We start from the raw sequence: 55665 nt of genomic DNA, 5'->3' as shown, positions 1-55665 counted from the left end.
CGTCTGGAAGAAGCCGAAGTGCCATACGGACGGGGTCTTCGGGCTGGCGGGCAGAGCCGGCAGGGTGTAGATGCTCGTGTCCGGGATGTGGCCCTCCAGCACGGCCATGCGGCGCACCTCGGACGGCCACTGGGCCGCGTAGGCGTAGGCGACGTACAGGCCGACGTCGTGGCCGACGACCTGGACGCCCTCGTTCAGTTTCAGCTGCTTCAGCAACTCGTGGACGTCGTCGGCCATCTGGGCGGTCTGGTGGCCGCCGCTGGTGATCTCGGAGTCACCGATGCCCCGCAGGTCGACGGCGATCACGGTGTGGTCCTCGGCCAGCGGGCCCATCTGCGACCGCCACTCGGCCCAGGTCTGGGGGAAGCCGTGGATGAGCACCACGGGTGAACCCTTGCCCCCCTTCACGTAGTGCATCCTGAAGCCGTTGACCTCCGCGTACGCGGACGCGAAACCGGGGGGCGGTTCCGCCTGCGGCCACCGCTCGGTGGTGCCGGGACCACCGTTCGACGCCGCGTAGCCCACGATGACGGAGACCGTCAGGACGGCCGCCAGGGCCGAGACGAGCGCCATCAGTTCCTTGGCCTTGACCGTGCGAGTGCGCATGGTTCACCTGTCCGGGGCAGATCCGTGGTCATGCCTCTCCGGCACGCGCGAGTGCGGGCGAAGCCCCAAGGCGCGTGCGGTACGGCGGATACCGGCTGATCGACCGCCCCTGAGCACACCGTTCCGATCGACATCAGCGCTCGTCGAAGCTATGCGCACATCGGGCACCCCGCAACCTCGCCCTCGGCCGGCCGCCGCTCGGCGCGCGCACGCGACCGGCTCCGCCGAACGGGGGTCACACCCCGGGGTCGTCGGCGGCCGGTTGCCGTACCCCCGCCCGGACCGCCTCCAGTTGCGCGGCGAAGGCCAGGCCGAGGAAGAGCGCGACCGAAGTGAGGTAGGACCACAGCAGCAGCGCGACGAAGGCGCTGAGCGGCCCGTACATGCTGGTGAAGGATCCGCTGGCACCGACGTAGAGGCTGAGCGCCCAGGTGGACAGGCTCCACAGCACCAGGTACGTCGTCGCGCCGAAGGCGAGCCAGGTGTAGCCGGGTTGGTCCCGGCGGGGTGAGCGGCGGAAGATCGCGCTGGTGGCGAGGACCGCGAGGAGTATCCCGAGCGGCCGGCGCAGGACGTCCCAGGCGTGCGTGGTGGCGGTGTCGAGGTGGTAGACCTGCGCGAGGGCCCGGGTCAGGTGGGCGCCCAGGACGGTGAGGACGAAGCTGAGGCCGAGCGGCACGCCCGCCAGCACGGCCATCACCAGGCCGCGGCTGTACTTCTGCAGGAAGGGGCGGTCCCGCTCCACGCCGTAGATGCGGTTGGCGCCGCGCTCGACCTGGCACAGCCCGGTGGTGACGTTGACGACGGAGAACAGCAGCCCGAGCCACAGGGCCGCCTGCCCGCCGCCGTCGCCCTGCCGGTGGCTCTGCCGCAGGGCGTCGTCGATCACCTCCTGGCTGGGTCCGCTCGCGATCCGGCGCACGGTCAGTTCGGCGACGCGGCCGATGTCCTCGGTGTGCAGGACGCTCGACAGGCCGATCACGGCGATGGCGAAGGGGACGATCGAAAGGACCGTCTGCAGGGCCAGCGCGCGGGAGTGGCTGAAGCCGTCGGCGTAGCGGAAGCGCACGAAGGAGTCGCGCAGCAGGCTCCAGCCGCCGTGACGGCGCAGCGCGGCCCAGGCCTCGTCGCCGGACAGTTCGTCGCCCTGGACGTCGCGTCGCTGCGGGACGCGGGTGGCGGTGCCCATCGTTCTCCTGCCTGGTACGGCCGCGGGGGAGCGGCGGGAACTCAGCCGCCGGAAGCGACGGCGCGGTCGTCCTCGTGCCGGGCGGCACGGGCGGCGGGCGCGCGGGTGGGGGTGGGGGCGGGCAGGCGGACGGCAAGGGCCGCCGGCTGGACCTCGACGGTGAGCCGGGTGCCGTCGGGGACGACGTCGCCGTCGAGTTCGCGGGCCTGGGGCGTGGCGAAGCCGAGGTCGATCCGCCTGGCCCGGAAGTACTCCAGGGCTCCCCTGGCCACCGGCGAACCGGCCGGCGCGCCGTCGCCGCGCCGTCCCGCGCGGCGCGGCAGCATGCCCGCCACCAGGTGCCCGGCGGCGGCCGCCCATCCGGTCAGGCCGCGCGGATCGAGCAGCACGAGGTCCACGTGGCCGCTGTCGGGGCGCGCCGCGGGCAGCAGCGGCAGGCCGCCCTGGAGGACACCGACGTTGCCGATGAGGACCATCCGCGCCCGGCGCGTCAGCTCCGGCCCGCCGTCGAGGCGGATCGCGACGTGCATACGGGGGTCGCGGAGGTGGCCGAACCCCGAGACCGCGTAGGCGCTCCAGCCCAGGCGCGCCTTGAGCCGGTCGGAGGCGTCGCGGACCATGGCGGCGTCGAAACCCGCTCCGGCCATGACGGTGAAGCAGGTCGCGGGCAGTCCGTCGCCGTGCACCCGCCCCACGTCGATGCGGCCGGTCCGCCCGGCGAGGGCCCGCTCCAGGGCCGCCGCCGGGTCCAGGGGCAGGTCGAGGTTGCGGGCCAGCAGGTTGCCGGTGCCGCACGGCACGATGGCCAGCGCGGTGTCCGTGCCCAGCAGGGGCTCGGCGCAGGCGCGGACGGTGCCGTCGCCGCCGCAGGCCACGACCAGCGCCGGAGCGGATCGCGTGGTCAGCGCCCTCAGTTCGCCGCCCGGGTGTTCGGCCGTGGTGAGGGTCCACCGCTGGTCGGTGTAGCCGTGCCGGTCCAGGGCCGCGCGGACCGCGTCGGCCAGTTCGTCGGGGCAGGCGTGCGGATGCCGGACGACGACGGCCCGGCGTCCTCCGGCGCCGCGACGGGAGCGGGGGCCGGGTGGGCGTCCGCGTCGCGGCCTGCCCGGCGGCAACAGGGCGCGGGCCGCCACGAACAGGGTGCAGGCACCGTTGAGGAGACCGCCGGCGACGTCACTGGGGTGGTGCATCCCCGCGTACAGCCGTGCCGCCGCGACCGCCGCAGGGAGGCAGAGCAGCAGCGCGGTCAGCGGCAGCCGCCAGGGGCGGTGCTGTCCTCGGGCCACGATCACGGCCAGGGCCCCGTACAGGGCGAGCGCGGCGCCCACGTGCCCTGAGGGGAAGCTCGAGGTCTGCGGCGCCTGCTCCAGGTGCGGGACGTCCGGGCGGGGCCGTGCCACGCACAGGGTGACGAGGACGAAGACCGCCGACTGCGCCGCCACCGCACCGGCCAGGAAGCACGCCTCGGCCCGCCGTGGGGTGCGGGGCAGCACGAGCAGCGCCACCACGCACAGCAGCGTCACGGCGACCACCCCCTGCGTGCCCGCGACCAGGGACAGCCCGCGCGACACGGCGTCACCGGCGCCGCTGCGGTGTGCGGACAGGAACCGGACGGCTCCGTCCTCCGCCGTCAACGGCCACCGGCCCGCCCACGGGCCGGTCACGAGCACCCCGAGCGCGACGAGCAACGCCCACTGCAAGGGCAGCAGCAGGGGCGGCAGCAGCAACCGCCGCTGCCGTACGGGGACCGCGGTCCCATCGATCCTCATGGCTGCCGTCTTACCCGTCCGGCGCGGGTGACGCGTGCCGCGCTGGAACGAACCGGCCCGCGCCCGTCACAAGTCGCCGTGCGCGAGCCGCTCCCCCGTCAACGCCCGCAACAACTCCTGCCGCACCTCGTCACGGCCGTACCGCCGGAGCCCCCGCTTCCGCGTCATCGCCTCCAGGTCCAGCTGCAACGGAGACGGCGGCACGGTCAGCACCGGACACGACGCGTGAACGAGGCAGTGCCGGGCCACCCGCGACCGCGCCCAGCCGAACCGCCGCCTCCGTCCGGCGCCGACGACCAGCAGGTCGTCGTCGCGTTGGGCGATCTTGACGAGGGTCTCCCCCGGGTGCCGGCCCGAGATCGCCAGGCCGTCGATGTGCAGGTCGTCGGCGGTGGCGGCGAAGACGTCGTTCAGCATGGCGGTCAGGAGCCGCGTCGCCGCGCTCCGGGCCGCGCTTCCGGGCCCGCGCCCGAAGGCGTGTCCGAACGTCGGCCCGTACGTGGGCCCGAACGCGTTCCCGGCCACGGGAGCCTCCGGGCCGGGGCCCCGGGACAGCAGGCCGGCCTCGGCCCGGGTCCACACCAGGACGGCCAGCAGCCTGCGCCCGCTCAGACGTGCCTCGGCGCCGGCGCGCTGCAACGCGACCAGGCTGTTCAGGGAGCCGCTGACGCCGACCACGACCCGCTGTTGTGATGGCTCTTCCATCGGCACTCCCGTCCTCCCGGCCGGATCGGCCCCTACACGGACACGACGACGCGCCGCCGGCATGTGTGATGTAGCGCCGCTCACACGCGCGTGCGCGCTGTGACGGCGATCACCTCACGCGCGGTCGGAGCGCCTCGTCATTCCGGTGAGGCGCCGCCCCCAGGGCGCGCCGTCGCATTTCGCCTCGACGGAAGGAAAGAGATGTCCGACCCTCTTGACGCGGGCCGCCGGTCCGCGGACGTCAGGATCGGCACGACCGCACGGCGGGGGGTCGGCCGATGACGACCCAGCTGGAACAGGCCGCGCCCGTACCCGGTGCCGCCCGTCGAACCGGCCACCCGGGGATCGCGCTGTTCATCATCGCCGCGTGCCAGCTGATGATCGTGCTGGACAGCACCATCGTGAACGTCGCGCTGCCGAACATCCAGCGTTCGCTCGGCTTCTCCACGACCGACCTGTCCTGGGTCCTGAGCGCCTACACGCTGACCTTCGGCGGCATGCTGCTGCTGGGCGGCCGGGCGGGCGACATCCTCGGGCGCCGGCGCGTGTTCACCACCGGCATCGTCGTCTTCACCCTGGCGTCCCTGCTGGGCGGCCTCGCGCAGGAGCCCTGGCAGCTGCTGGCGGCGCGCGCCCTCCAGGGCGTCGGCGGCGCGATCGCCTCCCCCACGTCGCTCGCGCTCATCACCACCAACTTCGCCGAGGGCCCGGAACGCAACCGGGCGATGGGCGTGTTCGCGGGCGTCTCCGGGGCCGGCGCGGCCGTCGGGCTGCTGGCGGGCGGCATGCTCACGGAGTGGCTCGACTGGCGGTGGGTGCTGTTCGTCAACGTCCCGATCGGGCTCCTCGTCGCGGGGCTCGCCCCGGTCTACATCAACGAGTCCCGGCGCCACCCCGGCCACTTCGACGTCGCCGGCGCCGCGACATCGACCCTCGGCATGGCCTCGCTCGTCTACGGGTTCATCCGGGCCTCCGGGGACGGCTGGAGCGACCCGCTGACCGTCACCGCCTTCGTCGCGTCGGCGGTGCTCCTCGCGGCGTTCGTGCTCGTCGAGTCCCGGGCCGCGCAGCCCATCATCCCGCTGCGCATGTTCGGCGACCGCAACCGCGTCGGCTCGTACGTCATCATCCTCTGCCTGGCGGGCGCGATGTACGGGATGTTCTTCTTCATCGTGCAGTTCTTCCAGGTCGTGTTGGGCTACAGCCCGATCCGCTCCGGTCTGGCGTCGCTGACCTTCACCGCGGCGCTGGTCGTCGCGGTCGGGATCACGCAGCGGCTGCTGCCGGCGCTCGGCCCCAAGCCGTTCGTGGTCATCGGCTCGGCCCTGTCGATCGTCGGGCTGGGCTGGCTGACGGCGATCGATCCGGGCACCACGTACGTGGGCGGCGTGATGGCGCCGCTGTTCCTCTTCGGCGCGGGCATCGGCCTCAACTTCGTGACGCTCACGCTCACCAGTGTCTCGGGCGTCGCCCCGCACGAGGCCGGCGCCGCCTCCGGGGTGCTCAACGCCTCGCAGCAGGTCGGCGGTTCACTGGGGCTCTCCATCATGGTGACGGTCTTCGGAACGGCGACCCGCGACGAGGCGGGGCGGCAGATGCCGGCCTTCCTGGCGCGGGCCACCGATGCGGAGAAGGCCGAGCTGGCACGGAGCGGGCAGTTGCCGGGCCACTGGGGACACCAGGTGCTGACCGAGGGCATCTCCTCGGCGTTCGTCACCTCGGCGGCCATGGCGGCCGTCGCACTGCTGGTCGCGCTGCTGCTGATCCGGGTCCGCAGGAGCGACCTGGAGAACCTCAGCGGCAAGGCCGCGGCCGCCGGTACCGGCCTGTGACGGAGGATCGCCCGGGACCGGCCGCGCCGGCCCGGTTCCGGGCGATCCGCCACGTCACCTGCCACGCCGACGACTCCACCCGGCTCACGGCCGCGTTCCGGGGCGGCACGACCGCCGCCCGACGCCCGTGGCGCGGGCGTCGGCGTGTCGGTGCGGGCAACGGCGGCGCGTGCATGGGCCGGGCGGGCGGGCGCCCGATCGTCAGGAACCAGTCGTCAGGAATGCGCCGCCGCCCGGTCGGATTCGCTGCGGAGGACGCAGAATTCGTTTCCCTCGGGGTCGGCGAGGACCGCCCAGCCGGTGCCGTCGGGATCGCGGTGGTCGGCGACCAGCGTCGCCCCGAGGCCCAGCAGCCGTTCCACCTCCTGCTCCCGCGAGGTCCCGGGGCGCAGGCACAGATGGACCCGGTTCTTGATCGTCTTGGGTTCCGGCACCTGGTTGAAGTACAGCACCGGTCCCTCCGCGAGCATCACCTGGGTCTCCCGGTCGCCCGGCGCGTCCCCCGGATGCAGCGGACGGCCCGTCACCCTGCTCCAGAACAGGGCCAGCCCATAGGCATCCGCACAGTCGACCGCCACGTTCTGCACCACCGAGACCATGCCGCAAGCCTGCCCGACCTCCGCGGCGGACGCCAGCACGTCCTCACGTACGGCGGCGGTCCCGGTACTCGCCCGGGACGTCGTCCCTGCCGCGCCACGCGCGCAGTTTGTCCGGGTGCATCACGAGCCACAGCCGGTCGATGCGGCCCTCCTCGCCGAGGCCGATCCCGATGACCGCCCCGGTCACGCCGTCCACGCGCCCGACGAGGCCCGGGCGGCCGCTGACGTCCTCCACGCGGAAGGAGACCCCGGGTTCCTTCCGCAGGACGCCGAGGAAGAGGCGGGCGATCTTGTCGGCTCCGACGACGGGACGCAGGGCGGTCCTGACCAGTCCGCCGCCGTCCGCGGTCGCGGTCGCGTTGGCGTCGAGGAGGCCCACGAGTGAGTCCAGGTCACCGGTCTCGCAGGCGTGCTTGAACGCGGACACGACCTCCCGGTGCCGCGAGCCGAGGACCCCCGGGCGCTCGGCCGCCCTGATCCGGCGGCGGGCGGACGTGGCGAGCTGACGGCAGGCCGCGGGGGTGCGGCCCACCGTCTCCGCGATCTCCGCGAAGGGGACGCCGAAGATGTCGTGCAGGATGAACGCCACACGCTCGGCGGGGGTGACCGAGTCCAGGACCACCAGCACCCCCATGGTCACGGATTCGTCCAGGCTGATCTGGTCCGCGGGGTCGACGCCGGCCGACACCGGGCCCACGCTGTCCCCGGCCGACCCGGGCAGCGGCTCGGGCAGCCACTCCCCCACGTACCGCTCCCTTCGTACGCGGGCCGAGGACAGGTGGTCCAGGCAGATCCTGCTCGCCACCCGCACCAACCACGCCATGGGCGACCTGATGTCGCGCTGGACGTCGTCGGAGAGGGCGTACCAGCGCATGTAGGTCTCCTGGACGACGTCCTCGGCGTCGTACGAGGAGCCGAGCATGCGGAACGCCAGGTTCAGCAGCACCCGGCGCTCGCCGAACACGGCGCTCAGCGAGTGGTCGGCGGCTCCGGGCGGGGGCGCGTCAGGCACGCCGCCGCCCGTGGGTCCGCCCCCGGGTCCGGCCGGAGCCCGCACCGCCGCCGCCCTCCACCAGGCGCAGGCCGGGGCCGCGGGTGCACGCGGGCGCCGGTGTGCCGCCGGCGTGCGCGACCGCGGCCGCGAGCCGTCGATGGAGGTGTCCGGGACGGGCGAGGCGGGCGAGCCGCGCGAGGCGGCCCGCGATCACCTCGTGGAGCGGGCCCTTCAGGTGTCCGATCTGCATGTCCCTATGACGAGGCGGCGCCCGCGAATGTGAGGCGCTCCGGCCACCGGACGCACATCCGCGGCACGCCCGTGACACGCCCCGGCCGCACCCGGGCCACGCCCGCGCGCCGCGCTGTGTCCGGCGTCACCTCACATCCCCGGCGTCCGGGCCGTCGTGACGTACGACCCATCCGACGCGTGAAGCCGCGCGCACAGTGCCGAGGGAAGCCAAGGTGACGATCAGCAACACCAGAGACCGAGGACGGACGCCCCGGGGGGAGCGGCTGGCCGACTGGGCGGACGGCCGCCTCGGCGTCTACACCCTGGCCAGGGCCCACATGCGCAAGATCTTCCCCGACCACTGGTCGTTCATGCTGGGCGAGATCTGCCTGTACAGCTTCGTCGTGCTGGTCCTGACCGGCGTCTACCTGACGCTCTTCTTCCACCCCTCCATGAACGAGGTGGTCTACGACGGCAGTTACGCCCCGCTCAACGGCGTCAGCATGTCGGAGGCCTACTCCTCCGCCCTCGGCATCTCCTTCGACGTGCGCGGTGGTCTGCTGGTGCGCCAGATGCACCACTGGGCGGCCATCGTCTTCGTCGCGGCCATGTTCGTCCACATGATGCGGCACTTCTTCACGGGCTCCTACCGCAAGCCCCGTGAGGTCAACTGGGTCTTCGGCTGGCTGATGCTCGTCCTCGGCATGTTCGAGGGGTTCATCGGCTACTCGCTGCCGGACGACCTGCTGTCGGGCACCGGACTGCGCTTCCTGCAGGGCGCCGTGCTGTCGGTCCCGGTCGTGGGGACGTACCTCTCGATGTTCCTCTTCGGCGGCGAGTTCCCCGGCGGCGAGATCGTCCCGCGCTTCTACTCCGTGCACGTCCTGCTGCTGCCCGGGATCTTCGTCGCACTGATGGCGGCCCACCTGATCCTGCTCTTCCACCACAAGCACACCCAGTGGGCGGGCCCCGGACGGAGGAACGGCAACGCCGTGGGCATGCCGCTGCTGCCGGTGTACGTGGCGAAGGCGGGCGGCTTCTTCTTCCTCGTCGCGGGCGTGCTGGCCGCGCTGTCCGCCGTCGCGGCCGTCAACCCCGTCTGGAACTACGGGCCGTACCGGCCGGACCAGGTCTCGACCGGTGCCCAGCCGGACTGGTACATGGGGTTCGCCGAGGGCCTCATCCGCGTCATGCCGGGCTGGGAGGTCGACCTCGGCGGGCACACCCTGGTGCTCGGCGTGCTGATACCCCTGCTGCTCTTCCCCGCCGTCCTGTTGGCCATCGGCGTCTACCCGTTCGTCGAGTCCTGGGTCACCGGGGACCGGCGCGAGCACCACCTGCTGGACCGGCCCCGCAACCGCCCGGTGCGCACGGGGCTCGGCGTCGCCTGGCTCAGCCTGTACTTCTGCCTGCTGGCCGGCGGCGGCAACGACATCTTCGCGACGCGCTTCCACCTGTCCATCAACGCGGTCACGTGGACGATCCGCGTCGCCGTGTTCGTCGTCCCGGTGGCGGCCTTCACCGTCACCAAACGCATCTGCCTGGGCCTGCAGCGGCGTGACCGGGACCAGCTCCTGCACGGCGCCGAGACGGGGGTGATCCGCCGGCTGCCGCACGGCGAGTACGTCGAGGTCCACCGCCCCCTCGACGCCGCGCGGCGTCACGTCCTGGGCTCCCACGAGCAGTACCGGCCGCCGGCCCCCGGCGCCGACGAGGACGAGAACGGCCTCCCGCGGCGGCGGACCCGGCGCGAACGCCTGAGGATGCGCCTGTCGCACGCCTTCTACGGCCCCTCGTCCCAGGTGGCCACGCCGACCGAGGAGGAGATGCGGCACGCGGTCGAACGCTGAACGCCCCACGGGAGGGCCGGTGGTGGCCAGGCCAGGTGCAGGGCGCCTACGCCCAGGAAGCCAGCTTCTCCGGGTTCAGGGTGAGCCACACGTCGGTGATCCGTGATCCCACGACGTTCAGGGTGACGACGGCCACCACCGCCCCGTCCGAGCGGCAGACCAGGGCCGGACGGTGGGCGGCGTTCTCCAGGGTGATGCCGGTCATGGCGAGACCGCTCTTCCTGCGGGTCACACCGATGAGGTAGCGCGCCGTCCTGTCCGCTCCGCGGATCGGCCTGAGTGCGGCCCTGACGTGTCCGCCCCCGTCGGCCCTGGCGGTCACCTGCGGGTCCAGCAGCGTGATCAGACGGTCGAGTTCGCCCGTCTGGCAGGCCCTCTTGAACTCGCGGACCAGCCGCCGGTACTCCTTCTGGTCCGCCTCGTGCCTGCGGGCGGAGGCGATGCCGCGGCGGGCGGCCACGGCCAGCGCGCGGCAGCTCTCGGCGCTGCGGCCGACGATGGCGGCGATCTCGGCGAAGGGGACCTTGAAGACGTCGTGCAGGACGAAGCTCACGCGCTGCGCCGGGGTGAGTGCCTCGAGCAGGACCAGCATCCCCATCGTGACGGACTCGTCGAGGGCGGCCCGGTCGGCGGGGTCGTCCGGCTGCCCCGGCCTCCGCACGCTGCTCCACGCCGCGCTGTCCGGCAGGGGCTCGGGCAGCCACTCGCCCGTGTACCGCTCCCTGCGCACCCGGGCGGAGCCGAGGTGGTCCAGGCAGATCCGGCCCGCCACGCGGACGAGCCAGGCCGTGGGGGACTCGATGCCGGCGCGTGCCGACGGGGACATCCCGTACCAGCGGGCGTAGGTCTCCTGGACGACGTCCTCGGCGTCGTGCGACGAGCCGAGCATCCGGAAGGCCAGCGCCATCAGCATGGGCCGGTCCTCGAGCGTCGGGTTCGAGCGGGTGCTCAGTCGTCCCGCGTCCTTGCCCCGCATGAGCGTGAGTCCTAGGCCGTGTCGTCAAATGCCCTCCCCCAACCTTCGGTCGGGGGTGCCCCCACCCCACGGCGCCTGGCACGGCACCTCGCTGCGTTGTCGAATCGTCCGAGTAGCCCACTACGAGGACGACTCTCCGCCTTGCGATGCACCGCACCAGACGCCGCTGGGCCCGCCCTCCGGGCGGCCGACGTTCATTTGACGACACGCCCTAGGGCCGAGGAGACACCTGTGCGGCGGCGCAGGGCCTCCATGAGTGTCTTGGTTCCATCGTGCAGGCCGGGGCGGGAACCGGCGAGCCGTCCGCCGTGGGGCGGTCAGGCCGCGGTACCGCCCGCTCCTCTCAGCCGCTCGCGCTGGGTGCGTCGCTGCATCGCGCGCCGTTCGGCCTCGGTGGTGCCGCCCCAGACGCCCTCCATGGGACCGGCTCCCAGCGCCCACTCCAGGCAGCGCTCCCGTACGGGGCAACGGTGGCACACGGCCTTGGCCTCGCCGATCTGCACCATTCCCAGACCGCTGCCGCTGATGGGGAAGAAGAGTTCCGGATCTTCCTCACTGCAGGCGGCGGCTTCGCGCCAATTCATGGAAGTCTCCTCAGAGGTGGTCACGGCCGTTCCCCGGCGGCTGACCCACGCCGGACGAATTCCTGCGAGTGCCATGCTGGGATGCTATGGACGAGTGCGCCGTGCCGTCCAAGACGCATATACGAAGGCGTCGATAGACACAGCCTATGGTCGCAATCCGGACATCCTGTGGCGGTCCTCGCACAGGAAGTGCCCGGTATTCCCGGAAGGGGCCGCTTCCCCTTTCACCGCAGGCACGGCGGGACGGCCCGCCGGGATGCCGGGGGCCGGCCCTCACGACCGCTCCCAGCCCCGCAGCTTGTCGGGGTTCAGGACGAGCCAGACGTTCACGACCCGGTCGCCCCGCACGTCGAGGCTGATCGCCGCGGCGGCCTCGCCGCCGTGTCCGACCACCAGCCCGGCCCGGCCGTTGAACGTGGCCTCGGCGATGACGACGCCGTCCCGCGGGGCCAGCAGCACGCCCAGGCAGCGGGTGACGTCGTCCGCTCCGCCGACGGGCCGTTCCGGGGTGCGGATCCTGCCGCCGCCGTCGAAGACGGCCGAGACTTCGGGGGCCAGGAGTCCGGCCAGGAGCCGCAGGTCGTGCGACTCGCACGCCTTCCGGAACGCGCGGACCACCTCCCCGTGCCGTCCGGTCCCGGCCGGTCCGGCCCAAAGGCCGCGCAGGGACCGCCGAGCCGGCTCCGCGGCAGCCCCGGCCGCCCGGGGCCGGTCGTCACGCGCCCCCTCGCCGGGCGTCCGCGCCGGGCGGGACCGGCAGACCTCCTTCAGGGTCCCGGCCAGCCAGGCCCCCGGGTCCATGGCACCGCGGTCGCCCTCGGCGTACCAGCGGCGGTAGGTCTCCGTGAGCGCGTCCTCCGCTTCCACCGCGGAGGACAGGAATGCGCGTGCGAGGCCGAGCAGCATTCTCCGCTCTTCCAGCAGATCGGATATGGGCGCGACTTCTTCCGCGTATTTCATCGACTTACCCGGCCTTTCGGAGCGGCGTGCGTGAACGTCCGGACGACGTGGGTCCGAACGTCGCCGGTTTCGCACCGCGACGGCCTTTGTCCGGCGGTGCGGCGCTCGTACGGAAAGACGAAGCAGCCGCTCCGGGTGTGAGGATCCGATGTCCCGGCCACCGGGGAAGACGGTCGCGGAAGGGAGTTGGCGCACCCTGCGGCGCCCGGGCCGGGCGCGGGTTGCCGGGCACCCGCCGAGGAATTGTCCCGCGAATACGTCGTGGAATTGGACCACACTCCCGGCCGTGCGCATGCGTAGCCTTTCCGGCATGGACGTGTCCGGACCACCCGCGCATCCTGAACCTCCCACGGCTGCCTGACGCACCGGGTCGCACGGCCGCACCACCGCGAGGGAGCGCACCGCGGGGGGACACAGGAGGGACGACCGATGAGCAGTACCAGTGGAACGGCGTCGTCCGAGGCGAACGGGGCCGCCGCCCCGGGCGGCGCGGCGACGGCACTCCTCGACTCGGAGGGCACCGTGGCCGGTTGGTCGCAGGCCGCCCAGCGACTCGCCGGCTACGCCGCCGCGGACGTGGTCGGCCGGCCCGCCCGTGTGCTGCTGGCCGACGGCGACGTGCACGCGGAAGCCGCCGCCGCGGCGGGCCGACTCCGCCGCCGGGGCCGCTGGTCGGGCCCCGTGCGGATCCGTCACCGCGACGGGCACGCGATCGGCGTGCGCCTGACGGCGCAGTCACTGGCCGGCCGCGACGGCCGCGCACAGTGGCTCGTGTCGGCCTCCGAGACGTCCTCCCACGCCTCCTGGACGGCGAACGGCCCCGTGGCGGCGGAGCCGCCGCCGGCCGCGGTCGCGATGCCGCATCGGATGCCGATCGGCATCGCGATCCGCGACACCCAGGTCCGCTGCATCTGGGTGAACGACGTCCACGACCTCGGCAACGGCGCCGGCCCGCCCCCGCAGTTGCCGGGGAGCCCGCCCCACCCGGTCCCCGGCACCGAGGCGGAGTCGCTCGAGGCCGTCATGCACCGGATGCTCAAGAGCGGTGACCTCGTGATCAACGGGGACTACCAGGCCTCCCCGCCCGCCCGGGCCCGCCAGGAGCCGCCGGCGGCCCCCTCCCTCTTCCGCCTCGACGACGCGCAGGGCCGCCCACTGGGCGTGTGCACGGTGGACGCGGACGACGCCGGCGGCCGCCGCGCGCAGGAGCGCCTGCGCATCCTGGACGAGGCCGGCAGGCGCATCGGCACCACCCTGGACGTCATGCGGACCGGGCAGGAGCTGGCCGACCTCGCCGTGCCGGCCCTCGCGGACTACGCCACCGTCGACCTGGCCGAGTCCGTCCTGCTGGGCGGGGAGCGACCCGCCCGGTCCCGCCCCGGGGGCGCGGGACCGACCCCGGCCGTCCGCCGCGCCGGCCTGGCCTCGATCCGGCCCGGCGCGCCGGAATCGCTGTTCGCCCGGGGAGATCCGGTCTCCACCCCGCCGGCGTCTCCGTTCACCGGGGTCCTGCGCTCCGGCAGGGCCCGTCTGGAGCCGGTGCTGAACGGCTCCCCGGGCACGTGGCTGGACCACGACGACGCGGCACGCGCCGCCAAGGTCCGCCGGCACCGCATGCACTCGCTGATGCTCCTCCCGATCCGCGCGCGGGGGGCCGTCCTCGGCGTGGCGACGTTCATCCGGACCGAGGACCCCCGGCCGTTCGAGGCCGACGACCTGCTCCTCGCCGAGGAACTCGTCCGGCGGGCCGCCACCTGCCTGGACCAGGCCCGCCAGTACGCGCGCGAGCACTCCGCCGCCCTCGCCCTGCAGCGCCACCTGCTCCCGCGCCGCGCCACGGGCGGGGCCGCCGCCGACGTGGCCTGGCGCTACCTGCCCGCCGACAGCCACCACGGCGTCGGGGGCGACTGGTTCGACGTCATCCCGCTGTCCGGGGCCCGGGTCGCGCTGGTCGTCGGCGACGTCGTCGGACACGGCATCAACGCGGCGGCCACCATGGGCCAGCTCCGTACGGCGGTGCACACCCTCGCCGACCTGGACGTGCCCCCGGACGAGTTGCTGGCCGCCCTGGACAAGCAGGTCACCCACCTCGCCGAGGCCGACGCCGGCCCGGACGGCGCCCCGGCCGGCACGACCATGACGGCCACCTGCCTGTACGCGGTGTACGACCCCGTCACCCGCCTGTGCACCCTGGCCCGGGCCGGGCACCCCCCGCCCGCGGTCGTCGGCCCCTACGGCGGCGTCACCTTCCCCGACCTGCCCGTCGGGGCACCGCTCGGCCTCGGCCTGGTCCCCTTCGAGGCCGTCACGCTGGAACTGCCCGAGGGCAGCGTGCTCGCCTTCTACACCGACGGTCTGATCGAGGACCGCGACCACGACATCGACGTCGGCATGGACCGCCTGGGCGCGGCCCTGGCACGGCCCGGCCTCCCGCTCGAGGAACTGTGCTCGTCGGCGGTGGCCTCACTGCCCGAGGGGGCGCCGAACGACGACGTCACCCTGCTCCTGGCACGGACCCGGTCGCTCGGTCCGGGCAGTGTGGCGTCGTGGCGGTTCCCCGCCGACGCGGCCGTCGTCGGGCGCGCCCGGTCGCTCGTCACCCGGCAGTTGGCCCGGTGGGGGCTGGACGGTCTGGCCGAGTCCACGGCACTGATCGTCAGCGAACTCGTCACCAACGCCGTCGTCCACGGCGACGGGGGCTGCGACCGCGACCGCACGATCGGCCTGCGCCTGATCCGGCACACCGTACTGACCTGCGAGGTCAGCGACACCAACCACAGCCGTCCGCTGCTGCGCCGGCCCACCGCGACCGACGAGCACGGCCGGGGGCTCTTCCTCGTCTCCCAGTTGTCCCCCGCGTGGGGTGCCCGGCACCTTCCGGACGGCAAACTCCTCTGGGTCGACCAGGAGCTGACGCCGGGGCCGACCTCTCCATCGTGATACCTTATGACCCTTTTCCGGATAAATGTTAGCACTTGTTGCGTCTCGCGGCTTATCAGCGCTACGCTTCCTGGACATCCCCCCACAACACCATCCGGGAACCTCCGGACGCCGCGAAGGACATCACCTTCGACCCCCGTACACCCCCAGGGGAAGCGTCCGCGGAGCCACCCGCACACCCGCCGGGGCCGGCGACGGCTTCGCGCCGACTCCCGCTCCCCGAGCAGGGGTTGGAACCGGAGCCGGACGCGCTTCCGCGCCGCCCGACCGAACCCGGCGACACCGCCGACGTGCACGACGCCACCCCGTGCGTCCCCGGCCGGGCGCCGCACCCCGCGGGCCCGCGCCTGATCGGCCCCACCCTTCGCTCTGGCACCAGCGGCCCCAGCGCCACCTCCAGGCACCGTGCTGCGCACGAAACACGGCGCCCCCGCACAGCAGGAGAACCACCGTGACTCTCACCGGCGAGAACACCGTCCAGCAACTGCTGATCGACGGCACCTGGCAACAAGCGGCCGACGCGCACACCTTCGAGGCACGCGATCCCTTCACCGGCGACATCGCCTCCCAGGCCGCGGCGGCCCTCTCCGTGGACGTCCTGCGGGCGGTCGACGCCGCCGAGCGGGTCTTCCCCGCCTGGGCGGCACTGCCGCCCAACGAGCGGCGCCGCCTGCTGTGGGCGGCCGCCGACACGCTCGAGGCACGGGCCCCGGAGATCGCCGAGGCGATCACCGTCGAGATGGGCGCCCCCGCCGCCTGGGGCCACTTCAACACCACCACCCTCGCGGAGAAGTTCCGCTACGCGGCGAGCGCGGTCCACGACGGACTCACCGGCGAGCTCATCCCCTCCGAGGTGCCGGGCCGCACCTCCATCGCGATCCGCAAGCCGGTCGGCGTGGTCGCCTGCGTCGTCCCGTGGAACGCCCCGGCACTGCTGGTCGGCAACTCCGTCCCGTTCGCGCTGGCCGTGGGCAACACGGTGGTGATGAAGGCGTCCGAGCAGACCCCGCGCACGCACGGCCTGGTCGCCGAATGCCTCACCGAGGCCGGGCTGCCCCACGGGGTGTACAACCTCGTCACCAACGCGCCCGAGGACGGACCCGAGGTGGTGGAGGCGCTCATCGCGCATCCGGCCGTACGGCGGGTGCACTTCACCGGGTCGAGCCGGGTGGGACGCCTCATCGCGCAGCGGGCGGCCGCGCACATGAAGCAGGCGATCCTCGAACTCGGCGGCAAGGCACCCGTCCTGATCCTCGCCGACGCCGACCTCGACCGGGCGGTCAGCGCCACCGCCTTCGGGGCGTTCGCCAACTCCGGCCAGGCGTGCCTGTCCACCGAGCGCATCGTCGTCGACCGCGCCGTCGCCGAGGAGTTCACCCGGCGCCTGGCCGCCGTCGCCGCCGGCGTCACCTACGGTGACCCACGCGACCCGCGCACCGCGCTCGGCCCGGTCGTCGGACCGGACAGCATCGCGCGACTGTCCGACCTGGTCCTCGACGCCGTCGCGGGCGGCGCCCGGCTCCTGACCGGCGGCACGTCCGAGGGGCCGTGCTTCGCGCCGACCGTACTGGCCGACGTCACCCCGGACATGCGGGTCTACCGGGAGGAGTCCTTCGGCCCCCTGGTCAGCATCATCACCGTCGACGGACCCGAGGAGGCCCTGCGCGTCGCCAACGACAACGACTACGGCCTCACCTCGGCCGTCTTCACCCGGGACATCGCCCTCGCGCTCGACCTCGCCAAGCGCATCAACGCCGGCATGTGCCACATCAACGGCACCACCCTCGACGACGAACCCCAGATGCCCTTCGGCGGTGTCAAGAACAGCGGCTACGGCAAGTCCGGCGGCCACGCGGGCCTGGAGGAGTTCACCGAACTCCAGTGGATCACCATCGAAGGCTCCCAGCCGCCGCGTTACCCCATCTTCGAATGACCGACACCTTCGGAAGACCGACCGGGACGACCATGGAATCGACGACCGACAGCTACGACTACGTCGTGGTCGGCGGCGGGACGGCGGGCAGCGTGCTCGCCGCCCGGCTGTCCGAGCCCGGCGACGCCCGCGTCCTGCTCCTCGAAGCGGGTACCGCGCAGACCTCACCCGACATGAGCACACCGCCGGCCTGGCCGGCGCTGCTGCGGACGTCCGCGGACTGGGGGGACACCACCGTCCCGCAACGGGCCGGCGGTACCGGCGTGCTCCTGGGCCGCGGACGCACGCTCGGCGGCGGCTCCGCCATCAACGCCATGAACTTCGTCCGCGGCCACCGCTCCAGCTACGACGCGTGGGCCGGCACCGGCCTGGAGGAGTGGGGGTTCGACGGGCTGCTGCCCTACTTCAAGCGCAGCGAGAACACCTCGGGACGGGACCCGGCCCTGCGCGGGGTCGGCGGCCCCCTGACCGTCGGACCGCCCGACCCCCCGCACCCGGTCGTGGCGGCCATGCTCGAGGCCGCGGCCGAGACCGGTCACCCCCGGGCGACCGACATCAGCGGCGGCGCGGAGGAGGGCTTCGGCTGGTCCGACCTCAACATCGTCGGCGGCCGACGGCAGAGCGCCGCAGACGCCTACCTGGGCCCGGCCCTGCACCGCCCCAACCTGACGGTGGTGACCGGCACCCATGTGCGCCGGCTGCACATCAGCGGCGGGCGGTGCACCGCGGTGGAGTACGTCACCCGGCGCGGCAGGGCGGCGCTCGTCGGCTGCGCGGGCGAGGTCGTCGTCACGGCGGGCGCCATCGGATCGGCGCAACTGCTGATGCTCTCCGGCATCGGCCCCGCGGAGCACCTGCGCGGGACGGGCGTCGACGTCCTGGTGGACCTCCCGGGCGTCGGGTCGGACCTGCAGGACCATCCCATCGCCAACCTCGTCTACCGCTCGGCGCGTCCGGTCCCCGCGGGCGTCAACAACCACGGTGAGGCACTCGGCCTGGTGCGCAGCGCGGCCGCCCTCGACGGCCCGGACCTCCAGGTGCTCTTCGTCGACGCCCCGGGCCACGTCCCCTCCGCCGACGGCCCCGGCCCGGGCCAGGGGTACACCATCGCCGTCTCCGCGATCCTGCCCCACAGCCGCGGCAGCGTCCGCCTCGCGAGCACGGACCCCGACGTCCTGCCGCTCGTCGACCCGGACTACTACGCCGACGACCGGGACCTGGCCGCCGTGGTCGAAGGGCTGCGCCTGGCGCGGGAGATCGGTCAGGCGGACGCGCTCGGCGACTGGCGCGGGCACGAGGTCCTGCCGGGCCCGCAGGTCGCGGACGACGCCGGCCTGCGGGAGTACGCGCTCGGCGCCCTGTGCTCGTACATGCACCCCGTGGGCACCTGCCGCATGGGCGGACGGGACGACGCGGGCTCCGTCGTCGACCGGACGCTGCGCGTCCACGGCATCGACGGCCTGCGCGTCGCCGACGCCTCCGTCATCCCCTCGATCCCCTCCGCCAACACCAACGCGACGGTCTACGCGATCGCCGAACGGGCCGCCGAGCTGCTCCGCTCCTGACGGCGCGCCGTCCACGACGGCCGTCAGGGCGCCCCGGACCCCACGGGGCCGAGCCCGGGCGGCAGATGGCGGACGGCGACCGCCACGGCCTCCCGCGCCGTGGCCGTCACGGCGAGCACGCCCCCACCGGCGAGGTCCGCGCCGACGGTGAACTCGTCGGTGTCGTACGCCTTCAAGCGCGGCCCCACCACGGTCAGGCAGGGCCGGGTGGTGGTCGAGAAGCACAGCGCCCAGCCCGTCCTGAACGGGTACAGGGCCCGCAGCTCCGGCACGGCGTACGCCTCCTCGATCAGCGGCCGGTACCCGGGCACGGCCACCGTCCTTGCCTCCTTGCGCAGGCCGCGCCACTCGGAATCGGCCAGCAGCGCGGGGTCCCCGTCGGGCACCTCGAACCGGCCGGTCAGGAGCACGAAGGGCGCGGCCCGGCGGATGTCGCTCAGCGACGCTCCCTCGCACCACGCCCGCGCGGCCCTCACGAGCTGCCCGAACTCCCCTGCGGCGCCCTCCACGAGCGGCATCCCCTGCGCCGCGTCCGCACCGCGGATCCACCACCGCCGCCCGAACTCCGACGCGTCGACGCGCAGCGGGCCCCGGTGCGGCACCCTGCTCCCGACGAGGGCGCCCGTCAGCGGGTCGCCGGACGAGGCGGTCACGGGCAGGCGGAAGCCTCCCTGTTCGGCCCCGGCCCGGAGGGCGGCGGCGAGCCCGCCGCGCTCCGCGATGTCCGGATAGAGCTCTGCCGTGTCACGTTGCTGGGCCACGACCGCGGATTCTGCCGCAACGGGCCGTGAGGCGTGGAGAAGTGATCGCGCGCAAGCCTCGGTCACACACCCTGGGCGGGGACGGACTCACCCGTAAGTCGTTCGGCCTCCTGCCACAGCCGGGCCGCGGCGGATTTGTCGCGGCCGGGGCGCGGGAGGGGAACGGGCTTGGTCGGACCGATGAGTCCCCAGCGGGGACCGTAGTAGCCGCCGGGGGCGGCGCCGGGGTCGGATGCGGCGTACAGCAGGGGTTCGGCGCCCTGCTCGGGTCCCTGCGAGGGGACGATCCGGTAGGCCAGGGACTCGATCAGGCCCGGGCGGCCGCCGTTGAGGTTCGGGCCCGAGGTCGTCAGGTTGGTGCGTGTGTAGCCCGGGTGCGCGCCGGCCGAGAGCAGGGGCCAGCCGCGCTCTGCGGCAAGGTCGGCCAGGTGCGCCATCATCAGCAGGTCGGCCAGCTTCGACTGGGCGTACGCCCGGGTCGGGCTGTAGCGGCGGGCGGACTGCAGGTCGTCGAAGTCGATGCGCGCCCGGTTCGCCGTGCCGCTGCTCATGGTGGCGACACGCGGAGCGGGAGCGGCGAGCAGGAGCGGCAGCAGTCGGACGGTGAGTGCGAACGGGCCGAGGAAGTTGCCGGCCAGTTGCAGCTCGAAGCCGTCGACCGTGGCCGTGCGGGCGGGCACGTTCATCACTCCGGCGTTGTTCACCAGCACGTCCAGCGGTCGGCCGTCGGCGATCAGGGCGTCGGCGAACGCACGCACCGAGGACTGGTCCGCGAGGTCCAGGCGGCGGACCTCCGCCCGGGCGCCGGGGTGTGCGGCCGAGATCTCGGCCTTCGCCCGCTCTCCCTTGGCCTCGGTGCGCACCGCGAGGACGACGTCGGCTCCGGCTGCGGCGAGGCGCTTGGCCGTCTCCTTGCCCGTGCCGCTGTTCGCGCCGGTGACGACGGCGAGCCTTCCTCGCTGGTCAGGGACCTGGTACATGACGGACTCCAATAACGTACTGCCGGTATCTTGTCTCGGTCACCAACATAACGAACCGCCGGTCCGTTAGTAAAGTAACGCCGGTCCGTAAGATGAGGACGTGACCTTCCAGCGAGCCCGAACCGATGAGCAGCGCAACCAGCGGCGGCGGCAGATCCTCGACGCGGCGGACGCGATGCTCACCGAGATGACGGTGGCCGAACTCACCCTCAGCGCCCTGAGCCGCCGGGTCTGCCTCGCCAAGGCCAACGTGCTGCGCTACTTCGAGTCGCGCGAGGCGGTCCTGCTGGAGTTGCTGGAGACCCAGGTGGCCGACTGGATCGCCGAACTGGAACGCGAAGCCGTTCCCACCGGCGGCTCCGTCGAGGAGCGCGGGGCCCGGCTTGCCGAACTCCTGGCCGTTTCGATGGCACGCCGGCCCGTCCTGTGCGACCTGCTCAGCTCGCAGGCCTCGGTACTGGAACACAACATCTCCGCCGAGGTCGCGATCAAACACAAGCGCGCTGCTCGGGAATCCCTGGAAAGCCTGGTCGCGCTCGCCGCCCGGCACCTGCCGGAACTGGGCGACGACGGTGCCGCGGCCCTCGTGGAGACGACCCTGCTGATGGCCGTCGCAGCCTGGCCGTGCAGCCGCCCCCCGCAAGCCCTCCTCACCGCCTACGCCTCCGAACCCGCGCTGGCGGCCATGCGCATCGACTTCACCGACGCCGTGCGCCGGACAGCGGAAGTGACCGCCTCCGGCCTCCTGGCGCGCCGCAGAATTCCGGACGGGACCGTCGCCTGAACCCCGACCGTGCCGGCGTCACGCATCGGCCAGGTGGTGCCGCCCGAAGTCGTGGACGCCTGCTGCACGCGGCCCGCCGGACCGCGACGCGTAGGCTCGCATCGTGAACGAGCAGGGAACGGCCTCCGTGTCGACGTCCTGGCAGCGCATCGACGCGTGGCTTGCCGTCCGAGCCCCGGCCGCGCTCGCACGGCTCGGCCCTCCTGCCCCGCGTGACGAAATCCGGGAGGCCGAACGCGCGTTGGGAACGGCGCTCCCCGGCGAACTGGTCGAGTCGTTGTGCTGCCACGACGGGGCGACGGAGTGGTCGGGGCTGCTGCCGGAGGGTCAGTCCCCGCTCGCCGTCGCGGCGATCGTGGAGCACTGGCGCATGTGCATGCAGGTGGCCTCGGACGTCGACGGCCTGACCGCACGCCCCTGCGACGACGAACCCTGGTGGCACCCCCTCTGGGTCCCCTGGGCCGTGGGTGCCGACGGCACCGCCCAGGTCCTCGATCTGCGTCCTGGCCCCGGTCACGGCCGCCTCGGCTGGGCGGGACACGGCGGCTGCGGCGACTTCTCCGATGCGTCGCCAAGCCTGACGCGGTACCTGCACGACGTGGCGGAAGCCCTGCACCGGGGCGGCGACGTCGGCGGGATGTGCGCTGTACCGACGTCCGGCGGCGACCTGTGGTGGGCGGACGGCGGGGCCGTCGGCGCCGGGGGGCCGCGCGGCGCCGGTCAAGTGGAGTAGAGGCTCCCGATGTTGTCATGGAGCTGGGTGGCCAGTGGCGGTGCGGTGTAGGTGTCCGTCATGACCTCGATGTAGCAGCCGGTGCCGGACTCCGCCGCCGTGCGCATCGCCTGGTCGAGTTCGGCGAGGGTCGAGACGCGGGCGGTGAACCAGTCCTCGCAGCCCAGGGCCTCGGGGAGTGCGGAGTAGCGCCAGTTGGCGAGGTCGTTGTAGGCGATGTCGGGATGCTTGCAGAGCAGCCGCTCGATCAGGTAGCCGTGGTTGTTCAGGACGAACACCACCGGCCGCAGCCCGTAGCGCCCGAACTGGCTGATCTCCTGCGCGGTGAGCTGGTGCGAGCCCTCGCCCGTGATGAGGACGACGCGCCGGCCGTCCCCGGCGGCGGCGACGGCCGCGCCGACCGCGGCGGGGGTGGCCCAGCCGATCGAGCCCCACAGGGTCTGGTTGTGGAAGGTCGCTCCGCTGGGCAGCTTGGCGAACGCCAGGCCCATGGAGGCGGTTCCGGTCTCGGCGACCAGGATGTCGTCCGGCTGGAGGAAGTCCTCCCAGCGGGGGTAGAGGTTCTCGGCGGTGATGGAGTCGCCGCCGCTGCCGCCCGCCGGGCCCATGCGGGTCACCTCGGCCTCGATGTGCGGCCACTGCCTGCGCGGCAGCTGTGCGGCCAGGGCGGGGAGGAGGTCCTTCATCTCCACGCTCTGGTAGGTCATGCCGTCGACGCTCACGTGGTGGTGGCGGATGTCGATCGTACGACCGGGGTCGAGGTTGGCCGTGAACGCGCCGCTGTTGAAGTCGTGCATCAGCGCACCGATCAGGACGACGACGTCGCTGCCCTCGACGAAGCGGCGGACGCTCTCGTTCATGAGCTTGCCGTCGTACATGCCGGAGTAGGCGGGCTGTTCCTCGTTCAGGACGCCCTTGTCGGCCATCATCGTGGCGAAGGGCATCCCGGTGGCGTCCAGGAAGCGCTGGACCTCGTCCGCGAGACCGGAGCGGGCGGTCAGCACGCCGGGGAGGGCGCACGCGCTGTTCGCCCGGCCCAGCATGTCGGCGATCGCCTGCACGGCGGCGTCCAGCTGTGCGGGGTCGCTCGCGGGCGCGGGGATCGGCTGGGCCGACCCGACCACCGGCATCTCGGCGAGGTCGGCGGGGAAGGCCATGTAGACCGGGCGGCGGTGGTGGAACGCCGCCGCGATGAGGCGCTCGGTCTCTGACGCGACGTTCTGCGGCGTCATGACGGCGCTCGCGCACACCACGGGCTCCGACATCTTGAGGAAGAGGCCGAACTCCCCGTTGCCCAGGGTGTGGTGGACGATCGAGTGGTGCGCCTGGACGGGCATCTTGGGCATGCCCACCAGGTGGAACACCGGCAGGTGGTCGGTGTACGCGCCGGCGATGGCGTTGATCGCGCTGAGTTCCCCGACCCCGTAGGTGGTGCACACCGCGCCCACACCGTGGACGCGGGCGTAACCGTCGGCGCTGTAGCCCGCGTTGAGCTCGTTGCAGCTGCCGATCCACTGCATGTCCGGGTGCTCGGCGATGGCGTCGTTGACGGGGAAGGCGTAGTCGCCCGGGACACCGAAGACATGACGCACACCGATGTCGCGCAGCCGGTCCAGGACGTGCTGGATGACGGTGGTGGACATGAGGAGGTTCCTTTCCTGGTCACGGCACCACCGCCCCGGCGGCGCGGAACGGCGACGGGCGTCACGGGAAGCGGTCACCGCCGGCGCCGGAGGGGCAACAGCCGGACATTTCACCCCCGGAACATGCTGTCCGCATCCCGCCATGGGTGCAACCGGAGCGACCACCCCCATGAACTGCACGAACTGTCACGAGGGCCCGGCGGATCGGCCGATACCCTCACCCCATGGCCGACACGACTCCGCCCCGGCGCAGACCTGCCGTCTCCGTGCTCGTCGTCTGGCCAGTGCTCTCACTCGCCGGATGGGGCGCGGCCCGCCTCCTCGGCGGCCCGGAGGACCTCGTCAACTCCGTCGTGAAGGTGGGCACGCTCATGGCTGCGGTCGCGGCAGTGGACAGCACGCGCCGCGGGTGGCAGCGCCGCCGCACCGGGTAGCCGCCGCAACCGTCTTTCCCGCAGCGGGCGTTCGGGCCGCCTACCGCGGGGTGTCGCGGTGGCGCAGTGGGGCCGGCAGGGCGTCGGGGGCCGCGTCGACGTCGTGGTCGGCCGCGTCTGCGTCGTGGCCGCCCGTGCCGGCGGCGCGCTGGGTGCCGATCATGTCGAGGAGGACCATGGCGTCGTGGTCCGGGCTCCCCTCCTCGGCGTAGTAGACGACGAGCCGGTGCCCGGGGGTGCCGTCCAGTTGCATCGGCTGGTAGCCGAGGGTGAGGTCGCCGACCTCGGGGTGCCGGAAGTGCTTGGTGCCGGGGCGGTGCGGCCGGACGTCGTACCGCTCCCACAGACGGGCGAAGTCGTCGCTCTTCAGCAGCAGTTCGCCGACGAGCCGGGCCAGGTCCGGCGCGTCGGGGTCGATGCCGGCCAGCGCCCTGAGGCGGGCGACACAGCCGCGGATGCGGGTCTCCCACTCGGGGAACAGCTCGCGGGCGGCGGGGTGCAGGAAGTAGTAGCGGGCCAGGTTGCGCCGCGTGGCCGGCCAGTCCTCGATGCCCGCGTAGAGGTACAGGCCCGCGGGGTTCGCGGCGAGCACGTCCAGGGTGCGGCTGAGGACGTACGCCGGTGCGGGCCGCAGGCTCTCCAGCATGAGCCGGACTCCGGGCCGCACCGCGCGGCTGGGCACGGCGGGCGGCTCGGCGGCGCTGCGCGTGGCCCGTGCGGCCAGCCGGCGCAGGTGCTCGTGCTCGTCACCGTCCAGGAGCAGCGAACGGGCGAGGGAGTCGACGACGGCGGGGCTCGGACGGGTCTCCTTGCCGCGTTCCAGTCGCGTGTAGTAGTCGATGCTGACCCCGGCGAGGGTCGCGAGCTCCTCGCGGCGCAGCCCCGGGGTGCGGCGGAATCCCGGGCCCTCCGGGAGGCCGACCTGCTCGGGGGTGACCTGGGTGCGGCGGGCGCGCAGGAACCCCGCCAGGTCGTTGCTCTGCTGGTCAGGGCTCATTCGCCCAGTGTGCCAGCCGGCCGGCGCGGACGAGGCGGACGTGGGGGGCCGTACCGCACCCCCGAACACCGCTCCCCGTCGCGGCGCGCCCTGCCACGGCGTCCGCCGCGGCGGGAGGGTGGCGGAGCAGCACGGGCAGCCGCCCCGGGCGGCACACCGTTCACGGACTGTGACCGAGCAGCCCGTCCCGTTCGACACGAAGGCAGGACACAGCATGCGCACCACCACCCTGGGCACCCACGGACCTGAGGTCGGCGTCATCGGCCTGGGCGCCATGGGAATGAGCTTCGCCTACGACATGGCCGCCCCTCGTGACGAGGCCACCTCCGTCTCCGTCGTCCACCAGGCCCTGGACCTGGGCGTGACCCTGATCGACACGGCCGACGTCTACGGCCCGTACACCAACGAGGAACTCCTCGGCCGGGCCCTGGCCGGGCACCGCGAGCGCGCGGTCCTCGCCACCAAGGCGGGCATGGAGTGCCTCGACCCCACCGGCGGCCCCGGCGGCTCCCCGCTGGTCAGGCCCAACGGCCGGCCCGAACACATCCGCGCGGCCATCGACGCCAGCCTGCGCCGCCTGGGCACCGACCACGTCGAGCTCTACCAGCTGCACCGCGTCGACCCCGACGTCCCGCTCGAGGAGACCTGGGGCGCCATGGCCGAGGCCGTCGCCGCGGGCAAGGCCCTCCACCTGGGCCTGTCCGAGGTCGGCGTCGACCAGATCCGGCGCGCCCAGGCCGTCCACCCGGTCACCACCGTGCAGTCCGAGTTCTCCCTGTGGACCCGCGACGTGCAGGCCGAGGTCCTGCCCTACTGCGAGCGGCACGGCATCGGCCTGCTGCCGTACTCGCCGCTGGGCCGCGGCTTCCTCGCCGGCCGCTTCGCCTCCTTCGACGAGCTGCCGCAGGACGACCAGCGCCGCCGCCTGCCGCGCTTCCAGCAGGACAACCTGCGGGCCAACCTGGACATCGCCGCCAAGGTCCGCGAGGTCGCCGACCGGTCCGGGGCCACCCCCGCGCAGGTGGCCCTCGCCTGGCTCGGCGCCCAGGGCCCGCACGTCGTCCCCATCCCCGGCACCAAGACCCCGAAGTACCTCGCGGACAACGCGGCCGCCGCGGACGTCCGGCTGTCCCCGGCCGACCTCGCCGACCTCGACGCCATCCAGCCTCCCGTGGGCGCCCGCTACTGAGCGGAGCAGGGCGCGTCAGTGGTGGTGGCCGCGCCGGCCGAGGGTCTCCACGGGGCCGGCGCCGGGGCGGGTCCACTGCGGTACGGGCCGGCTGGCCGGGCCCCACGTGGCGTTGCCGTCGGCGTCCGAGCGCCAGGACCAGCACGCGGCGCCGCCCTCGGGCCGCCCCGCGGGGTTGTCCTCCCACGCCTCGCGGCGGCCGTACGGCGTCATGTCGAGCAGGCCGAGGGAACCGTTGACCCGCTCGTTCCCCCGGCCCGTCGTGGAGTAGGTGAGGAACACGCGGTCGCCGTCGCGCAGGAAGGAGGTGATCTGCCCCATGCCGTCGCCGACCGAGCCCTGCACGTCGCGCACCGAGTACCAGGGCTGGGTGTAGCCCATGAACGCGACGTAGGAGGCCACCTCGTCCCAGCGGCCGGTGGTCAGGACGGCGAACGAGACGCCGCGGGCGTTGAGGTAGACGGCGTCCTTGAGGTGCCAGGCCGTGGTGGTGCAGCCCTCGCACTGCCCTTGGTGCGGCGCGCCGTCGTACCACATGTGCTTGTAGACCACGAGCTCGTCGCGGCCCTGGAACAGGTCGAGGAACGGCACCGGGCCGTCGGCCCCGTCGACCTCGGCCGTCCCGTCGAGCTCCACCATCGGCAGCCGGCGCCGGGCCGCGGCCAGGGCGTCGCCCTCGCGGGTGTGGGCCTTCTCGCGGACCAGCAGCTCGTCACGGGCGGCCTGCCAGGTGGCCGGGTCGACCACGGGCGGGCGGCCGGGCGCCGCGGTGGTCGGGTCGTCGGGCGTGGTCGTCATGGAGGTCTCCGTGGTGTCTCGTGCCGGACGGTGCCGTACGGCCTTCCGGGGCCGTCACCACTGTGGACCCGTGCCCGGGCCGGAACTCATCGCCCTCTGCGGTGACGACCGTCGGCCTCCCCGGGCCCCGTGGCTGCCCGCCGGACGGCGCAGGGCCTTCGGCACGGCGTGGTCAGCCGCGGAACAGCAGCACGATCGTGCCCAGCACCACGCCGAGGACGACCGCGGCGACGCCGTTGCCCACCCGGTGCGCCCGCACGCCGGGCACGTGACGGTCCAGCGCGAAGCGGCCGGGCCCGACGACGGCGAGGACGACGGCCACCGCGGCGATGAGGAGTTCGTACTCCACCCCGGCCGGGGCGAAGAACCCGCCGCTCCACTTCAGCGCGATGGCGTTGGCCATGACGCCGAGCACCGCCGCCGCGGCGAGCGGGGTCAGCAGCCCGACGGTCAGGCCCAGGCCCCCCAGCACCTCGCTGAGCCCGGCCATCACGGCCATCGCCTTGCCCGCCGGGTACCCGGCCGAGGTGAAGACGCGTCCGGCGCCGTCGAGGCCCACCCCGGAGAACCAGCCGAACAACTTCTGCGCTCCGTGGCTCGCCATCGTCAGCCCGAGCACCAGCCGCAGGAGCAGCAGCCCGGCGTCGTGGACGTACGGCGGGACGCCGTGCTCGTCGAGCGCGTGGGAGCCGGAGCGGGACAGTGTGCCGAGGGGGGAAGCGGACATGTCTGGGGCCCTTCGTGGGGATGCCGTGCGCGGCCTGCGAGCCGGACGTCGCGACGGCGGCTCACCGCGCGGCCGGTCACGCCTCACGCCAGCAGCGTGACCCGACGCGGCGCCGTCCGGCGCGCGGCACGCCGGACGTTAGGTCCATGGGGGTCGCATGCCGTGCCACCGATGGCCCCCTCCGCGCCCCGGCAGGGTCTTCCGGTGGCGTCCGGGAGACGCCGCTGCCCACGATCGCCGCCGCGCGGCGGACACCGGACCGGGGATGAAGGACGCCTGCGCCGTCCGGCCGACGGCGGCCCCGTGACGGGGTACGGCGCGGGCGAGTCGGGTGACGTGGAGAGCGGGGCGGAGCGGGGGCGGTTAGCCTGAGCCGGCCAGGAGCCCGGTCGGCGTCGGGAGCAGCGCGTGGCGAGACTGGGAACGTGGAAGCGGCCGGGACGGCGGAGCCGCCTGATCCCGGCCACCCTGCTGTCCTTCGCCCTGCTGATCGACTTCGTCACCCCCCGCACCGTCAGCGCCGCCGCCCTCTACGCGGCCGCGATCCTGGCGGCCGCGCCCCTGCTGTCCCTGCGCGGCACGATCCTCACCGGGGTGAGCGCGCTCGTCCTCGACTGGGGCATGTTCCGGTATTTCGGCTACCGCGAGAGCGCGGTCGCGGTGAGCGAGCTGGTCATGGTCGCGACCGTGACCGTGGTCGCCGTCCTCCTCAACCGGCTCCTCCACCACCGCGAGCGGCAGCTGCGGTCCGCGCGCGACATCGCCGCCGCCGTCCAGCGCGCCGTCCTGCCCGCACCGCCGGAGCGGATCGGCCCGCTGCGCTTCGCCGCGCGGTACGAGGCGGCCCAGACGGACGCGCGGATCGGCGGGGACCTGTACGCCGTGGTCGACACCCCGTTCGGGGTGCGCTGCGTCATCGGCGACGTGCGCGGCAAGGGGATGGGGGCGGTCAGGGCGGTCTCCGTCGGCGTCGGCGCCTTCCGCGAGGCGGCCCTCCAGGAGCCCAGCCTGACCGGGCTCGTACGGCGGCTGGAGCAGGCCGTCACCCTCGAGGCACGGCAGTCGGGCACGCTGACCGAGCTCGAGGGCTTCGTCACCGGCGTGCTGGCGGAGTTCCCCCGCGGTGGGGACGAGGTACGGCTGATCAACCGCGGCCACCCGGCGCCGCTGCTCTTCCTGGGCGACACCGTGCGCTACGTCGAACCCGCCCGGCCGGGCCTGCCCCTGGGTCTCGCCGCCCTCGGCGAGGGCCCCGGCACCGTCGACACCCTGCCGTTCCCCGAAGGGGCCACCCTGCTGCTCTACACCGACGGACTCACCGAGGCCCGCGACGCGGCGGGCACCTTCTACGACCCCGTCGCCGGCTGCACGGGCCGCCGGCACCCCGGCCCGGACGCCCTCGTGGACGCCCTGCTCGCCGACCGGCACCGGCACACGGGCGGCCGGCGGACCGACGACACGGCACTGCTGGCCGTCACCCACGCGTCCGCGGCCGAGCGGACCACGAACGGCTGAGCCTCCGTCACCTTTGGCGCACGCGTAGTCGAGGGGGCCGGCCCGGAACACGTCGTCGGGCGGATCACCGGACGCGGCACGCACGACCAACTGCTCGCCCCCCGGGGCAGATACGCGGCCCTGGTGCGCCGTGACACCGAACTCGCCCCTACGGCATGATCGTTGCCCATGGGACCACTCGACGGTGCGGACCTGCCGGGCTACCGGCAGGTCGCCGAGCACGCCTGGGCCGATGACCACGGCGATGTGATCAGCCTGCACTTCTTCGACCTGCCTCCGGACATACCGGCGCCCCTGGAGGAGCCGGACCGGCTGCGACAGGCACTCGCCCGCTTCACGGCCGACGCGGGCGGCGGCCTCATCGAGGCCGACGTCGTCCGGGTCGCCGGACTGCCGGCGCTGCGCCAGGTGCTCAAAGTGCCGCTGCCGGACCGGCCGAGAGGCCAGGCGTTCCTGGGCACGTACACCGTGCCGCGCGCGGCCTGCAGCGCGGTGGTCAAGGTGCAGGCCTTCGAGGACGGCGTCACCGGGATGCGCGAGGCCATGGTCCTCGCCGAACTCGGGCCCGAGCAGTACTTCCTGGAGCATCCCTACGCGCCCGGGCTGCGCGACGGGCTCCCCTTCCACCGCGCCGACGCCGAGGAGTACGACGCGCGCTTCCCCGGCCACCCGCTCACCCGGGTACGGACGGCGCTCGCCCACCTCGCCGGGACCCTGGGCGCCGAACCCGGCTTCGCGGCGCTCCCGCCCTTCACCGGCCCCGCCCGCCGCGGCCTCCTGGGACGGCTGACCAAGCGCACGCGCCGGGACCGGTGATCCGGTAGCGGCGGTGTTCGGCCGGGCGGGGTTCCGGCCGCCGCCCGGGATAGGTTCTCCGCATGGACGACGCTGAGCTCGCCTCACTCCTTGCGGGATGCTCCGATTGGCCCTATCCGGGCGAGTGGCAGGGTGCGCCCTTCTCCGAGCGCACGGTCGAGGACGTCCGTTACGCCGTCGTGGCGCTCGACCCGGGCGTGAGCGCGATCGGCCTGCGACGCACCGACGGCTCGCTGTGGCTGCTGGGGAACGACGGTACGGCGCGCCTGCTGAACTCGGGCCACGAGGAGTTCGTGGCGTTCTGCCGGGCCTACGAGCAGGCCGCCCATGAGGCGGAGCGGTACGAGGCGCCGGAGGACGACGACTCCGACGAGGCCCTGGAACGTGCGATGCGTGACGCCGACGCCCTGACCGACGCGCTGGTCGAGCGCTTCCGCGCGGTCGACGCGGCGGCGGTCTCCGACGAGAACTCCTACTGGCACATCGCGGCCGAGGAACTCGGCTACTCCATGGACGCCTGACCCCGGCACCGCAGCGCTCGACGGCTTGATAGGCAAGTCGTCACTTGCCTATGCTCGGACCATGGCAGAGGATGTCTTCAAGGCACTGGCCGACCCCACCCGCCGACGCATCCTGGACGAGCTGGTGGAACGGGACGGCCAGACGCTGTTCGAGATCTGTGGACGGCTTGCCCTGAAGCACGGCCTCGGGCTGTCCCGCCAGGCGGTCAGCCAGCACCTGGCCGTGCTCGAGACGGCGGGCCTGGTGCTCACGCGGCGCCAGGGCCGGTACAAGTACCACGACCTGAACACCGAACCCCTTGAGCGCATCGTGACGCGGTGGCTCAGGCCCGACGCACCGGAGCGCACCCCATGAGGATCCACCTGTCCAGCGTCTTCGTCGACGACCAGGAGAAGGCGCTGCGCTTCTACACCGACGTGCTGGGCTTCGTGAAGAAGCACGACGTCCCGCTCGGCACGGACCGGTGGCTGACGGTGGTCTCCCCGGAGGACCCGGACGGGACGGAGCTGCTGCTCGAGCCCTCCGGCCATCCCGCGGTGAAGCCGTACAAGTCGGCGCTGGTCGAGGACGGCATCCCGGCCACCTCCTTCGCCGTGGACGACGTGCGGGCGGAGTTCGAGCGGCTGCGCGGGCTCGGGGTGTACTTCACCCAGGAGCCCGTCCGAATGGGCCCGGTCACGACCGCCGTCCTGGACGACACGTGCGGCAACCTGATCCAGATCGTGCACAGCGACGACGCCGCGGGCTGACCGGGAGGCCGGCCGCGGTCCGCCCCGGGAACGGCCCGGCGGTCACGCCCCCACGTTCGCCGAGGAGTCCGACGTCGCGAGACCCAGCGCCCCGCGTCTCCCGACGACGGCCTGCTGTACGCCCACGGCCGGAGCTGCCAGCATGATCCGGTCGATCGGGAACCGCACACGGGGGTTGATGTGTTCCATCGCGCACTGCGGCGCGCTCTGTTGGGCGGCGTCGCGTCCGTCCTCGTCCTGAGCGGCTGCTCGGCCGGCCCGGTGGCCGCCCGGCAGCCGGAGGCGGCTACGGCCCGCGCCACGCCCCGTTCGGCGGCGCCCGCCCCGCCGGTCGCGTCCGCCGCGTCCTGGCAGGATCCGGCGGAGGGGCTGACGGATGCCAGGATCTGGGTGTCGACGGGACGGCGCAGCGGCGGCCTGGAGCAGGCGCTGCCCGCGAAGCCCCCGGGCGGGACGGTCTACGTGGCGACGCAGTGCCAGGGCACGGGAACGCTCACCGTCGACGCGGGCCGCTACGGCACGTTCACGGAACATTGCTCCGGCCGGCCGGACGGCAGCCTCAACGGCGCCGCGATGACCACCGCCAAGGCCGCAACCCGGCTCAAGGTCACCGCGAGCCCGGGCGTCACCTGGGCGGTGGCGGTCGGCTGGGACCAACACGCCGAGGCGCCACCGGAGTAGCACCCTCGCGGCGGAGACGCTGCGCCGCTCCGGCCGGTGGGCCTCGCGGCCGGGTGGCCGGGTGGCCGGCTACCCCACCGGCCCGAGGTGGCCCTCGAGCACGGTGACGGGGATCGGCGGGCGGTCCCAGAGGGCGAGGATCTCGTTGGCCAGGTCCACCACGGGGAGCGGGTGCCGGTCGCCGTGCACCTCGATGGCCGCGGCCAGCAGGCCGCGCGGGACGGCCCCGGCGTCCAGCAGGACGCGCCAGTGCTCCGGGCCGAGTTCGAGGTACTCCAGTCCGGTCAGCCCGGCGATCTCCAGCGGATCGGCGAGCGTGCCCGGGTAGGCCGTGAGGGCCCGCAGGCGGGGCAGTCCGACGACCGGGGCGAGGCTCAGCGGCTCGCCCTCCCGGACGCCGATGTACAGGACCTCGAGCCCGGGGTGTGCGGCGGCCGCGACGCTGCCCAGGCTCCCGGTGTTGACCCAGGCCACGGCCTCGGGCTCGCCCGTCCGCTGTTCACCGGTGTGGGTCGGACGCCGGTCCGCGACCATGTCGGTGAGGGAGTCGGCGACCAGCCCGGCGCCGACGTTCTCCTCGTGGCTGAGGATGACGACCTGTCCCCTGTGCCCGCGCGGACCCGGTGTCAGGTCGACCGCGATCCGGTCGCCGCCGCCGTTGTCGCCGAAGGCGATCCAGCCGGGCGAGCCGACCACCCCCTGCACGGCGGCGTCGGGCGCGGTGACCACCGCCTCGATCGCGGCGAACTCCCAGGGACACGGGCGTGAGGCCGCGTCGGCGACGTAGAGGTCGTCGAGCGACAACAGCTCGCAGCCGACCGCCCCGAAGACCCGCTTCGCCGCCTCGTAATCGTCGGCCCAGTCCTCCCACCGGGCCCGCGTCACGCGGTACAGCGCCTTGAGTTCGTCGGGCAGCACGACGCCCAGGCGCTGCTCCACCTCGGCGATCTCCGCCTCGGTGGCACCGATGGCGTCGGGGATCCGCTCGCGGAGCGTACGCTCCAGCCACGCCGGATCTGCCGTCGGGGACGCAACCGCCTCCGGCGCCGGCTCGGGAAGGCGGCGCCAGGGCTCCGGGACCGCGTCCTCGACCAGGACGAGCGCACCCGGGTGCGCACCGCCGATCCCGGTCTCCACGGCGGGACTTGAGCCGTGCAGGTACAGGACGGTCCTTCCGTCCGGCTCGATCTCGGCGGTGAACGGGACGTCCTCCACACCGGCGTCCGCCAGGGCGCTCCGCACCCGCTCCACCGCGTCGAACTCGTCCTGCACGTCCTCGATCTGGAGGGCCCGTCCCGGCGCCGGCAACCTGGGCGGCATCGGCACGCTCCACGATCCGCGGCCGATCCGGCCCGCCACGTGGCCACCCGGTGCCGCGAGCCGCTCCGCGTTGCCGGCCCGCAGGACCCTCAGCAGGGGCTCCCAGGTCGTGAAGTCGTGGATCGAGGACAACTGCGGCCTCCGGTGGCGCTGGTGAACGTGACGGAACGTGCTGTCCTGGCCGATGCTAGGCGCCACCACCGACACCGACACCGGCCCGTCCCCGTCCCCGTCCCCGTCCCCGACGGCCGGCGAGAGCCACCCCGGCCCCCGCGGGTCGTCGCGGGCGACCGTCAGGCACACGCCCCGGAGTACTTGTCCCGGCTGTCCTCCGCGGGCGCGGTGACGCGGACGCCGAGGAGGCGTCCGGCGGAGTTCACCCGCACCTCCAGCGACGTCACGGCCGCCATGCGGTCGTCGCGGTACGGGTAGGTGACGGTCCACGTCTCGCCGGGGCCGTCGTCGGCACGGAGCACCGCGGGCCGCTCGGTGCCGGCGGTGGGATAGCGCGCGGCCACGTAGCGGCCGGCGGTCCGCTCGGCGGCGGCCGCGTCGTGCACGGGACCGGCGGCGCCCGGGATGGGCCTGCCCACGGCCGGGGCCTCGGTCCGCGGCCCCATCGACACGTCGACCCGGTACCCGTCCGGGTCGGGCCAGCGCATGAAGGCGACGCCGTCCGGCTCCAGCTCGGCCCAGACCTCCTCGTTCACGCCGTCCATACCGCACGGCGTGTTGTCCGAGACGCGGGCGATCCTGACGTCGTCGCCCAGCGCCTCGCGGACCGCCTCCCCGATCACGGCGCGCTGTTCCGCCGACGCCTGCCTGTTCGGCTCGGCGTGGTCCACCACGCGCACGTCGACGACGGTCGACAGCACGCAGGCGACGGCGACGAATCCCGACCCGGTCACGGCCAGGAAGCCGCGGTGACGTGTGGGCCAGGCCGGCAGCCCCCGTCCGACGAGGCGGAGGGACAGCAGCCCGGCCCCCACGCCCGCGGCGGCGCCCAAGACGTTGGTGACGAGGTCACTGGTGTCGCAGTAGCGGCCGATGACGGGAAGGCACGCCTGGACGGTCTCGATCCCGCAGGCCAGGAGGACGGACAGCAGCAGCGGCGGCACCGGCCGCCGGGCTGCGCGGACGCCGAGGAATCCGATCGGCACGAACAGGGCGACGTTCATCCAGCCCTGGGTCGTCCCGAACGACTCCCACACGTCCTTGCTCACCGTGCACCTCACCCCGCCAGTGCCGACGGGTCTCAGCCAGAGCGTCAGGAACAGGGCGGCCGTCGTCGTCGCCGCCCAGGCCCCGTAGGTCCAGGGCCGGTCGGAACGGCCCCGCAGGGCGGTCGCGACGACCCCCAGCACGGCGGCGGAGACGAGGGCGACGAGCAGGAGGTACAACATGTGCCCTCCGAAGACGAGAGCGAACAATGCCGTGCCTTTCGAGCGCGAGGGGACCGGTCGACGGCACGCTTGCCGCGGCGCGTCGGCGATCACCCTCGCGCCCGCACGTCATGGGCCCTGGCTCAACGGATGACCAAGCTGTAACAGCCCCTCTCCGCCGGTCCGGGACCGCCTGGGACCTCGCGCTCCCGCCCTACGGCCGCGGCGCGGGTTCCGTCGCCTCGGGAAAGCCCAGCGCGTCCAGCAGCGCGTGGAGGAGGTCCTCCACGAAGGTCTCCGCCGAGCGCAGCAGCTCGCGGGCCCTTGACGGCGGACGGGCGGAGTGCTGACCTGCGCGGACTTCAGCGAGAGCGGCAACAACGCACCCCATGGCTGTGCCCAGGGACCGCCCTACCGCCTGCGCTCAACCCGAACCTGAACCCGAACCGGGGCCGGAGGAGTCGCGGCCGGGGGCGGCGCTCGTCGTCACATGCCGGAAACGTACCCAGCGGTGGTACGCCAGTAGGGTCCCCGCATGCTGCTTTTCCATTTCACGCGGCCGGGGCTGTGGCCGCTGATCTTGGCAGACGCGGAGATCCGGGCGACCTGGCCGGAGGGGCCGGACGCCGTAATGGAGCCGGCGCGGACCGTGCACCTGACCGCGGATCCGAGCCCGGGGTCGCTGCCCGGGCCGTTCCGCGACCGGACGGTGCGGATCACGGTGGAGGTCCCGGTGCCCGAGGCACAGCGGTGGCATGCCTGGGCCGGTACCAAGCTGCCCGCCGGGTCGGCCGAGGCGCTCGCGGCGACCCTCTTCGACGGGCGTCCGGACGATTGGTTCGTGGTGGAGCGGGCGATCCCGTCGGCGGAGTGGGTGTCGGTGGTCGACCTGGGCGTGATGGCGCCGCTCTGGCCGCGTTCGTAGCCGCGAGGGCGCCGCGCCGTCACACGGGCCCGTCACCACGTCGTGGGCCCGGCGCCGCGCCACTCGACGAGGTCGCTGTCGTACAGGTCCCCCAGGCGCATGCGGAGCCCGGCGCGGCGGACCAGCGCGAGGACGTCGCGGGGTCCGTGGGCGAGGCCGAGGATCCTGCCGTCGCACCGCACCCGGCGGCCGCCGCTGCCCGACGGCGGGTAGACGATCACTCGGCATGGCACCAGCCCAGCCTGGCCCCGCCCGCGCGGGGCCGCATCCCGGCGGAGTAGCCGGACGCGCGCCGCCGCCCCGCAGGGCTTACCAATGGAGGGACGAGGCAGGACACCCGGGGGCCGGAGAAAGTGGCTGGGCATGCGCGTTGTCGTCGATCTCACCCGTTGCCAGGGCTATGCGCAGTGCGTGTTCCTCGCGCCCGACGTGTTCGAACTGCACGGCCCGGAGGCACTGCTGTACAACCCGGCGGTCCCGGAGGACCAGTACGCACGCGTGCGCCAGGCCGCCGCGGCGTGCCCGGTCCAGGCGATCCTGGTGGGCGAGGGGGTGAGCGCCGGTGCCCGGTGACCTCCGTGAGGGGCGGATCGTCGTCGTCGGCGCGTCCCTGGCCGGTCTGAGGGCCGCCGAGGCGCTGCGCGAGAAGGGCTTCACCGGTTCGCTGACCGTGGTCGGGGACGAGCCCCACCCGCCGTACGACCGGCCTCCGCTGTCCAAGCACGTGCTGCTCGGCAAGGGGCGGGCGGACGCCACCGGGCTGCCGATGCGCCGTGACCCGGAGGCGGAGTGGCGGCTGGGCGTGCCCGCCACCGGGCTGGACGCGGTGGGCAAGCGGGTCCTGCTGGGCGACGGCTCGTCGCTCCCGTTCGACCGGCTGCTGATCGCGACCGGTACGCGGGCGCGGCCCTGGCCGGTTCCCGAGGAGGCGGCCCTCGACGGGGTGTTCACGCTGCGCACCAGCGACGACGCCGCGGGGCTGGCCGAGCGGCTGGCGGCCGGGCCGCGCCGGGTGCTGGTGATCGGGGCGGGCTTCACCGGTTCGGAGATCGCGTCGGTGTGCCGGGAGCGGGGTCTGGAGGTCACGGTCACCGAGCGCGGACCCGCCCCGCTGGTGGGCGCGCTCGGCGGGACGCTGTCGAAGCTCGCGGCCGCCATGCAGCGGGCGCACGGCGTGGACCTGCGCTGCGGCGTGACCGTCACCTCGCTGCGCGGCAACGGCAGGTTCACCGGCGCGGACCTGTCGGACGGCACCCGTGTCGACGCCGACGTGTGCGTCGTCGCCATGGGCGCGGTGCGCAACGTGGAGTGGCTCGCGGAGTCGGGCCTGGCCGCGGATCCGCGCGGGATCGCCTGCGACGCGGGCTGCCGGGCGTTCGACATGTACGGCATCGTCACGGACGACGTGTTCGTGGCAGGTGACGTCTCGCGCTTCCCGCACCCGCTGTACGAGTACCAGTTGCTCTCCCTCGAGCACTGGCGCAACGCGGTGGACCAGGCCGAGGTGGCCGCGCACAACATGGTCAGTCCCGGGCCGCAGCGGCGTCCGCACCTCGCCGTCCCGACGTTCTGGTCGAGCCAGTTCGGCCACAACATCAAGTCGGTGGGGGTCCCGACCTTCTCCGACGAGGTGGTCATCGCCCAGGGTTCGCTGGAGGAGCGGCGTCTGGTCATGGTCTACGGCTACCGCGGCCGGGTGACCGCCGCGGTCACGGTCGACATGGCCAAGTCGCTGGAGTACTACGAGCGCCTCATCGAGGCGGCCGCCCCGTTCCCGCCCCCGCCGGGGGCCGCGGACCGGCGTGCGGCGGCCGAGGTCCCGCTCCCCTCCGACGTGCCGGACCCGAGCAGGCTCTCGCACGGTCCCACCGTCGCGCTCACCGGGTACCTGCCGGACCGGCGGCTGGTGCTGGCGCGGCCCACCGGGTGACCCGCCCCCCGCCCATCCGGCAGGACCCCACGAGGACCCACGAGGAGCCACCCCGCATGACCGCCGAGACCCTGCTGGAACGCATCACCGACTACGCCAGCCGCCCCGACCCGTACCCGCTGTACGCGGAACTCCGCGAGGCCGGGCCCGTGGTGCGGCAGGCGGACGGCAGCTACCTGGTCGGCACGTACCACGAGGTCGTGGGCCTGCTCCACGACCCGAGGCTCAGCGCGGACCCCCGCAACCGCACCACGCCGGCCCCGGAGGCGGTGGAGGAGACGCGGCACCTGCCGTTCCTGCGGCTGGACGATCCCGAGCACCACCGGCTGCGCACCCTGGCCATGCGGCCGTTCGGCCCGCCGCACAGCCCCGGCCGGGTCGACGCCATGCGCGACGAGATCACCCGGGTCACCCGGGAACTGGTCGACGGGCTCAGGGGCCGCGAACACGTCGACATCGTCGACGACCTCGCCTATCCCCTGCCGGTCACGGTCATCTGCCGGGTGCTGGGTGTCCCGCGCGAGGACGAGCCCCGGTTCCGGGAGTGGACCGACCAGCTCGTCGCCTCCGCCGACATCAGTCCCGGCGAGGACAGCGCCGCGCGGGCCGAGGCGGGCCGCCAGGCCCGGATCGCGATGGGCGCCTACCTGCTCGGTCTCGCGGAGGAGCGCCGCGGCCGGCCCACCGGCGACCTGCTCTCGGACTTCGTCAACGAGCCCGATCCGCAGCTGCGGCTCACCGACGAGGAGCTGGCGGTGACCGCGATCCTGCTGCTCATCGCGGGGCACGAGACCACGGTCAACCTGATCACCAACGGTGTGCTCACGCTGCTGCGCCACCCGGACCAGCTGGAACGGCTGCGCCAGGAGCCGGAACTGATGCCGGAGACGGTGGAGGAGCTGCTGCGGTACGAGCCGCCGGTGCACCTGCGCGAGCGCGTCCCGCTGGCCGACGTGGAGATCGCGGGCACCGTCATCCCGAAGGGGACGTCGGTGATCCTCGCGCTCGCCTCGGGCAGCCGCGACCCACTGCGCTTCAAGGACCCCGAGCGGTTCGACCTCGCCCGCAAGGACAACGAGCACATCGGCTTCGGCAGCGGCGTCCACTTCTGCTACGGCGCCCCGCTCGCCCGCATCGAGGCCCAGACGGCGCTCGGCGCGCTCCTGCCCGGACTCGGCACGGCGACCCTACTGCAGGACCCGCCGCCCTACCGCCGGAACGCCATGCTGCGCGGGCCCCGTCACCTCCTCGTCGGCTTCTGAGGCCGGCCGGACGGTCCCTCCATCACAGCCGAAACCGGACCCGGGCAACAATTCGGCGGCGCGCCGGAATTCGCGCGTCATCGCGCCGTAGCGGCACATGGAATTTCCGTGCCACTGCGCATTGTCGGTGGCACGGATTTCCGTCGGGAATTCGTGGAGGTTGACTCGACGGGGTTGTCAATGTCTCCGGCGCGTAACCGCCTTCCGGCCGGATCGTCACGAGGGGCTTTGTGGCTGGCATTGCGTCAGGCCGACTTGTCAGGGTGGTGGTCGTGACGGGGAAGAGCCCCGCCACGAATGGGAAAGTAGGTCTTTCATGAAGGTCCCGACCGCCTGCCGTGTCATACCCGCCCTGACCCTGGCTTTCGCCGCCCTGACCGCGTGCGGTCAGGGCGGTGACGAGGCCGGCGCCGGCCGCGCGGACTCTCCGGCGGCGGCCGCCCCGGATTCCTCGTCGGCGAGTACGTCCCCGTCCGCCTCGCGAGAACGGGCCGCCGGGCAGGACCCGTCCTCCGACGAGGTGTCACGCGATCGTTCCGGCGGTCAGGATGCGGAGTCCGAGGCGGGTCGTGACGGTGGCGCGCAGCGGTGCGCGGCCGGGCAGTTGCGGGTTTCCGTGGAGGACCAGGATTCCGCCGCCGGCACCACGCATTTCCAACTGGCCTTCCGGAACACGGGAACCGAGCCGTGCTCCCTGACGGGATTCCCCGGAGTGTCCTTCCGCGGCCGTGACGGTGCCCAGATCGGCACCCCTGCCGACCGTGCCAGCGGCACGCCGGCCACGACGGTCACCCTGATTCCCGACGCCCGGGCCGTCGCGGACGCGAAGGCGCTGAACGGGCAGGCCGGTCTTTCCGCCGGCGAGTGCCGACTGACGAGCGTCTCGTTCCTGGGTGTTTTCCCGCCCGGGTCGAGGGAGCAGATCGACGTGCCGTGGAAGGCTTCGGAGTGCGCTGTCCGCGGGGCGCACGGGCTGACGGTCGGCCCGCTCCACCCCGTCCGCTGAGTCCGGGCAGGGGCCCGGGCTACCGGGCCCCGTGGCCGACCGGGCCCTGTCGCCGTGGGGTGCCCTTCGTCGCCGCGGCTCAGACCGACGGCACGCGGTGCGTGGCGTCCGTGCCCCAACTGACCAGCAGGCGCAGCGACTCGGCGGAGGGCGAACCAGGCTCGGCGTGGAAGGTCACGAGGGTCACGTCGGGGTCGTCCGCGAGCCGGAACTGCTCGAAGTTCAACTGGAGCTCGCCGGCCAGCGGGTGGTGCAGGCGCTTGACGCCGTGGCTCTTCTCCTTGACGTTGTGCAGTGCCCACAGGCGACGGAACTCCTCGCTCTTGACGGAGAGTTCACCGACAAGGGCGGACAGCTGGGGGTCGTCGGGGTAGCACCCGGCGTCCATGCGCAGCCCGCACACGACGTCGATCGCCTTCTGCTGCCAGTCGGCGAACAGATCGCGGTACTCGGGACGGAGGAACACCAGCCGCGCCCAGTTGCGCTCGCTCGCGGGCAGCTCCGACCAGTCACCGAAGAGGGCGGCCGCCGCCCTGTTCCAGGCGAGGATGTCGGAGCGCCGTCCGACGAGGTAGGCCGGGACGCCCTCCAGCGAGTCCAGGAGCTGCCACAGCGCCGACCGGGCCTGCGGCTGCCGCGTCGCGGGCTTCTTCTTGTGCGCCTTCGGCTTCGCCAGGTGGGTCAGGTGCGCGTACTCGGCGTCCGTCAGGCGCAGGGCGCGGGCTATGGAGCCCAGCACGTCGGTGGAGACGTTGTGGCTGTTGCCCTGTTCCAGGCGCGTGTAGTACGCGACGGAGACCCCGGCGAGCTGGGCCAGCTCCTCACGGCGCAGGCCGGGGACCCTGCGGTGCCGCCCGGCGTCGGCCAGTCCGACGTCCTCCGGCTTCAGCCGGGCCCGCCTGCTGCGCAGGAACTCGCTCAGCTCGGCCCGGCGGTTCAGGGGCCGTGCGGCGACGGCTTCGGCTCGCTGTTCCATACCTCCAGTATCCGCGCCGTCCCGTGGTCGTAGGCAGCGCAGCCTGACCCCGCCGGTGGTAGGCACAGCGGTCGTACGAAAAGGCGGGTGAACGCTGATCCGCCCGACCTGGGGCAGGCTCGGATGTACTCGGCAACCATGCCCGGGATCGATCGGGCACCGGGTCCGCACATCACGAGGAGAACCCCTGCATGACGACTGTTGCTGCCTACGCCGCACCCGCACCCAAGGCGCCGCTGGAGCGGACCGCCATCGAGCGGCGCACGGTCGGCGAGCACGACGTCCTGATCGACATCAAGTTCGCCGGCATCTGCCACTCCGACATCCACCAGGCCCATGACGGCTGGCGCCCCGGCCTCTTCCCGATGGTCCCCGGCCACGAGATCGCCGGCGTCGTCTCCGAGGTCGGCCCCGGCGTGACGACGTTCGCCGTCGGCGACCGCGTCGGAGTCGGCTGCATGGTCGACTCCTGCCGGGAGTGCGCGAACTGCAAGGACGGCCTGGAGCAGTTCTGCACCGGCGGTGGCCCGACCTGGACGTACAACGGCACCGGCAGGGACGGTCTGCCCACCCACGGCGGCTACTCCGAGAAGATCGTCGTCGACCGGCACTTCGTCGTCCGCATCCCGGACGCGCTGCCGCTGGACGTGGCGGCCCCGCTGCTGTGCGCGGGCATCACCACGTACTCGCCGCTGAAGCACTGGAACGCCGGCCCCGGCAAGAAGGTCGCCGTCGTCGGCCTGGGCGGCCTGGGTCACATGGGCGTGAAGATCGCCCACGCGCTCGGCGCCGAGGTCACCGTCCTGTCGCAGTCCCTGCGCAAGAAGGACGACGGTCTGCGCCTGGGCGCCGACCACTACCACGCCACCGGCGACCCGGAGACCTTCGCGAAGCTGGCCGGCACCTTCGACATCGTCCTGAACACCGTCTCGGCGGGGCTGGACTTCTCCGCCTACGTGTCGCTGCTGCGCACGGACGGCGCGATGGTCAACGTCGGTCTCCCCGAGGAGTCCGTGCACCTCGACCTCAAGGCCCTGAACGGCCGGCGCCGGGTGATGACCAGCTCCAACATCGGCGGCATGGCCGAGACCCAGGAGATGCTCGACTTCTGCGCCGAGCACGGCCTCGGCGCCGAGATCGAGCTGATCTCCGCGGATCGGATCAACGAGGCGTACGAGCGCGTCCAGGCCGGCGACGTGCGCTACCGCTTCGTGATCGACACGGCGACCATCTGAGGCACCCGCGAGCCGGCCGGAGCCCCGTCCTCCGGCCGGTTCCGCCCATCTCCGGGCCCTCCTCCGACGTTCACCGCGACGGCACGCCCGCCCGGATGACCGCGCCCGCCCGGGGCGCTCAGCCCCGGGCGGGCGGTCGCGCCTCGCGGGCCAGGCTCCGTGCGATGGCCGCCGCGTGGGAGGCCACGTCGTCGATCGTCGGGTGCCGGCGGCTGAGGAAGCCGCTGCGCAGGAGCGTCGCGTAGCCGTGGGCGGCGGCGATCTGCCGCTCCAGCAGTTCCAGGGCCCGGCGCGCGTCGCCGTCGGTGACGGCCAGAGCGGACGGGAGCAGGGCGTCCATGACGTCGCGGCCGGCCTGCAGCAGGCCCTCGTCGCCGGCGTCCTGCAGTTCGGGGGCGAAGATCAGGTCCAGTCCCGAGCCGTTCTCGGCCGCGAAACGGGTGTAGGCGGCGGCGGACACGGCCGTGGCCTCGACCGGATCGGTTCTCCCGTGCTCGTCGCGCGGGAGTTCCTCCCGGGCTTGCAGCATGCGCGCGGTGAGGGTGCCCGCCGCGGCGATGGCGCAGGCGATCAGCAGGGCCTGCTTGCTGGCGAAGTGCCGGTAGGGCGCCGCGGTGCTGACGCCCGCCCGGCGCGCCACTTCCGCCACGGACAGCGCGGCGATGCCCTGCTCGGCGATCAGTTCCAGTGCGGTCGAGACCAGCGCGGCCTTCAGGTCGCCGTGGTGGTAGGTACTCCGCTTCGGCACGGCCCCCTCCGCTCCTCACTCAATGTAAGAGACATCTTACATACCGGAGCGGCGGTCGCGCACATCGTCCACCCACGAGGGCGTTTGACTTGTTGCTAGAGCCTTCTTACATTGAGCCAAGTAAGAGGTCTCACACATTGGCTTCGGGACGTCCGTCGCACCCTCGCCGTTGACCCGGAGCACACAGAAGGAACCGTCATGCCCACCACCACCGCGGCCTTCGCCGCCCCTTTTGCCGGCGCCAAGCTGGAGCCGCTCACCATCACGCGCCGCGACGTACGGGGCGCCGACGTCCGCATCGACATCCACTACACCGGCGTCTGCCACACCGACCTGGTGCAGACCTCCGACGGCTGGGGCCCGGGGCTGTACCCGATGGTCCCGGGGCACGAGATCACCGGCGTGGTCACCGAGGTGGGCCCGGAGGTGACGAGGTTCGCCGTCGGCGACCGCGTCGGCGTCGGGACGTACATCGACTCCTGCGGGGAGTGCGAGCCGTGCCGGGCCGGCCTCGAGGTGTACTGCGAGAAGGGCTGCACGCCCACCTACAACGCCAAGGACCGGGACGGCGAGACCACCCACGGCGGCTACTCCCGTCAGATCGTCGTCGACGAGCGCTACGTGCTGCGCATCCCCGACAGGCTGCCCCTCGACGCCGCGGCTCCCCTGCTCTGCGCCGGCATCACCACCTACTCGCCCCTCGCCCACTGGAACGCCGGACCCGGCAAGAAGGTCGCCGTCCTCGGCATGGGCGGTCTGGGACACATCGCCGTCCAGCTCGCGCACGCCATGGGCGCCGAGGTCACCGTCCTGTCCCGCACGCTGGGCAAGAAGGACGACGGCCTGGAGCTGGGCGCCGACCACTACTTCGCCACCGAGGACCCCGAGACCTTCGCCCGGCTGGCCGGCACCTTCGACCTGATCCTGTGCACGATCTCCGGCGCGCTCCAGTTCGACCGGTACCTGCGCCTGCTGAAGCTGGACGGCACCCTGATCAACGTCGGCGCCCCGGACGACGACATCTCCATGAACAACTGGGCCCTGATCCCCGGCCGCCGCTCCTACGCCGCCTCTGCGGCCGGCGGGATCCCCGAGACGCAGGAGATGCTCGACTTCTGCGCGGAGCACGGGATCACGGCCCGCATCGAGACCATCGCGATGGAGGACGTCAACGAGGCCTTCGAGCGACTGCACCAGTCCCAGGTCCGCTACCGCTTCGTCGTCGACGTGGCGAAGTTCCAGGGCTGAAAGCCCCCGCGAGCCGGGGGCCGCGGCGCGGCGGCCCCCGGCTCGTGTCAGGCCGTCGTCGTGGTGCGGTGGCGGGCGCGGAAGGCGGCGGCCTTGACGCGGTTGCCGCAGGTCCGCATTGCGCACCATTCGCGGCGCCGGCCGCGGGAACGGTCCAGGTAGACCTGGGTGCACTCGGGGCGGGCGCACTCGCGCAGCAGGGCCGCCTCGTCGCCGATGATCCGGACCGCCTCGCGGGCGAGGGCGGCGAGGCCCTGTGCGGCGGACCCGGAACGGCTCGTGCCGTCGGCGGCGAGCTGCGGCACGACGGGAGTGCGGGCGGCGTGGCGGTTGACCGCGGCGACGGCGCCGGCGGGCAGCGCGGCACCGTCGAGCCTGGCCTCGACCAGGGTGTAGATCGACTCCCGCAGTTCCACGGCGGCCGCGAGGTCCGCGGCGTCGGCGCCGGGCTCGTGGTCGAGCATCCCGGACTCGGTGAACCAGGCGTCGAGGAGTCCGGGCGTGGCGAGCATTTCCGTGGGCACCGCGTTGCGTCGCGCGCGCAGCGTGCCCAGGAAGTCGAGGGCGAGCGTCCCACAGGGAAAGGCATGTTTCACATCACCATCCTAACCGGTGACCTCCATTTCGTCACTTGCTTGACAGGTGACTTATCCCCGTGGGACGGTCGTCACCGTTCGAAACGGTTACTTCTTGATGTGGGGGACGCCGCAATGGCTGTCGTTCGTTTTCACCTGACCTCCTCGCTCAGCCCGTCCGAGGCGCTGGCCGTGCTCACCGACTTCGGGCCCGCGCGGGCCCGGAACTGGCCCACCATCGACGCCGGGCACCTGACCGTCCACGCGATCGGCGACACCTGGGCCGAGGTGACCGAGGGCACGGCGTCCGCGTGGGAGCGGGCGCGCTACGACTGGGACGCCGAGCAGGGCCGGGTCACCATCGCCACGCACGACTCGAAGGTGTTCGGGCCCGGCGGCGGATGGGTCTTCCGGATGACCCCCGAGGGGCAGGGCACCCGGGTCGACGTCGAACTCACCCGCACCCCCGGCACGCTCAAGGGCAAGGTGCTCGCGAGCCTGCTCCCCCTCGCGGCCGGGTCGCTCCGCAAGTCCTACCGGCAGCCCTTCAAGGCCGTCTGACCCGCGGCCGCACGGCCGGTCGGCGAGCGGCCGCCGACCGGCCCCCGGGCCTCGGCCACCGGCCCCCGGGTCCGGGCCGGCCGCAGCGCGGCCCCGCGGCCGATCCCGCCCCTCGAACTCACTGTCGGGAAGCGGATACCGTCCGTACACTGTCACGTTGCAGGCATGCGGGCAGTGTTGACCGGGGGGAGCCGCCATGTCCGAGCAACCGCACGGCGCCACATACGGATACGGCTACGGTTACGGTTACGGGCCGGGATACGTCCCGCCCATGCCCTCCAGCCCGCCCCCCGCACCGCCGGACGGACTGCGGGCGGCGGCGGTCGGGCTGCTCAACCTCAGCGGCCTCGGCCTCGGCTACGCCCTGACCCGGCGCTGGGTGCCCATGGTCGTGTGCTGGTTCGCGACCGGCCTCCTGCTGCTGGTGGCACTGCCCGCGGACCCGGACGGCGTGCCCGTCGGCCTGGTCGTCGGCTACCTGGTCCTCCTCCTGGCGGCGGCCGTCCACGGCGCCGTGGTCGGGCTGCGCACCCGTCTGGTGTGGCCCGCGGGCTCCCCCCTGGCGATCGCCCTCGGCCTGGTGCTGCTGGCCGTTCCGGCCGGCGGTGCCGTGCTGTACGACACGGCCCGCGACGAGGCCAAGGAGCAGGCGCTCCTCGGCCGCCTCGACCAGGCCGACCAGTTGGTGCGGGCCGCCGGGGCCAGATCCTTCGAGACGGCCGAGTCCGACTACCGCAAGGCCCTGCGCGAGTACCGGGACATCAGATCCGGCCACCCGGACTCCCGGGCCGCCGCGCGGGTCCCCGACCGCCTGAAGACGTACTACACCACCGTCGGCGCCGCCTACGACCGGCAGGACTTCTGCGCGGCGATCCCCGCGCTGACGTACCTGCGCACCGTCCCGGGCACCATCGGCAAGCAGCCGCTCAGCACGCTCGCCACGTGGCCCGACGACCGCCTGGCCACCTCGCTCTACGAGTGCGGCGCGCAGCGGCTGGACAACCAGGACTCCGACTGGACGGGGAACCTCGGCGAACTCGTCCGCAGCTTCCCCGACTCGGAGCAGGCCGCGAAGGTCGCACCGGCCGTCGACTCGGCCGTGGACAAGGCCGCGAAGGACGTCGGCGGCTCCGACCCCTGCGCCGCCGTCGAGCGGCTGCGCGCCCTGGGCACCCAGGCCGGGGGCCTGAACACGGGCGGCGGGGACATCGGTGACGCGGTCGCCGCCTCCGCCGCCCGGGCCGGGAGGAGCGCCGACTCCGGCGTGTACTCCTGCGGCGTCGACCAGTACAAGGAGGGCGACTTCGACGAGGCGCGGGAGACGATGAACACGTTCGTCGCCAAGAACAAGAGCGCCGGGAACCGCACGCTGGCCAAGAAGTTCGCCATCGCGGCGGAGGTCGCGGACGCGATCCCGGCGGCGGGCAAGCGGCTGCCCACGCTGGCCTCCGGCGGCAGCATCTCGGTCACGATCAAGAACGACAGCCCCAACCCGATCACGGTGCTCTACACCGGACCGGTGACCGGCAGCATCACCCTCAAGGCCTGCCGGGGCTGCACCTCGTACGACCTCCTCACCCCCTCGTTCGGGGGGTCCAGGCCCTGCCAGGACAGCAGCAGGAACTACCCCCAGCGCACCATCCGGCTGCCCGTGGGCACCACGTACTTCCTGCACAAGTCGACCTCGTCGGACGGATCGAGCCCCGCGTCCGACACGGCCAGGCTCAAGTCCGGCTACATCTACACCGAGTGCGCCTACACGACGAAGTCCGCCTTCGGCTTCTGATCCGGGACGGGACCCGGCGGGGCTCCCGGCAGGTCTCCCGGCAGGGAAGCCTGCCGGGTCCCGCCCGCCGTCGCCGGCGTCAGTCCGAACCCCCGCCCCCACCACCGCAGCCGAAGCCCCCGCCGGAGTGTCCGCCGGAGTGGCCGCTGTCACCTCCGTGAGCGCCGCCGTCGGTGCCGTCCCAGCCCGCGCCCCCGTCGTCGGCGCGCCAGCGCAGGAACTCGTGCCGGCCGAACGGGAACAGGCCCTCGTCCGCGACCGCTCCCCGGCCGATCAGCCCGGCCTCGGCGGTGAACGCCGGGACGAGCGCGGTCAGCGCCGGGTCACCGTGGAGCGCGACGGCGAGCAGGACGTCGGCCTCCGCGAGCCCCGCACGGTCCGCGGGCACCGGCGTGTTCCGCCGCAGTTCGGCGACGTACCGGCGGGCGGCCCGGGTCGGGCTCGCGCGCACCAGCCGCAGCAGCCCCGCCCCGGCCAGCTCGGCCCGCATCCGCGACAGCGCCCTCCGCACGACCGCGCGGCCGAGCAGTTCCCTGATGCCCGCCGGCCGGTACAGCCCCACGCGTACCGCCTTCTCCAGCGGATGGCGGTGCGGCGGCGGGTCGGCCTGCTCCGGGGAGGGCTCCCGGCGCAGGGTGCCCGGCCGTCCGGACTCGACGGCGCCGCGCAGGTGCAGCGCCACCACGGCGACCGTCACGGCGGCTCTGGGGCCTCCGCGCAGCATCGCGATCTCGTGCGGTTCCAGCCGGACCACCGTCGCCTCGTCCATGGCCTCTCCCCCCGTGCCTCTGCCGGGTACGTGCCCGCCGCCGGGGGTGGTCGAAGCCTCCGCGAGCCGGGTTCAGAGGGGGATTTGAGGGTGCCGTAGCGGGCGTACGGCCGCTGGTGTAGGCGCGCCCGCCCCGCTCAGGGCCGACCGGGTCCGGACAGACGGGCACGGAGCGTGGCGGCGAAGTCCTCGGCGCGGGACAACTGCACACGCAGTTCCTCGATCTTGCCCGCCGCCTCCCGCTCGTAGGCACGGACGCGCTCCAGCAGCGTCTCGCGCTCGGCACCACCGGGCGGGTCGGCTGCGTCGAGGCGGTCGACGGCGTCGAGCAGGTCGCGCATCTGGTCCAGGGTGAAGCCGAGCGGCTTCATGCGGCGGATCACCATCAGCCGCGCGACGTCGGTCTCGGTGTAGAGCCGGAAGCCGCCCTGGGAGCGGGCGGAGGGCGTGACCAGACCTGTCTCCTCGTAGTGCCGGATGGTGCGCAGGGACAGCCCGGTCCGCGCCGCGACCTCACCGATCTGCATGTGCCCGCCGTCCACGACCGTCGCCCCGCCCTTCCCGTGCCCGCCGATCCCTACCCTAACGTCAGGGTAGAGTTGCGTGGCGCGGACCCGGTGGGTCCGCGCACTGCCGAGCCGGGGCCGACGACGCCCCCGGCGGAGACCTCGAACCGTGCGGGAGACCCACGTGGCCGCGTCCATGGTCACGGGCGCCGCCGCCTGCCCGCCCTGACGGTCCGGTGACGCGTGTCGGGCCGTGCCCCACGTGCCGCCCGTCCGGCGACCCGGCCGCCCGGGAGTGCCGTCCCGTTGTCCGCGCCCTTCCCGCGCTCCCCCGCCGTCCACGGGGGCGTGCCCGAGCACGACAGGTACCCGTTCCCTTGTCCTCTCCCACTGCACTGCTGCGTCGCGCCCCGCGCCCCGACTGGCTCACCGATCCGAAGGTGTGGCGCACCGAGGTGCTGGCCGGTCTGGTGGTCGCCCTCGCGCTGATCCCCGAGGCCATCTCGTTCTCGGTCATCGCCGGGGTCGACCCCGCGATCGGCCTGTTCGCCTCCTTCACCATGGCGGTGACCATCTCCGTCGTCGGGGGACGCCGCGCCATGATCTCGGCCGCGACCGGGGCCGTGGCCCTGGTCATCGGTCCCCTCAACCGCGAGCACGGGCTCGGCTACCTCGTCGCCGCCGTCATCCTCGCCGGCGTGTTCCAGATCGTCCTGGGAGCGCTCGGCGTGGCCAGGCTCATGCGGTTCGTGCCGCGCTCGGTGATGGTCGGCTTCGTCAACGCCCTCGCCGTCCTGATCTTCCTGGCCCAGGTCCCGGAGATGCACGACGTGCCCTGGGCGGTCTACCCGCTCATCGCCGCGGGCCTGGCGCTCATGGTGTTCTTCCCCAAGGTCACCAAGGTGGTCCCGGCCCCACTGGTGTCCATCGTGACCCTGACCGTCGTCACGGTCGCCGCCGGCATCGCGGTGCCGACCGTGGGCGACAAGGGCGCCCTGCCGTCCTCGCTGCCGGTGCCCGGCCTGCCCGACGTGCCGTTCACCGTGGACACCCTCACCACCATCGCCCCCTACGCGCTGGCGATGGCGCTGGTCGGACTGATGGAGTCCTTGATGACGGCCAAGCTCGTCGACGACATCACCGACACCCGCTCCTCCAAGACCCGCGAGTCCATCGGGCAGGGCATCGCCAACATCGTCACGGGCCTCTTCGGCGGCATGGGCGGCTGCGCCATGATCGGCCAGACGATGATCAACGTGAAGGTCTCCGGCGCCCGCACCCGGCTGTCCACCTTCCTCGCCGGCGCGTTCCTGATGGTGCTGTGCATCGTCTTCGGCCCGGTCGTCTCCGACATCCCCATGGCCGCCCTGGTCGCGGTGATGGTGATGGTCTCCTTCGCGACGTTCGACTGGCACTCCGTCGCGCCGAGGACGCTGCGCCGGATGCCGGCCGGGGAGATCGGCGTCATGGCCGTCACCGTCGTGGTGGTGGTCGCCACCTCCAACCTGGCCATCGGCGTGGTCGTCGGTTCCCTGACCGCCATGGTCGTCTTCGCCCGGCGGGTCGCCCACCTCGCGGACGTCACCGCCGTCGTCGACCCCGACGGCACGAGCGTCGTCTACTCCGTGACGGGTGAGCTCTTCTTCGCCTCCTCCAACGACCTGGTGGGCCGCTTCCACTACGCCACCGACCCGGACAGGGTCGTCGTCGACCTGTCCGCCGCGCACATCTGGGACGCGTCCTCCGTCGCCGCGCTCGACGCGGTCGAGACGAAGTACGCCCAGCGCGGCAAGAAGGTCGAGATCGTCGGCCTCGACCGGCCCAGCGCCGCGCTCCACGGCAGGCTCACCGGCGAACTCGCCGGCCACTGAACGCCACTGAAGGCCGCTGAGCGCCGCTGCGGGCGGCAGGTCGTGGCGGCCGGTACGGGGGAGGGCGCCGGTGCCGATGATGCGCGTGTAAGGAAATGTGCCAGGGGAATTGCCTTGGGGCGTCCCCCTACGGCAGGCTGTCGCTCCAGTCAGGCCCTGCCCTCGGCAACCCGTACGTACGCGCGAACACCGTTGCGCGGCACCGGAGTCGGCGGCGGGGGCACGATCGTGTCCGGGAGTCCACCGAACGGGCCACGCTGGAAGGAAACCGTGTGAGCCGGATCTCGGTCCGGGGGATCGCGGTGGCTTCGGCCACGGCGGTCACCTCAGTGGGCGCCGTCGTCGGTGTCGCGTCGAGCAGCCAGGCGAGCGTGCAGCCCGTCGCCGCCAGCGACTCCACCGTCCTCGCGGACATACCCGCCGGCCAGCGGGTCCAGCAGGCCTCGCTGACGCAGCAGGTGCAGGCGCAGTCCGACGCCGCGGACGTCGGCACCCGGCAGGCCGCGGAGCAGGCCGCCCGCAAGCAGGCCGCCAAGGACGCCACCGCCCGCAAGGCCGCGGCGGCGAAGGCCGAGGCCGACCGCAAGGCCAAGGCGGCCGCCAAGGCCGCACTCGTGGTGAAGGCCTCGTACACCGTCGCCGAGGTCCAGGCGATGGCGCAGGCCATCATCGGCGACGCGTCGCAGTACCAGTGCTTCTCCAACATCGTCGGCCACGAGAGCGGCTGGGACTACACCGCGACGAACTCCTCCTCCGGCGCCTACGGCCTCGTCCAGGCCCTGCCCGGCTCGAAGATGGCCTCCGCGGGCGCCGACTGGCGCACCAACCCCGGAACGCAGGTCAAGTGGGGCCTGAAGTACATGAACAGCCGCTACGGCAGCCCCTGCGGCGCCTGGTCGTTCTGGCAGAACAACAGCTGGTACTGACGTACCCTCCGGGCGACGGCGGGGCGGTCGTCGCCCGGTCTACGCGTCGTCGCGGCACAGGCAGAAGGGGTGGCCGGCCGGGTCGAGGAGCACCCTGACGTGCTCCTGCGGCTGGAACTCCGCGACGGTGGCGCCCAGGGCGACCGCCTCGGCGACCGCAGAGTCCAGGTCGCCGACCTGGAAGTCGAAGTGCATCATCGGCCGCTGCTCGCCGTCGGCCGGCGGCCACACCGGGGCCCGGTAGCCCTCCGCCTGCTGGAACACGAGGAACGGTCCCTGCGGCGAGGCGGCCACGATGGCCGTGCCCGGTTCTTCGTGCCCGATGTGCCAGTCGAGGAGCTCCGCGTAGAACCGCGCCAGACCGCCGGGGTCCGGCGCCTCGACCGTCGTCCCCCACCACATGCCGCCCGTTCGAGATCGCATGCCTGAGCCTATCCGGGACCCCCGCACACGGGCACCCGCCCGGAGGCACCGGATCTGGTTCCTCCGGGCGCGCCTCGTACGGGAGTTCGGCCCGCCCACGGCGCCGAGGCCGGGGGGATCGGGGTCCACGTACCGGGTGCGACGCCACCGCACCGTACGGGGAGCACGGGGACGCTCCGGAGGCCCCCGGCGCGGGCCGGGGGCGTCCCGGGGGTCAGCGCAGCGACTCGGGCAGGGCCTCGCGGTGGACGATGCCCAGGCGCTGGGTGGCGCGGGTCAGGGCCACGTACAGGTCGCTGGTCCCGAAGCGGGCCGGTTCCACGACGAGGACGTGGTCGAACTCGAGCCCCTTGGCCTCGCGGGGGCCGAGCAGCACCACGGGCCGCGTGAGGTCGGGCTCGGCGCCGGGCGTGATGCCGTCGAGCGGGGCGGCGATCTCCTCGTGCAGCGCGCGCGGCGCGATCACCGCGAGGCGCCCCCGCGCCGGGGTCAGCTCCGCGACGGCCAGCGCCACCGCGCCCGCCAGGTCCGCGCCGGCGTGCCGCGTCCACGGCTTCTCGCCGGTGGAGCGCACCGACCGGGGCGGCTCGAAGGCGGGGTCCTCGACGCGTACCACTTGCGCGGCCAGATCCATGATCTCCGCGGGCGTACGGTAGTTGACGCCCAGCCGCACGTGCTCGAAGCGGTCGCCGACGTACGGCTCGAGGATCTTCTCCCACGATCCGACGCCCGCCTCCTCGGAGGTCTGCGCCGGATCGCCGACCAGGGTCAGCGAACGGGTCGGCGAACGGCGCATCAGCAGGCGCCACGCCATCGGCGACAACTCCTGCGCCTCGTCGACGATGATGTGCCCGAACGCCCAGGTCCGGTCGGCGGCGGCCCGCTCGGCCGCGCTGCGGTGGTCGGCCTCCTCCTGCCGGTCAGCCATCCGCTCGGCGTCGATGATGTCGTGGGCGGCCAGGACCTCGGACTCCGCGTCCTCGAACTCGAAGGACTCCGAGCCCCTGGACACCTCCAGGACGCCCTGCGCGTAGGCGATCTGCTCCTGTCGCTCGGCCTCGGCGGCGGCCCGCGCGGCGCTGTCGTCGACGCCGAGCAGTTCGGCCGCCTCGTCCAGGAGCGGCACGTCGGCCGGGGTCCACTCGCCCTCGCCCGGGACGCGGCGGATCGCCTCGGCGTCCGCGTTCGGCAGGTACACCGGCGCGGCCAGGTAGTCGGCGAGGAAGTCCTGCGGGGTGAGCATCGGCCACAGCTCCGCGACGGCCGCCCGCACCTCCGCGCTGGAAGCGACGCCCTTGCCGAGCTGCGCGATGTCGTCCGGGCCGAGGAAGTTGGGGCCTCCGTAGGGGTCCGCGCCGATGCGGTCGGCGAGTTGTGCGGTGAGGGCGTCGATGACGTGGAACGCGAAGTACGGCCGGGCCAGGTTGTGCGGCAGGCGCGTCTGGCGGGCGGCGTCCCGGGCCTGGTAGGCGATCTCCCAGTCCAGGACGAGTTCGCCGTCGTCGTGTGGGATGACCACCGGCGCGCCGGGCTCGGGCAGCGCCTGGCGGTCGCGTACGGCCAGCGCCAGCGCCTCCGCCATGTCCGCGGCGCCCTTGACGGCCGCCGCGCGCGGGCTGTCGCTGCCCCGGGCGTGGACGCCCGGGAACAGCTCGGCCTGCGTGGCGAGCATGACGCCGGTCTCGCCGAGGGCGGGCAGCACCTCGCCGATGTAGCTCAGGAAGGCCGGGTTGGGGCCGACGATGAGGACCGCGCGCTTGGCCAGCAGCTCGCGCTGCTCGTACAGCAGGAAGGCCGCCCGGTGCAGGGCGACCGCGGTCTTTCCGGTGCCGGGACCGCCCTCGACGACGAGGACGCCGCGGTGCGGGGCGCGGATGATGCGGTCCTGGTCGGCCTGGATGGTCCGCACGATGTCGGCCATGCGGCCGGTCCGGGCTGAGTTGAGGGCGGCGAGCAGCACGGCGTCGCCCGTGCGGTCCTCGAAGCCGGTGCGGTCGCCGTCCTCGAGGTCGAGGACCTCGTCGTGCAGCTCGGTGACCCGGCGGCCCTCGGTGGTGATGTGCCGGCGCCGGCGCAGGCCCATGGGCGTGTGGCCGGTGGCGACGTAGAACGGCCGGGCGACCGGTGCGCGCCAGTCGATCAGGAGGGGGGTGTGGTCGGTGTCGTCCTCCCGGATCCCGATGCGGCCGATGTGGTGCGCGGCGCCGTCGGTGAGGTCGATCCGGCCGAAGCACAGCGAGCCGTCGACCGCGTTGAGGGCCGCCAGCAGCCCGGACCGCTCGGCGACGAGGACGTCGCGCTCGAGACGGGCCTGCATGCCGTTGCCCACCGGGGACAGTGCGTCGTCCACGCGCTGGGCGGCGACCCCGCGCAGCGTGTCGACCCGCTCGTAGAGCCGGTCGATGAATTCCTGCTCCTTCTGCAGTTCGACGCTTTCGCGAGTTGACACATTCGCTCCCTGTCGGTTATGCTGTTCCTGTTGGCCCCCGTTGAGGGGCCTTTTCTGTGCGCGCACAGAAACACTCAATATACGTGAGGAAATCCCCGTACCGCAATTGCGGTACGGGGATTTCTGCGTCCCCGGGGCGGTGCGGCGCTTGCGGCGCCGCGGGGATCGCGGGGCTGCCCGGGTGCCGCGTCCGGGCAGCCACGGCGAGCAGGCGCGGGCGGCGGAAAGGAAAGGGAAGAGAAAGGGGGGCGTCCGGCCGGCCGGTCCTTTCCGCTCTTACCGCGCTTTCCGGTCCCGGCTTTCGGCGCACCCGATGGACGGCGGCACGGCCCGGCAGATGTCGCGCCGGCACGCCCCTCGGCGGGACATCAGGGGGCCGGCGTTCGCGGGAGTGCCGGCCCACCCGCCCGGAAGGCCGGGGCCGGGTGCCCCTATGATCAACGCCCGCTGAACGAACGATCGAGCGGGGGGACGGGAGATGACACACCGGCGCGCGGCGATACCGGTCGTGACCGGGGGATTGCTGCTCACGGCGCTGTTGTGGTGGGCCGGGGCGAGCGCGCACGCGCTGAACCTGCCCGGCGCCGTCGACGTGCTCGGCGGCCGGGCCGCCGCGGAACTCCAGGTCTGGCTGACCCCCTGGGCGTACGACCCGCCGGGCCGGGACCTGACGGGCGTCACGGCGACCGGAGGCGCCGACTACCTCACGCTCTACCGGACCGGGCTGCAGATCCGGTTCGCCGCGGTCTTCGCCTTCTTCGTGCCCGGCGCACTGCTCCTGCTGCGCAGGCTGCCCCCGGTGCACGGTCGACGGACCGCTGCTCTGCTCGCGGTGTGGGCGTGGGGCATGGTGGCCGGAACACTGGCGGTGACCGTCTCGGCACCGTGGCTGATCGCGTCGTACGGGCACGGCAGTTACCGCGTCCTGCCCCAGCTGGCGTCGCTGATCACCACGGGGCGGGAGGCCACCGCGGTGGCCTCGCTGTTCGCGGCGGCGGTCACCGTGCTCGTGGCGCGTGTCACCGCCGAGGACGCGGGCCCCCTCCCCCAGGCGGTCGTCCCGGCGCGTACGGGCCGCCTGGCCGCGACCGTGGGGACGGCGGTGATCGCGGTGTCCCTGGTGGTGCTGTCGTACCAGTCGGTCGCCGCCGCCATCCAGACGTACTCCCCGGGCATCGGGCTGCTGTCCGAGCCGGGTGAGCTGCTGCGCCAGTGGCTGCTCCTCGGCGCGTGGACGGCCCCGGTGGGCGGCATGTCGGCCGACTGGCTCCTGGCGCGCGCCGCCGACGTGCTGCTGCTCGTCGTCGTGTGGTGGCTGCTGCGACGACTGCCCGTGCTGCTCACGCGCGCCACGTTCCCGGCGATGGCACTGGGCGCGGTCTGCGCGACCGTCCTCGGGCTGGTCGCCTCGCAGTTGCTGCGGCTGGCGTTGGACGGGTCCGGCCTGCAGTGGCCGCCGCTGTTCCTCTCCGCCGGCCTGGTCGTCGGGATACCGGCCGCGCTGACCTTCGGCCTGACGGCGGGAGTGGCGGCGGCCGCCGTCCTGCGGGTCGCCGAGCGCCACGCGACGAAGGGCGTCTGACGGCCTCTCCGGCCGGCGTGCGGCCTGTGTCGTGGACGTGCACCGGCTCCGCGGGCGCCCATGGCGGAAGCGGGAGGCGCCCCAGAGGTGGTAGCGGAGGCAGTCGCCGGGGGCCAGGCGGTG

Annotated in this window: 53 protein-coding genes (1 of these 53 only partly in view); 27 read left to right on the top strand and 26 right to left on the bottom strand. The window is 73.5% G+C overall.

The features are described from left to right. From ABZ479_RS27765 to ABZ479_RS27750, 4 genes are all read right to left on the bottom strand, one after another. A protein-coding gene (locus tag ABZ479_RS27765) for an alpha/beta fold hydrolase (RefSeq protein ID WP_500464095.1) crosses the window boundary here: on the bottom strand, window positions 1-606 show its 5' portion. The gene continues 396 nt to the left of window position 1, outside the view; the window shows 606 of its 1002 coding nt (coding positions 1-606); the start codon lies at window positions 604-606; its stop codon lies beyond the left edge, outside the window. A gap of 235 nt (window positions 607-841) precedes the next feature. After that, a complete protein-coding gene (locus ABZ479_RS27760) occupies window positions 842-1795 on the bottom strand; it encodes a YihY/virulence factor BrkB family protein (protein WP_500464094.1) in 954 nt (317 codons plus the stop codon). Window positions 1796-1836: 41 nt separating this feature from the next. Beyond that, window positions 1837-3564, bottom strand: a complete 1728-nt coding sequence (locus ABZ479_RS27755) for a bifunctional phosphatase PAP2/diacylglycerol kinase family protein (protein ID WP_500464093.1) — start codon at window positions 3562-3564, stop codon at window positions 1837-1839. 66 nt (window positions 3565-3630) lie between these two features. Continuing rightward, entirely contained in the window at window positions 3631-4269 is a 639-nt protein-coding gene (locus ABZ479_RS27750) for a universal stress protein (protein ID WP_500464092.1), read from the bottom strand. A gap of 278 nt (window positions 4270-4547) precedes the next feature. Here ABZ479_RS27750 and ABZ479_RS27745 point away from each other — a divergent pair, with 278 nt between their 5' ends. Continuing rightward, on the top strand, window positions 4548-6101 hold the full coding sequence (locus ABZ479_RS27745) for an MFS transporter (protein ID WP_500464091.1): 1554 nt from the start codon (window positions 4548-4550) through the stop codon (window positions 6099-6101). Between the two features lie 215 nt (window positions 6102-6316). On the opposite strand, the gene ABZ479_RS27740 is transcribed toward ABZ479_RS27745, so the two are convergent. Genes ABZ479_RS27740 through ABZ479_RS27730 form a run of 3 tightly spaced genes read right to left on the bottom strand, consistent with a single transcriptional unit; the run spans window position 6317 to window position 7944 of the window. Continuing rightward, window positions 6317-6700, bottom strand: a complete 384-nt coding sequence (locus ABZ479_RS27740; RefSeq protein WP_500464090.1) for a VOC family protein — start codon at window positions 6698-6700, stop codon at window positions 6317-6319. A 43-nt stretch (window positions 6701-6743) separates the two neighbouring features. Further along, window positions 6744-7712 carry an RNA polymerase sigma factor SigJ gene (gene sigJ, locus ABZ479_RS27735; RefSeq protein WP_500464089.1) on the bottom strand — a complete coding sequence of 323 codons (969 nt, stop codon included), beginning with the start codon at window positions 7710-7712 and terminating at the stop codon, window positions 6744-6746. Next, window positions 7705-7944, bottom strand: coding sequence for a hypothetical protein (locus tag ABZ479_RS27730; RefSeq protein ID WP_500464088.1), 240 nt, complete (start codon window positions 7942-7944; stop codon window positions 7705-7707). Before ABZ479_RS27730 ends, sigJ (ABZ479_RS27735) begins: the two co-directional genes overlap by 8 nt. 214 nt (window positions 7945-8158) lie before the next feature. On the opposite strand from ABZ479_RS27730, the gene qcrB reads away from it, so the two are divergent. Continuing rightward, a complete protein-coding gene (gene qcrB, locus ABZ479_RS27725) occupies window positions 8159-9775 on the top strand; it encodes a cytochrome bc1 complex cytochrome b subunit (protein WP_500464087.1) in 1617 nt (538 codons plus the stop codon). 46 nt (window positions 9776-9821) lie between these two features. Here the strand turns inward: qcrB and sigJ (ABZ479_RS27720) are convergent, their stop codons facing one another. From sigJ (ABZ479_RS27720) to ABZ479_RS27710, 3 genes are all read right to left on the bottom strand, one after another. Then, window positions 9822-10751, bottom strand: a complete 930-nt coding sequence (gene sigJ / locus ABZ479_RS27720; protein ID WP_500464086.1) for an RNA polymerase sigma factor SigJ — start codon at window positions 10749-10751, stop codon at window positions 9822-9824. 317 nt (window positions 10752-11068) lie between these two features. Further along, window positions 11069-11335 carry a WhiB family transcriptional regulator gene (locus ABZ479_RS27715; RefSeq protein WP_500464085.1) on the bottom strand — a complete coding sequence of 89 codons (267 nt, stop codon included), beginning with the start codon at window positions 11333-11335 and terminating at the stop codon, window positions 11069-11071. Between the two features lie 273 nt (window positions 11336-11608). Then, window positions 11609-12241 (bottom strand): sigma-70 family RNA polymerase sigma factor family protein, encoded by a 633-nt coding sequence (locus tag ABZ479_RS27710; protein ID WP_500464084.1) that lies wholly within the window; start codon window positions 12239-12241, stop codon window positions 11609-11611. Between the two features lie 483 nt (window positions 12242-12724). Between ABZ479_RS27710 and ABZ479_RS27705 the strand changes: the two genes are divergently transcribed. The 3 genes from ABZ479_RS27705 (at window position 12725) to ABZ479_RS27695 (ending at window position 18733) form a co-directional block, all read left to right on the top strand. Then, a complete protein-coding gene (locus ABZ479_RS27705) occupies window positions 12725-15235 on the top strand; it encodes a SpoIIE family protein phosphatase (RefSeq protein ID WP_500464083.1) in 2511 nt (836 codons plus the stop codon). Between the two features lie 451 nt (window positions 15236-15686). Then, window positions 15687-17168 (top strand): aldehyde dehydrogenase, encoded by a 1482-nt coding sequence (locus tag ABZ479_RS27700; RefSeq protein WP_500464082.1) that lies wholly within the window; start codon window positions 15687-15689, stop codon window positions 17166-17168. Window positions 17169-17200: 32 nt separating this feature from the next. Continuing rightward, the gene (locus ABZ479_RS27695; protein WP_500464081.1) at window positions 17201-18733 is read left to right on the top strand and encodes a GMC family oxidoreductase; all 1533 of its coding nucleotides are present in this window, start codon (window positions 17201-17203) and stop codon (window positions 18731-18733) included. A gap of 23 nt (window positions 18734-18756) precedes the next feature. On the opposite strand, the gene ABZ479_RS27690 is transcribed toward ABZ479_RS27695, so the two are convergent. Both ABZ479_RS27690 and ABZ479_RS27685 read right to left on the bottom strand, forming a co-directional pair. After that, window positions 18757-19494: a DUF6193 family natural product biosynthesis protein gene (locus ABZ479_RS27690; protein WP_500464080.1), complete on the bottom strand. Its 738-nt coding sequence runs from the start codon at window positions 19492-19494 to the stop codon at window positions 18757-18759. A 62-nt stretch (window positions 19495-19556) separates the two neighbouring features. Further along, a complete protein-coding gene (locus ABZ479_RS27685; RefSeq protein ID WP_500464079.1) occupies window positions 19557-20474 on the bottom strand; it encodes an SDR family oxidoreductase in 918 nt (305 codons plus the stop codon). A 100-nt stretch (window positions 20475-20574) separates the two neighbouring features. Here ABZ479_RS27685 and ABZ479_RS27680 point away from each other — a divergent pair, with 100 nt between their 5' ends. Both ABZ479_RS27680 and ABZ479_RS27675 read left to right on the top strand, forming a co-directional pair. Then, window positions 20575-21258, top strand: a complete 684-nt coding sequence (locus ABZ479_RS27680; protein WP_500464078.1) for a TetR/AcrR family transcriptional regulator — start codon at window positions 20575-20577, stop codon at window positions 21256-21258. 103 nt (window positions 21259-21361) lie between these two features. Then, entirely contained in the window at window positions 21362-21991 is a 630-nt protein-coding gene (locus ABZ479_RS27675) for an SMI1/KNR4 family protein (RefSeq protein WP_500464077.1), read from the top strand. On the opposite strand, the gene ABZ479_RS27670 is transcribed toward ABZ479_RS27675, so the two are convergent. After that, on the bottom strand, window positions 21979-23634 hold the full coding sequence (locus tag ABZ479_RS27670; RefSeq protein ID WP_500464076.1) for an alpha-keto acid decarboxylase family protein: 1656 nt from the start codon (window positions 23632-23634) through the stop codon (window positions 21979-21981). The genes ABZ479_RS27675 and ABZ479_RS27670 overlap by 13 nt on opposite strands. A gap of 224 nt (window positions 23635-23858) precedes the next feature. Between ABZ479_RS27670 and ABZ479_RS27665 the strand changes: the two genes are divergently transcribed. After that, window positions 23859-24068 carry a hypothetical protein gene (locus ABZ479_RS27665; protein WP_500464075.1) on the top strand — a complete coding sequence of 70 codons (210 nt, stop codon included), beginning with the start codon at window positions 23859-23861 and terminating at the stop codon, window positions 24066-24068. A gap of 40 nt (window positions 24069-24108) precedes the next feature. Here the strand turns inward: ABZ479_RS27665 and ABZ479_RS27660 are convergent, their stop codons facing one another. Further along, a complete protein-coding gene (locus ABZ479_RS27660; RefSeq protein WP_500464074.1) occupies window positions 24109-25065 on the bottom strand; it encodes a helix-turn-helix transcriptional regulator in 957 nt (318 codons plus the stop codon). 214 nt (window positions 25066-25279) lie between these two features. Between ABZ479_RS27660 and ABZ479_RS27655 the strand changes: the two genes are divergently transcribed. Beyond that, window positions 25280-26254 (top strand): aldo/keto reductase, encoded by a 975-nt coding sequence (locus tag ABZ479_RS27655; RefSeq protein WP_500464073.1) that lies wholly within the window; start codon window positions 25280-25282, stop codon window positions 26252-26254. Window positions 26255-26269: 15 nt separating this feature from the next. Here ABZ479_RS27655 and ABZ479_RS27650 read toward each other — a convergent pair whose 3' ends face one another. Next, entirely contained in the window at window positions 26270-27052 is a 783-nt protein-coding gene (locus ABZ479_RS27650; RefSeq protein WP_500464072.1) for a DUF899 family protein, read from the bottom strand. Window positions 27053-27224: 172 nt separating this feature from the next. Then, entirely contained in the window at window positions 27225-27779 is a 555-nt protein-coding gene (locus tag ABZ479_RS27645; RefSeq protein WP_500464071.1) for a DoxX family protein, read from the bottom strand. Window positions 27780-28187: 408 nt separating this feature from the next. Here ABZ479_RS27645 and ABZ479_RS27640 point away from each other — a divergent pair, with 408 nt between their 5' ends. From ABZ479_RS27640 to ABZ479_RS27615, 6 genes are all read left to right on the top strand, one after another. Continuing rightward, window positions 28188-29294, top strand: a complete 1107-nt coding sequence (locus ABZ479_RS27640; RefSeq protein ID WP_500464070.1) for a PP2C family protein-serine/threonine phosphatase — start codon at window positions 28188-28190, stop codon at window positions 29292-29294. A gap of 168 nt (window positions 29295-29462) precedes the next feature. After that, on the top strand, window positions 29463-30110 hold the full coding sequence (locus ABZ479_RS27635) for a hypothetical protein (protein WP_500464069.1): 648 nt from the start codon (window positions 29463-29465) through the stop codon (window positions 30108-30110). A gap of 62 nt (window positions 30111-30172) precedes the next feature. Then, on the top strand, window positions 30173-30631 hold the full coding sequence (locus ABZ479_RS27630) for an SUKH-4 family immunity protein (protein WP_500464068.1): 459 nt from the start codon (window positions 30173-30175) through the stop codon (window positions 30629-30631). Between the two features lie 61 nt (window positions 30632-30692). Then, on the top strand, window positions 30693-30986 hold the full coding sequence (locus tag ABZ479_RS27625; RefSeq protein ID WP_500464067.1) for an ArsR/SmtB family transcription factor: 294 nt from the start codon (window positions 30693-30695) through the stop codon (window positions 30984-30986). After that, window positions 30983-31381, top strand: a complete 399-nt coding sequence (locus tag ABZ479_RS27620) for a VOC family protein (RefSeq protein WP_499600574.1) — start codon at window positions 30983-30985, stop codon at window positions 31379-31381. The genes ABZ479_RS27625 and ABZ479_RS27620 overlap by 4 nt, the downstream gene beginning before the upstream one ends. A gap of 180 nt (window positions 31382-31561) precedes the next feature. After that, window positions 31562-32062 carry a hypothetical protein gene (locus ABZ479_RS27615; protein WP_500464066.1) on the top strand — a complete coding sequence of 167 codons (501 nt, stop codon included), beginning with the start codon at window positions 31562-31564 and terminating at the stop codon, window positions 32060-32062. Between the two features lie 69 nt (window positions 32063-32131). On the opposite strand, the gene ABZ479_RS27610 is transcribed toward ABZ479_RS27615, so the two are convergent. Together ABZ479_RS27610 and ABZ479_RS27605 are read right to left on the bottom strand one after the other, a co-directional pair. Next, a complete protein-coding gene (locus tag ABZ479_RS27610; protein ID WP_500464065.1) occupies window positions 32132-33514 on the bottom strand; it encodes an SMI1/KNR4 family protein in 1383 nt (460 codons plus the stop codon). 161 nt (window positions 33515-33675) lie between these two features. Beyond that, window positions 33676-34785 carry a VanZ family protein gene (locus ABZ479_RS27605; protein ID WP_500464064.1) on the bottom strand — a complete coding sequence of 370 codons (1110 nt, stop codon included), beginning with the start codon at window positions 34783-34785 and terminating at the stop codon, window positions 33676-33678. A 514-nt stretch (window positions 34786-35299) separates the two neighbouring features. Here ABZ479_RS27605 and ABZ479_RS27600 point away from each other — a divergent pair. Then, window positions 35300-35689, top strand: coding sequence for a hypothetical protein (locus ABZ479_RS27600; RefSeq protein ID WP_500464063.1), 390 nt, complete (start codon window positions 35300-35302; stop codon window positions 35687-35689). A 32-nt stretch (window positions 35690-35721) separates the two neighbouring features. On the opposite strand, the gene ABZ479_RS27595 is transcribed toward ABZ479_RS27600, so the two are convergent. Then, window positions 35722-35922 carry a hypothetical protein gene (locus ABZ479_RS27595; protein ID WP_319135553.1) on the bottom strand — a complete coding sequence of 67 codons (201 nt, stop codon included), beginning with the start codon at window positions 35920-35922 and terminating at the stop codon, window positions 35722-35724. A 130-nt stretch (window positions 35923-36052) separates the two neighbouring features. Here ABZ479_RS27595 and ABZ479_RS27590 point away from each other — a divergent pair, with 130 nt between their 5' ends. The 4 genes from ABZ479_RS27590 to ABZ479_RS27575 all read left to right on the top strand — a co-directional run bounded on the left by ABZ479_RS27590 (window position 36053) and on the right by ABZ479_RS27575 (window position 39887). Further along, window positions 36053-36262 (top strand): ferredoxin, encoded by a 210-nt coding sequence (locus ABZ479_RS27590; protein WP_499600585.1) that lies wholly within the window; start codon window positions 36053-36055, stop codon window positions 36260-36262. Further along, window positions 36252-37619, top strand: a complete 1368-nt coding sequence (locus ABZ479_RS27585) for an NAD(P)/FAD-dependent oxidoreductase (protein ID WP_500464062.1) — start codon at window positions 36252-36254, stop codon at window positions 37617-37619. The genes ABZ479_RS27590 and ABZ479_RS27585 overlap by 11 nt, the downstream gene beginning before the upstream one ends. A 56-nt stretch (window positions 37620-37675) precedes the next feature. Further along, window positions 37676-38881 carry a cytochrome P450 gene (locus ABZ479_RS27580; RefSeq protein ID WP_500464061.1) on the top strand — a complete coding sequence of 402 codons (1206 nt, stop codon included), beginning with the start codon at window positions 37676-37678 and terminating at the stop codon, window positions 38879-38881. A gap of 316 nt (window positions 38882-39197) precedes the next feature. Then, window positions 39198-39887, top strand: a complete 690-nt coding sequence (locus tag ABZ479_RS27575) for a DUF4232 domain-containing protein (RefSeq protein WP_500464060.1) — start codon at window positions 39198-39200, stop codon at window positions 39885-39887. Window positions 39888-39966: 79 nt separating this feature from the next. On the opposite strand, the gene ABZ479_RS27570 is transcribed toward ABZ479_RS27575, so the two are convergent. Next, window positions 39967-40863 (bottom strand): helix-turn-helix domain-containing protein, encoded by an 897-nt coding sequence (locus tag ABZ479_RS27570; protein WP_500464059.1) that lies wholly within the window; start codon window positions 40861-40863, stop codon window positions 39967-39969. 191 nt (window positions 40864-41054) lie between these two features. Between ABZ479_RS27570 and ABZ479_RS27565 the strand changes: the two genes are divergently transcribed. Beyond that, on the top strand, window positions 41055-42098 hold the full coding sequence (locus ABZ479_RS27565) for an NAD(P)-dependent alcohol dehydrogenase (RefSeq protein WP_500464058.1): 1044 nt from the start codon (window positions 41055-41057) through the stop codon (window positions 42096-42098). Between the two features lie 118 nt (window positions 42099-42216). Here the strand turns inward: ABZ479_RS27565 and ABZ479_RS27560 are convergent, their stop codons facing one another. Further along, on the bottom strand, window positions 42217-42846 hold the full coding sequence (locus ABZ479_RS27560) for a TetR/AcrR family transcriptional regulator (protein WP_500464057.1): 630 nt from the start codon (window positions 42844-42846) through the stop codon (window positions 42217-42219). A 198-nt stretch (window positions 42847-43044) separates the two neighbouring features. Between ABZ479_RS27560 and ABZ479_RS27555 the strand changes: the two genes are divergently transcribed. Then, window positions 43045-44094 carry an NAD(P)-dependent alcohol dehydrogenase gene (locus ABZ479_RS27555; RefSeq protein ID WP_500464056.1) on the top strand — a complete coding sequence of 350 codons (1050 nt, stop codon included), beginning with the start codon at window positions 43045-43047 and terminating at the stop codon, window positions 44092-44094. A 47-nt stretch (window positions 44095-44141) separates the two neighbouring features. Here the strand turns inward: ABZ479_RS27555 and ABZ479_RS27550 are convergent, their stop codons facing one another. Continuing rightward, window positions 44142-44690: a CGNR zinc finger domain-containing protein gene (locus tag ABZ479_RS27550; protein WP_500464055.1), complete on the bottom strand. Its 549-nt coding sequence runs from the start codon at window positions 44688-44690 to the stop codon at window positions 44142-44144. A gap of 114 nt (window positions 44691-44804) precedes the next feature. On the opposite strand from ABZ479_RS27550, the gene ABZ479_RS27545 reads away from it, so the two are divergent. Both ABZ479_RS27545 and ABZ479_RS27540 read left to right on the top strand, forming a co-directional pair. Continuing rightward, window positions 44805-45230: a hypothetical protein gene (locus ABZ479_RS27545; protein WP_500464054.1), complete on the top strand. Its 426-nt coding sequence runs from the start codon at window positions 44805-44807 to the stop codon at window positions 45228-45230. A gap of 196 nt (window positions 45231-45426) precedes the next feature. Then, window positions 45427-47016, top strand: coding sequence for a hypothetical protein (locus ABZ479_RS27540; protein WP_500464053.1), 1590 nt, complete (start codon window positions 45427-45429; stop codon window positions 47014-47016). A 79-nt stretch (window positions 47017-47095) separates the two neighbouring features. Here ABZ479_RS27540 and ABZ479_RS27535 read toward each other — a convergent pair whose 3' ends face one another. Together ABZ479_RS27535 and ABZ479_RS27530 are read right to left on the bottom strand one after the other, a co-directional pair. After that, entirely contained in the window at window positions 47096-47785 is a 690-nt protein-coding gene (locus ABZ479_RS27535) for a TIGR04222 domain-containing membrane protein (RefSeq protein ID WP_500464052.1), read from the bottom strand. 137 nt (window positions 47786-47922) lie between these two features. Continuing rightward, complete coding sequence (locus ABZ479_RS27530) at window positions 47923-48327, bottom strand: MerR family transcriptional regulator (RefSeq protein WP_500464051.1); 405 nt, start codon at window positions 48325-48327, stop codon at window positions 47923-47925. A 341-nt stretch (window positions 48328-48668) separates the two neighbouring features. Here ABZ479_RS27530 and ABZ479_RS27525 point away from each other — a divergent pair, with 341 nt between their 5' ends. Both ABZ479_RS27525 and ABZ479_RS27520 read left to right on the top strand, forming a co-directional pair. Further along, on the top strand, window positions 48669-50162 hold the full coding sequence (locus ABZ479_RS27525) for a SulP family inorganic anion transporter (RefSeq protein ID WP_500464050.1): 1494 nt from the start codon (window positions 48669-48671) through the stop codon (window positions 50160-50162). A 272-nt stretch (window positions 50163-50434) separates the two neighbouring features. Beyond that, a complete protein-coding gene (locus tag ABZ479_RS27520; RefSeq protein ID WP_500464049.1) occupies window positions 50435-51088 on the top strand; it encodes an aggregation-promoting factor C-terminal-like domain-containing protein in 654 nt (217 codons plus the stop codon). Window positions 51089-51127: 39 nt separating this feature from the next. Here ABZ479_RS27520 and ABZ479_RS27515 read toward each other — a convergent pair whose 3' ends face one another. Both ABZ479_RS27515 and ABZ479_RS27510 read right to left on the bottom strand, forming a co-directional pair. Further along, window positions 51128-51511 carry a VOC family protein gene (locus tag ABZ479_RS27515; RefSeq protein ID WP_500464047.1) on the bottom strand — a complete coding sequence of 128 codons (384 nt, stop codon included), beginning with the start codon at window positions 51509-51511 and terminating at the stop codon, window positions 51128-51130. Between the two features lie 214 nt (window positions 51512-51725). After that, a complete protein-coding gene (locus tag ABZ479_RS27510) occupies window positions 51726-53936 on the bottom strand; it encodes a HelD family protein (protein WP_500464145.1) in 2211 nt (736 codons plus the stop codon). Window positions 53937-54438: 502 nt separating this feature from the next. Between ABZ479_RS27510 and ABZ479_RS27505 the strand changes: the two genes are divergently transcribed. Beyond that, on the top strand, window positions 54439-55542 hold the full coding sequence (locus ABZ479_RS27505; protein WP_500464046.1) for a hypothetical protein: 1104 nt from the start codon (window positions 54439-54441) through the stop codon (window positions 55540-55542). Window positions 55543-55665: the final 123 nt, after the last annotated feature.

Source organism: Streptomyces sp. NPDC005722, from assembly GCF_040630935.1.
In the GTDB taxonomy this organism is placed as follows: Bacteria; Actinomycetota; Actinomycetes; order Streptomycetales; family Streptomycetaceae; genus Actinacidiphila.
Note: the sequence above shows the minus strand (reverse complement) of the source record. Positions and strands in the feature narration are given on the sequence as shown.

Coding starts and splice junctions, on each gene's coding strand:
- ABZ479_RS27760 (WP_500464094.1), bottom strand. CDS start 1,795: ATGGGCACCGCCACCCGCGTCCCGCAGCGACGCGACGTCCAGGGCGAC.
- ABZ479_RS27755 (WP_500464093.1), bottom strand. CDS start 3,564: ATGAGGATCGATGGGACCGCGGTCCCCGTACGGCAGCGGCGGTTGCTG.
- ABZ479_RS27750 (WP_500464092.1), bottom strand. CDS start 4,269: ATGGAAGAGCCATCACAACAGCGGGTCGTGGTCGGCGTCAGCGGCTCC.
- ABZ479_RS27745 (WP_500464091.1), top strand. CDS start 4,548: ATGACGACCCAGCTGGAACAGGCCGCGCCCGTACCCGGTGCCGCCCGT.
- ABZ479_RS27740 (WP_500464090.1), bottom strand. CDS start 6,700: ATGGTCTCGGTGGTGCAGAACGTGGCGGTCGACTGTGCGGATGCCTAT.
- ABZ479_RS27730 (WP_500464088.1), bottom strand. CDS start 7,944: ATGCAGATCGGACACCTGAAGGGCCCGCTCCACGAGGTGATCGCGGGC.
- sigJ (WP_500464086.1), bottom strand. CDS start 10,751: ATGCGGGGCAAGGACGCGGGACGACTGAGCACCCGCTCGAACCCGACG.
- ABZ479_RS27715 (WP_500464085.1), bottom strand. CDS start 11,335: ATGAATTGGCGCGAAGCCGCCGCCTGCAGTGAGGAAGATCCGGAACTC.
- ABZ479_RS27710 (WP_500464084.1), bottom strand. CDS start 12,241: ATGCTGCTCGGCCTCGCACGCGCATTCCTGTCCTCCGCGGTGGAAGCG.
- ABZ479_RS27705 (WP_500464083.1), top strand. CDS start 12,725: ATGAGCAGTACCAGTGGAACGGCGTCGTCCGAGGCGAACGGGGCCGCC.
- ABZ479_RS27695 (WP_500464081.1), top strand. CDS start 17,201: ATGGAATCGACGACCGACAGCTACGACTACGTCGTGGTCGGCGGCGGG.
- ABZ479_RS27685 (WP_500464079.1), bottom strand. CDS start 20,474: ATGTACCAGGTCCCTGACCAGCGAGGAAGGCTCGCCGTCGTCACCGGC.
- ABZ479_RS27670 (WP_500464076.1), bottom strand. CDS start 23,634: ATGTCCACCACCGTCATCCAGCACGTCCTGGACCGGCTGCGCGACATC.
- ABZ479_RS27665 (WP_500464075.1), top strand. CDS start 23,859: ATGGCCGACACGACTCCGCCCCGGCGCAGACCTGCCGTCTCCGTGCTC.
- ABZ479_RS27660 (WP_500464074.1), bottom strand. CDS start 25,065: ATGAGCCCTGACCAGCAGAGCAACGACCTGGCGGGGTTCCTGCGCGCC.
- ABZ479_RS27655 (WP_500464073.1), top strand. CDS start 25,280: ATGCGCACCACCACCCTGGGCACCCACGGACCTGAGGTCGGCGTCATC.
- ABZ479_RS27650 (WP_500464072.1), bottom strand. CDS start 27,052: ATGACGACCACGCCCGACGACCCGACCACCGCGGCGCCCGGCCGCCCG.
- ABZ479_RS27645 (WP_500464071.1), bottom strand. CDS start 27,779: ATGTCCGCTTCCCCCCTCGGCACACTGTCCCGCTCCGGCTCCCACGCG.
- ABZ479_RS27635 (WP_500464069.1), top strand. CDS start 29,463: ATGGGACCACTCGACGGTGCGGACCTGCCGGGCTACCGGCAGGTCGCC.
- ABZ479_RS27630 (WP_500464068.1), top strand. CDS start 30,173: ATGGACGACGCTGAGCTCGCCTCACTCCTTGCGGGATGCTCCGATTGG.
- ABZ479_RS27625 (WP_500464067.1), top strand. CDS start 30,693: ATGGCAGAGGATGTCTTCAAGGCACTGGCCGACCCCACCCGCCGACGC.
- ABZ479_RS27620 (WP_499600574.1), top strand. CDS start 30,983: ATGAGGATCCACCTGTCCAGCGTCTTCGTCGACGACCAGGAGAAGGCG.
- ABZ479_RS27605 (WP_500464064.1), bottom strand. CDS start 34,785: ATGTTGTACCTCCTGCTCGTCGCCCTCGTCTCCGCCGCCGTGCTGGGG.
- ABZ479_RS27600 (WP_500464063.1), top strand. CDS start 35,300: ATGCTGCTTTTCCATTTCACGCGGCCGGGGCTGTGGCCGCTGATCTTG.
- ABZ479_RS27590 (WP_499600585.1), top strand. CDS start 36,053: ATGCGCGTTGTCGTCGATCTCACCCGTTGCCAGGGCTATGCGCAGTGC.
- ABZ479_RS27580 (WP_500464061.1), top strand. CDS start 37,676: ATGACCGCCGAGACCCTGCTGGAACGCATCACCGACTACGCCAGCCGC.
- ABZ479_RS27575 (WP_500464060.1), top strand. CDS start 39,198: ATGAAGGTCCCGACCGCCTGCCGTGTCATACCCGCCCTGACCCTGGCT.
- ABZ479_RS27570 (WP_500464059.1), bottom strand. CDS start 40,863: ATGGAACAGCGAGCCGAAGCCGTCGCCGCACGGCCCCTGAACCGCCGG.
- ABZ479_RS27565 (WP_500464058.1), top strand. CDS start 41,055: ATGACGACTGTTGCTGCCTACGCCGCACCCGCACCCAAGGCGCCGCTG.
- ABZ479_RS27555 (WP_500464056.1), top strand. CDS start 43,045: ATGCCCACCACCACCGCGGCCTTCGCCGCCCCTTTTGCCGGCGCCAAG.
- ABZ479_RS27545 (WP_500464054.1), top strand. CDS start 44,805: ATGGCTGTCGTTCGTTTTCACCTGACCTCCTCGCTCAGCCCGTCCGAG.
- ABZ479_RS27540 (WP_500464053.1), top strand. CDS start 45,427: ATGTCCGAGCAACCGCACGGCGCCACATACGGATACGGCTACGGTTAC.
- ABZ479_RS27535 (WP_500464052.1), bottom strand. CDS start 47,785: ATGGACGAGGCGACGGTGGTCCGGCTGGAACCGCACGAGATCGCGATG.
- ABZ479_RS27515 (WP_500464047.1), bottom strand. CDS start 51,511: ATGCGATCTCGAACGGGCGGCATGTGGTGGGGGACGACGGTCGAGGCG.
- ABZ479_RS27505 (WP_500464046.1), top strand. CDS start 54,439: ATGACACACCGGCGCGCGGCGATACCGGTCGTGACCGGGGGATTGCTG.